Origin of the sequence: Clostridiisalibacter paucivorans DSM 22131 (genome assembly GCF_000620125.1) — a bacterium.
In the GTDB taxonomy this organism is placed as follows: domain Bacteria; phylum Bacillota; class Clostridia; order Tissierellales; family Clostridiisalibacteraceae; genus Clostridiisalibacter; species Clostridiisalibacter paucivorans.
On record NZ_JHVL01000029.1, the window covers coordinates 1 to 43,519 of the forward strand.

Consider the following 43,519-nt stretch of genomic DNA (forward strand, 5'->3'; position numbering starts at 1 on the left):
CTAAATATAACATAAAGAGCACCTCGTAGAGAAATATTTTAGATTGTGAGCCCACTCTACTAATAAGCGTTACCACCTTGTTGTATATTCGGAGAGAAGCTAAAAAGCAACCAACATCCAACTCATTCGTAAACTGCTTATTAGAGAGAGGTATCAGTCTTTCAAGTACGAGTTCAAAGACTCAAGGAGAGATCGATAATCCTCTCAATCTAATAATACAATTATCTCTGATTTTGAGAGATAAATAAAGAAGGTTTTATAGGTTTCCCTATTTGATAACCTAAATATATTATACAAGGAGATTGTTATGAGAAAGCAAAATAGAAATAATGAAGTTGTTAGACCAATAAGCCCTCCAATACCACCTAGACCAATGAGGCCTACTACACCAGTTCCTTATTATCCCTATGTACCAGATACTCCAATGGCACCGACTCCTGATCTTGAGGTAGAACCTGGTCCACCAGTGATGAAGGGCACAGAGTATCTACAAGGATATTTAAATTCTATAAAAGGTAGATTTGTTAGAATAGACTTTCTTATAGGAACTAATACATTTGTAGATAAAGAAGGTACTTTAGTAGATGTAGGTATTGATCATGTGGTTTTAAGAGAAGCAGAAACCGATGATTTATTAGTTTGTGATTTATATTCTATAAAATTTGTCAAGGTATATTATTAGAAATTAGGGCAATTCTAACAAAAGAATTGCCCTAATTAACATTTTAGTATGATATACAATTGGAAGTGATATTATATACATATAAAATATTAAAAAAATTTAAAAACTAACTTGTTTGAAATCATTTACATATGTTATGCTATTTAGTAAGCAAAATAGAAAAATATTGAAGATTACATGTAGGAGGAAAATGGTATGCATAAAAAACTATTTATTCCGGGACCTGTGGAGGTAAAGGAAGATGTGCTAGCAAAGATGTCTAGACATATGATAGGTCATAGAACTAATGAGGCCTCTGAGCTTCAAAAGAATATAACAAAAAAGATGCAGAAGCTTTTTTATACAAATAATAGTATATTGTTATCCACTTCATCGGGCAGTGGTCTGATGGAAGGGGCTATTATGTCCTGTACGAAGAAGAGGGCAGCGGTGTTTTCTATAGGAGCTTTTGGAGAAAGATGGTATGAGATGGCTATTAATAATGGGGTAGAAGCAGATATCTTTAAATCCCAATGGGGAAAGCCTACTGACCCTGATGAAGTAGACAAAGTTTTATCTTCTGGAAAATATGACTTGATTACAATTACTCACAATGAGACATCTACTGGAGTTATGAATCCTATTGAAGAGATAGGACATGTATTATCAAAATATCCTGAAGTTGTATTTTGTGTAGATACAGTCAGTTCGGCAGGAGGAGTAAAGATTGAAGTTGATAAATTAGGTATAGATATATGTATAACTTCATCTCAAAAGGCATTGGGACTACCCCCAGGCATGGCCATTTGTACATTTTCTGAAAAGGCCAGAAAAAGGGCTGAAGGGGTAAAAAACAGGGGATATTATTTTGATTTATTGAGGCTGTATAAATATATACAAAAAAAGGATCATCAATATCCGTCGACTCCATCAATATCCCATATGTATGCTTTAGACTATCAATTAGATAAAATACTTGAAGAGGGATTGGAAAATAGATTTGATAGACATAGTACTATGGCAAATAAAGTGAGAGAATGGGCAAAGGATAGATTTCAATTATTTGCAGATGAAAAATATGCATCTAATACATTGACTACTGTAAAGAATACAAAGGATATAGATGTATCAGATTTGAATAAGAAATTAGGAAAAAAGGGGTTTATGATTTCCAATGGATATGGAACGCTTAAAGAAAAGACATTCAGGATAGCCCATATGGCAGATACTAACTTAAACGATATAGTAGAATTACTTGAAACAATGGAAGATATATTAAAACTATAAGACAATGGGGGTATATAAATTGGCATTTATAAAAGCTTTTAAAGGTATAAGACCAAATACTGAAGTAGTAGAAAAAGTATCTTGCTTGCCTTATGATGTAATGAATAGGGAAGAGGCTAAAGATATGGCTAAAGATAATCCATATTCTTTTCTCCATGTGGTGAGATCAGAAATAGATTTTAATGATGATGTAAGTCAATATGATGATAGGGTCTATAAACGAGCAAGGGAAAATTTAGATAAGATGATACAAAAAGGTATTTTGGAACAAGAAAGCACTGAAAGCATATACATATATAGACAGATAATGAAAGATAAAGTTCAAACTGGTATAGTGGGATGTACTTCTATAGATGATTATATGAACGATATCATAAGAAAGCATGAATTTACTAGACCAGAGAAAGAGGAAGATAGAATAAAAAATTTCGATTACTGTAATGCAAATACGGCACCTATATTTTTAACTTATAGAAAGAATGACCATATAAACAATATAGTAAATAATTGGATAGATGCCCATAATCCAATATTTGATTTTACTACAGAAGATGGTATAACCCATATGGTATGGAATATTTATAGGGAAGAGGTTATAAAGGATATAATAGATATATTTAAAGGCATAAACTATTTGTATATAGCAGATGGACATCATAGATCGGCTTCAGCAGTAAAAGTAGGATTAAAAAGAAGAGAACAAAATAAAGATTTTACAGGTGAAGAAGAGTTTAATTATTTTCTTTCAGTTTTATTTCCAGATGAGGATTTATATATTATGGATTATAATAGGGTAGTAAAAGATCTAAATGGAAATACAGAAAAAGAGTTTTTAAATAAGATAGCTAAAAATTTTATAATAGAAGAAGTGAAAGGAAATGATCCCTATAAACCAACAGAGAAACATACATTTGGAATGTATTTGACAGGAAAATGGTATAAAATTATTGCAAAAGAAGGTATATTTGATAAAAATCATCCTGTAGAAAGATTAGATGTATCTATATTACAGAAAAACATATTAAATCCAATATTAGGCATAGATGACCCAAGAACTAATAAGAGGATAGATTTTATTGGAGGAATAAGAGGGATGGGAGAATTAGAAAAGAGAGTTAATACTGATATGAAGGTAGCATTTTCCGTCTATCCAACTACTGTTGAAGATCTAATAGACATTGCTGATGAAGGGATGATAATGCCACCAAAATCAACATGGTTTGAGCCTAAACTTAGAAGTGGTTTATTTGTTCATAGGTTGTAAATAAGTTATTAGCTGATGATACAAATATTCTTTTGATTTGTATCTTGGTTAAGACAATAGGTTTATCAATAATTTGAAGGAAATTTACATTTCCTTCTTTTTATATTATGTTTTTTAGGGTATCATATTATAGTAGAGTTTTTTAGAGATAAAAGATATATTTGAAGGAAAAGAGTGATAAATATGAGTAATGTAGAGATATATTATGGTAAGATATTTAAAATGTTGCTTAGACTTATAAATCCATTTAAAAAGAAGATAATAAAGACAGAATGTAATGTCCATAGATTTATTAATTACCAATCAATCAAGATATTGAATAAGTATCAATATGAAAGACCCTTTGAAATATTTAATTATTACATGGAAGATTTAAACAGAGGGGTGGTTTGGGCAGATCAAGACTTTAAGAGTATAGGACATTTTTATAATCCACAAAAGAATAAAGGGCTATATGGCCATTTAAATGCATTGGCATTATCTAAAGATTATTATAAAAAGGCATTAGTAAATTGGGAAAAAGATAATATAGAAAATGCAATGTTTTATTTAGGAGCAGCCGTACATTTAATTCAAGATGTAACTATTCCTCAGCATGTAAATATAAGATTATTAGACAGTCATAGGCAATATGAAAATTTTGTAAAATTGACATATGATGTGGTTAAAGAGTTTAGGAGTGTACAGTCTCCTATATTGTTTAACAGTATTGATAAATATATAAACTTTAATGCAAAGGTGGCACTGAGAGTATATAAACAGTATAAGGATATAGATAAGACTATAGTTAAGTTCTACAAGATAACCCAATGTGCCTTGCCATTGGCTCAAAGAACCACAGCTGGTGTATTGCTAATGTTTTTAAGGGAAGTTGGGGTTATAGAAAATAAGATAAAAAACTAAAATTTTGAAAGGAAGTATATATATGGATCGTAAAGATATATCTGAAAAGTATAAATGGGATTTGAGTTTTTTATATAAAGATAATCAACAGTGGGAAAGGGACTTTGAAAGGGTTAAATCATTGACCAATCAGATAAAACAATATAAAAATAAATTGGGAAATGATAGTGAAACTTTATTGGAAGTACTGAATTTACAATTTACTATTTTAAGAAATATAGGCAATTTATATTGTTTTGCAAAGATGAAAAAAGATGAAGACAATAATAATAGCATGTATCAGGGACTAACCGATAGAGCTGAGATGCTTATGACGGAGGTAGATATGGCATTGTCTTTTATAGTACCAGAAATATTAAATATATCTAAGGATACTATGGAAGACTATCTTAATTTAGATCAATTTAGTATATATAGACATTATTTAGAACAGGTTATGAAGAAAAAACCACATATACTAAGTGCTTCTGAGGAGTCATTATTGGCTAGAACAGGAGAGATAGCCAATGGTCCCCAGAATATATACACTATGCTAAACAATGCAGATATTAAATTTCCCAAAGTTATAGATGAAGAAGGCAATGAAGTTGAGATAACCCATGGAAGATTTATTCCCCTTATGGAAAGTAAAGACAGAAGAGTAAGAAAAGATACATTTAAAGGATTATATGATGTCTATTCTCAATTTAAACATACTATAGCATCTACACTATCTACCGAGGTAAAGAAAAATGTATTTTATTCAAGGGCAAGAAAATATAATTCATCATTAGAGGCTGCACTTTTTCAAAATGATATTCCTGTGAAGGTTTATGAAAATCTAATAGAAACTATAAGCAGTAATTTAGATCCTATGCATAAGTATGTATCATTGAGAAAGGAGATATTGGGATATGAAGAACTGCATATGTATGATTTATATACACCAATAGTTGAAGGAATAGATTTAAAAATAGATTATGAGGAAGCTAAAGATACTGTGGTGGAAGCGTTGAAACCTCTAGGAGAGGATTATATAAATGTAGTGAAAAAGGCCTTTGATTCCAGATGGATAGATGTATATGAAAATAAAGGTAAAAGGAGTGGCGCATATTCATGGGGTACATATGATTCACCACCATATATACTTTTGAATTATCATAAGACCCTTGACAATATGTTCACTATAGCCCATGAAATGGGTCATTCTATGCATAGTTATCTTTCAAATAAAAACCAACCTTATATATATTCTGGATATAGTATATTTGTAGCTGAAGTGGCCTCTACAGTAAATGAAACACTATTAACTGACTATTTGTTAAAAAATACAGATGATATACAGATTAAAAAATATATATTAAATCATTATCTAGAACAATTTAGGGCTACTGTATATAGACAGACTATGTTTGCTGAATTTGAGAAAATAATCCATGAGAAAGTAGAGCAAGGAGAACCTCTTACAGCAGATAATTTATCAAATATATATAAGGACTTAAATATTAAATATTATGGTAAAGATATATTTATAGATGAAGAAATATCTGTAGAATGGGCAAGAATCCCTCATTTTTATTATAATTTTTATGTGTATCAATATGCTACTGGTTTTTCTGCAGCTATAGCGTTATCCCAAGGAATAATTAATGGAGATAAAGAGTCTAGAGATGCCTATATAGAGTTTTTATCCAGTGGAAGCTCAGATTACCCTATTAATGTTTTAAAAAAGGCTGGAGTAGACATGACTAAGAAGACTCCAATTGAAGAATGTGTTAGACTTTTTAATAATTCAGTAGATGAAATGAAAAATATGATGTTAACAAAATAATTTCTAATCTATATATATAAAAATGGGTATTTTTATTTGTTGAATATTTATATAATAAAATATAAAATTAAGGGTAGGGATTCTGGAATAAAACTAGCTAACCAATAAATAGAACAGGGTGGTTGTATGTGGCAAGAGATTAGAGAAATAAAAAAGATGGCATCAGACATTGAACTTTATGGATATAGGAATGATACAGAAGAATTACTCAAATTATTAGATTCTATTATAGATATGTCTAAGAGATTAAAAAAAGAAATAAATATAGATATGGGAACCGTGGAAGAACGTGTAGAAGATATATGCTATAAAGGGGATTTTAACTATATAACTGAAATCCCTTTTATATATAAACCTATAACAAAACAGGATTATTACGACGGAGACTATTTACATTTTTTTGGAAAGAATAGAACTGAAGAACTTAATAGGGCAGGGGTCTTAGATGTACATAATAGATTTTGGACAGCTAATAACGTGGAAAATGGAAATATTTTTGGCTCTATTCCTGTTGAACTTATATCTAATGACAATAAAAAAATATTACTGGAATCAGGATGGAAAGAAGTTAATGTGCATATTTATGATGTGAATAATGATTTACCTATAGAAGAAATAAATGAAATGGCCTATAAGGAGTTCGACTATTATTTAGTAATAACAGAACAAAAGGATGACCAGGCACTTATATTAGAGTATAAAATATAATATTTTTAATCCACCTCAGACTTAAAGTCCGAGGTGGATATTTGATATCTTTTTTATAAAAATTTATCTTTGATATCACTCCAGAAATTTCTTTTACCTATGGTCAAAAGGTTTATTCTCATATCAGATACCTTAAAGGACATTTCTACTATATTATCAAATCTATATTGTTTACCATCTACTACTATTAAAATAGAGTTTTCATCCCTATATTCTGGATTAATCTTTATATACATATTTGCGGGAATAATAGCGCTGGACGTCAATGATCTATAGACCTTGGAATTGATCGGTGCCAATGGCGTAAGTTGTAATACATTTAAATTGGGATAGACTACACTACCTCCAGCAGAGAGATTGTACCCTGTGCTTCCCATTGGTGTAGATATTATAATACCATCTCCACTAAATCTTTCGAGATAGGTATCATTTATAGATATGTTTAAATGAATAGTTTTTGATTCTATGCCTTTGACCACTATTTCGTTAATACCTAAAAGTTCTATGCAACTGGTACGGGTACAAACTATACCCTCAACTAAATAAAGTTTTTCTATAGAGTATTTACCTTCAGATAATTTATCTATAAAATTATCCAGATTATCTGGAGATATTTCTTGAAAAAAGCCTAAATGTCCAGTATTTATACCTATAAAAGGTACTTCAGAGAAGTTAAATCTATGTATTGCTCTTAAAAAAGCACCATCTCCTCCTATACATATATTTAAAAAGGCATCTTCATCAAAATAATCTGTTGTTTTAAACCCTTTATTTAAGAGTTTTTCTCTTAGTCGTTTAGCCGTTTTTCTAGAATCATCGTTTTGATTATGAATAATATTGATTGTATTAGATTTTTCCATATTAAAAGTATCACCCCTGTGATGATAATAATTGTTTAAATGAAAGTATAACATTTTTTATTTTAAAAGACAAAATGTAAAACTCAAGTTTATTATAGCATATTAACCAGCATTATAACATACTATTTACTAATATTATATACAAAACTTATATTATTGGGAGGATAAAGTTGAATAATTTAAAAGAAAACGAAAGTTTAATATTATACAAAGTTGAAAAAGAAGAGATTTTACTAAGGGAATTATTAAAGGATGAACTTGAATTTTCTGGGAGACTTTTTAAGAGATTATTAAAGAATAAATTAATTTTAGTAAATAATAAATTTCCAAAAAGCAATGAAAAAATATTCAAAGGGGATTTAATAAAGATATTTCTTGAGGATGAAAAGGAAGATATAGTTCCACAAGATATAAAAATAGATATAATTTACGAGGATTATGATATATTAGTAATAAATAAAGTACCGGGCATAGTTGTACATCCTACTAAGAGCCATGACAATGGAACTATAGCAAATGGTGTAGCCAACTATTTTAAGAAGAAAGGTATACAGAAAAAGGTTAGATTTGTAAATAGACTAGATATGGATACATCGGGTATATTAGTAATTGCCAAAAATTCCTTTGGACATCAGCAGATGGCTTATCAAATGTCAAATAATATAATTAGCAAAAAGTATATTACAATAGTGGAAGGGGTCATTGAAAATGATGAGGGAATTATAGATGCTAATATAGGGAAAGATGATAAGAATTCTATACTTAATATTGTAAGAAAAGATGGAAAAAAGGCCATAACAAAATATAAGGTTATAGATAGATTTAAAAATGCAACAGCTGTTGAGGTAGAGTTACTAACGGGAAAAACTCATCAAATCAGGGTGCATTTTAAACATATAGGACATCCCATAGTGGGAGATAGTTTATACAATAAAAAGAGTCCCCTCATAGGAAGGCAAGCACTTCATAGCTGGAAGCTGTCATTTGATATTCCTAGAAAGAAAGAAAAGGCTATGGTTATTGCCCAATTGCCAGAGGATATAAATAGATTAATAAACAAGTTATAAATAAAGGAATGTCTAGTCTGATAGATGACTTTTTATTTTAATATAACATATAAATTACATAATACTAGAGTTAAATGTAGAAAGGACATGGTTATGAAAAAAATAACTGCTATTCTTTTTGATTTTTATAGCATTGTGTTCGCTAAAGAATACTAACATTACCTCTGAAGTTGAAATAGTTGAGAACTATTGATAATATTTATGTAGAATAGATAAGGACTTGCTATAATCATATCAAGAGGTGGTAGAATTGGAATGGAAAAAAGCACTAAAGGAATCGGTTGATTATATTGAAAAGCACCTGCTTTCAGATTGTACCATGGAGAAAGTAGCAGAACACGTTCATATTTCTCCTTTTTACTTTCAGAAGGCATTTAAGATGATAACAGGTTATACCATAGGAGAATATGTAAGAAATCGGCGTCTGTATCTGGCGGCACTTGATCTAATCAAAACAGAAAAAAAGGTAATTGAGTTAGCTTACCGCTATGGATATGATACTCCAGAAAGCTTTACTAAGGCATTTGGTCGCTTTCACGGACTATCCCCAATGCAGATGAAGAAGCAACCCTATAAAATCAAACCATTTCTTCCTCTGAAAATAAGTATATCTGTAAAAGGCGGAAATCAGATGGAATATAGAATTGAGTCAATGGAGGCTTTTGAGGTAACTGGAATTGGACGTATGTTTTCCTATGAGGAAGCCTTTGACAAGATTCCATTGTTTTGGAATACATGGAAAAGCCAATATAATTGTACGGAAGAAGTAGATCTATCTGGAGACAATATAGGGAAATATGGAATAAGCATTGATGAAGGATTTAATGGCAAGTATTTCTGCTATCTAATTGCAGGGGACTATAAAGGTAAAGGAAATCTAATTCAAGAAAGTCGCCTTAAGGTAGTTATGATTCCAGCCCTTACTTGGGCAAAATTTCGTTGTATAGGTCCAATACCAGAGGCTTTACAAGCACTAAATACCAGAATTTTTAATGAGTGGTTTCCAAAAAATGTGGATTATGAAATTGCTTCAGAATACAACATAGAGCTTTATGAAGAAGGAAACATTAACAATTCAAACTACCGGAGTGAAATTTGGATTCCAGTAAAGAAGCGAGTTGAAAAGTAAGACAAATAAAAGCTGAAAATGACAGGATAAAATATGTTTTGTGCTATAGAATAAACCTACAAAAAAGAAAGGAATGATTCTATGGAAACACAATATGTATCTTATCTTAAATTAGAAGGAAGTTATGAAGAAATTGGAAGGCAGATGGCAAAAAAGACAAGAGAGCGAACTGCAGCCTTGCCGCCACCACAGTATTTTACCGAGCGTGAATTAGGAGAAGCTATTGAGCTTTATAAAACCTATTGTCCGGGTCTTATGAAAGAACTGGAAGGGTATGCAAATGCATGTAATATGACATTAAGTGATATTGCTTACACTTGGATGACATACCTGACCCCCCACTGTTCTGGCCTAATTGTAGAAGGAAGTCTTATGAAGGATGGACATACCAGACTTATAAGAAATTATGAGTTTAGTATAGCAGATGAGGATCTTATGCTATGCGAGACAAGGCCAGAAGGAAAGTATGCACACATTGGAGGAAGCCTTGCACTCTTTGGAAGGACAGAAGGTATTAATGAGTGCGGTCTTGCCGTATCCATGTCTTCTTGTGGATTTCCAGTGAGCAATTTAGAAGGTATGCGTCCTCCGAAGATAAAAGGACTCCAGTTCTGGGCTGTAATAAGGAGCCTACTTGAAAATTGCAAGGACGTGGAGGAGGCCATGGAGCTAGTGCAAAAGATGCCCATTGCTTACAATATCAATCTCTATATAGCAGATTCTAAGGGGAATGGAAGTATTGTCGAGACTATGGATGGGGAGTTTTCCTTTCAACAGATTTCATCTAAGAGTGAGAAAAAGTATCTATGCGGAACTAACCATATTGTCATTCCGACCTTCCAGAAATTCGAACCCTTTGCAATGAGAAATTCTATGGTTCGTTTGCAGACACTAGAGCACTTTATGGAAGGCAGGAAAAATCTAGAGGAAGATGAAGTAAAAAAGCTTTTCTTGACTAAGTATCCGGAGGGCATGAGTGCATATTATTATGATGACTGGTTTGGAACTATTAAATCCGTGGTCATGGATACGGCCAATCGTTCATTCCAGATTTGCTGGTTTGGACAAAAGGAAAATGGATGGGAAGAATATCGGATAGGAACAACGTTTAAGGAGAAGACCCTTGAAAAGAGATGTGAAAGGGAACAGGGTGATGCAACATTTTTTGAAAAAGTCTATCTATAAAGTAGTGGGATATAATAACCTATAAACCTTTAATTTGAGCTATTTTGAAGACTAAAGAATATAGAGTAAAAGTTTACCCAATGGATCCCTGTATCCCTTGGGTATTTTTTGTGTTTGTTTACAGCCTAATATTTGATTTTATTTGAAATTGGCGTTCCTCCTTTTCTTCATATATTTACGAAGTGACATAGATAAAGTGTGTCTTATTCCAAGGGGACTGTAATACCCTCAAGAAATACAAATGACTATACAAAATATACTGCTTTTATCAATACAAATACATGTGAATACTGCAGATTGTAAAAGCAAGCTTATTTGATAATCCTAAATCGTTAGACCAACCTTTAAGTCTTGGTAAGCTAGCACATCCAATGTTTTTTGATGAGTTGACAGAACTATAACCAAGAGGATGATTCTATCATTTTCTATTATTAACATTTTTCAAGATTTTCTCAAGCTTCTCCACATTTACAATTCTATCATTACATTTTTTACTATCTAAACATATATCAAAGCCTATTGATCTATATCTACCTTTAGATGTCCTACATATAGATGAAACAAAGGCTACTTCATTGTTGCTACCTACATGATTGCAAAGGGAACATATATGAGTACTGGTAGAAGAACTATAATTTGGAATTTTACATGTCATACCTATAAGATTACCATTCATATTGTAAGCTATAAATAATTTTTTAATCGATTCATCAATCCAACCTAAATACACGTTCTTTGAATTTTGTGCATTTAGATTTGGTAGCTTTAATTTCTTTTCTTTTTTAAACAATTTATTAATTTGTGCATTTGTAATGATTGGCATACCATATACATATTTATTTAGCTCAGCTAAATATTTATCAATGTAAAGTGGTTCATTTATTTTACTAATATCAAGTATATTTTTTTCTTCCTCAGATAAATTTGGAAAAATACGTAATATTTTATCCTGTATATACTCTTTATTTGCTTTAATAATATTAATATCTATGCAATTTCTAAAAGTATTATTTAAATCATATAAACATTTTTTTATATGATTATACTCCTGTTTTTTTATAAAAGTTTTCATAAAGTTTAGCACCTCTTTTCTAATTTATATCATCTTTACTATTCATGTAAGTAAATAAGGTCTTACTTTCAAATTTATTTTACTATTACCTTACTAACAAAAAAATGATTATTATTACTCCAAATGAAAGTAACAATAATCATCCTAATTTAAATCATACTATATATTCATAACTTTTAATTCCGAAACTTGTTTTAAATTAGAAATGATGACCTTCACTTGATTGACACAATGAAATCATAACATGATTTAAAACAAGCATTCAATCTAATAAATAATTCTGTAATAATTATGAGTATTACAGACGTTTTTCTTGACTTATTATTCTTCTTATACTCTTTTCTGATAGGTAATACTCTTGAGCTAATTTATCAACAGTAGTACCTTCAATATATTTTATATAAATCTCATTATTTCTTATCTTGAGACTATTTTTTATACCACTATTTTCTCCCCACGCCTTATGGTTTTCTTTTTTTCTGGGTACATAAAGATATTTTCCATCTACATATTCCTGTATTATTTTAACAATTTTCTCTGGTAACACATCTTGTGCTTTTGCATATTTCATTTCCTTACTCCTCCACTTTTATCATAGTATTAAAGCAAAGAATACTAAAAAGCTATGTGTTACAGAGCCTAAAACTTGCACGCAATTTCAGCTAACTTAACAGCTTAGGCTCCAAACAAAGCATAGCTGGCTTTGTGGTAGTCTTTGCAAGGAGCAAGCTGATTTAGAATTGAATGTATCGATGACCTTCATAAAAACACCCCCCATACATGATGATTATTATATCATAATTAACATTAAATATATGCATAAGTATATAATGTTACTAACTAGAAAGAAGTATAGAGATAACTTTGACAAAGGTATACAGAAGAATAAAATAGAAAAACTTATTTTTGAAAAAACAAGATTCATATTAGAAAAGAGGACAGTTAAAGTTCTTACATAAAACTTAACTGTCCTCTTTTCATGGTTTCTTTAATTAATTATTGTACATCATACATACCGTGACTTTGCATATAATTAAATATTTTTTCACCATGCTCTTGTTCTTCTTTTTGAATATGATTTAACACTTTTCTAATATTAGTATCTGTGAATTCAAATATTGCTGTATTATAGGTAGAAGAAATATATTTTTCTGTAGCAAGAAGATCGGTACATAAATCAGCATCACTTTGATCTTTCATTCCGCTTTGGCTCATGGACTGATTTTGTTGATTTTGCATACCTTGTTGCTGTTGTTGGTTGACATTTGGAATTTGACCATCCATAATTTGATTGATGGTATTAAGATGTTCTTGCTCTTGATTACCAAGTTGAGTAAAAATTTGTTTTAGTTGAGGATCTTTAGCTTGGTTTGCATAATTACTATACTTTTTTATACACAATTCTTCATGACTCTTTTGATCTTCCAATAAGTATCTTTCTTTTTGAGTTAAATACATTTTGAAACACCTCCAATTTTAGAATGTGTAAAAAAAGTGGTATTATACTAAAAATCAACAAAAATATAACTAATTTGATTCTTTACTTATAACCCTGTCTCTTAGACGAGATGAAAAGAATATAAAATATGATGGATTATGCAAAGTATATGATGATAAAAAAAGACATACCTTGAATCAAGGTATGTCTTTTAATCATACAGAACTTATGGTGGAGATAAGGGGACTTGAACCCCTGACCTCCTGACTGCCAGTCAGGCGCGATCCCAACTTCGCCATATCCCCATTTTTATCATAAGTATATTATACTTACAATTTATTGTTTTGTAAACCCCATTTATGTATTATTCATCCTCATCATCTAATGCAGATAATACTTGAGCCATCTTAGCCATATCTTTAATTTTGCTTATACTTTTGGTGTCTTCTCCAACAATAAGAGGCGCAAATTTTTCTATCATATCTTCTAGTGCTAACTCTTTTTTACCATCTTGTAAAGTTTTAATCCCTTCAATTAATCCTTTATATTTGTCTATATTAAATGCAATCTCTATTATTGGATATATACTCTTTATATTACTCTGTGGAAAATCTTCATCAAGGATATCTATTATTTTTTCAATTCTTTTATTTTTAGATAAAGTAGTATTAATTTTTATGGGGTTATTATCTTTTTTTACTTTAACTATTTCCATTAGATTGATTGATTTGTCAATTGTATCATAGATAGGTATAAATACTTCCATCAAATTGACCATGGGTTCAGGAAGATAAGGTCCTATTCTTCTTACTGTATGTAGTTTATGGTGTAAATCATTGATGCTATTTATGCCAAGTTTGCTTTGAATAGATTGAAAAGCTGGAAAAATATCTTTTTTAAGTAGAGGAATTGAGATAATAACTAATGGTAATAGTGGGAAAGGAGGGGTCTTGGTTTTTAAATTTGAAACAGGTTTATTATTTTGTAAAGGTACTAATTCATTCATTATACTACCTCCTTTTAAAGGCGATTTATATACAATGCTTACATTTCATATTATGCTAAAAGATAAAATGTGTTACATAAAATTTTTAATATACTAATTATGTTTTAATCAATATCACTACTTTAATAGCATTTATCCTAAAGAGTAATATACTTTAAATATGTAACATATGTATTAATAGTTAGTATATTAAACTAAAAAATAAGGGAGGAATTGTCTTTGAGAAGAAGGAGAAGAGATATGGATAAAAACGTAAATAATCACAAGAATGCAAATGTTGAAAATGATAAAAAGAACATACCTGATATGGAGAAGGTAATAGAAAAATTTAAAGAAACTGCAAATCCTAATGAAGAACAGATGGGAAAACTTAAAGATATGGCAGATAAATATTCTGGAAAATCAGAAGATGAATTATTTATTGAGATAATAAATCTCAATAAAAAATTATCAGAAGGAGAAAATAAAGAAGAATTTATGAAGAAAATAAAAAAATTACAAAGAATAAGGCCTTTATTAAATGATGATCAGAAAAAAAAGCTAGATAAAATTTTAAAAGTTATAAAAGAATCATGATTCTTTTGTAATTTATTATATTATGCTAAAATAGAGATTAAAGAAACTAAAGATGAGAGGAGTGTTCTGTCATTTTTAAGGATAGGGACATAATAAATAAGTTTACAGATATTATGTCAGAAGGGATAATATTTATAGATAGGGAAGGTAAGATACAATTATATAATCAAAAATCTAAGGAAATTTTTGGGATAATATATAATGAGGGTAGAGGTCATAAAAGGGGAAGGATAGAAGATGGAGATATAGTTATTATAGCAAATAATAACTTAGGTAAAGATGATGGAAAACTAACGACAGATGATTTGAAGATTATAGGAATAGACAATGAAGATATAGATATAGGAGATGCTGTTATAGGGATAGGGGTTTATGGGAGCGGACATGTAGATTCTATGGTTAAATATATGAAGGGGCAAAAAAAGGGTAATAATATGTATTTAAACTATAGAATTTCAGACAAAAACATTGAAGTTGTAATAGATTTTAGAAATAAAATTATAGATATTATTTTAAATGGAGAACACTTTTTAATGGAATATATAAATGCCATAGGACATATGTTATTGTTAGATAGTAAATGTGATAAAGTTAAATTTTACCAAGCCAAAGGATATACGATAAGAAAGGAAAGCATAAAGGATATATTGACTGGAAAGGAATATATGGCAAAGGGGAAAAACTCAGATATATTGGATGTGATAGGCAATGATATATTTGAAGTTCATGGATATATAGAAGCTATGAGAGAATTCTATGAAGTAGCTAGAGGTAAGGAATTATCCTATAAAGATAAATTTATAGAGATAAATGGTAGACCTACATTATGTTCATTGGTACCTATAGATAGAGACAATATAAGGATTGGGGCATTATTAAAGGTCAAAGATATATCAGAGCTAAAAAGAATAACAAAGGAAAGAGATGAAGCATTGATAAAGCTTCAAAATATAGAAAAAAGGTTAGAAGAAAATGATTATAGCATGTTTTTTCCAAATGTAATCGGTGACAGCATCATAATGCAAAGATTAAAAGAATTAGCCTATAGAGCATCTAAGACTAACTCTACACTGCTGATTTTAGGAGAGAGTGGAACGGGAAAGAGTTTATTGGCTAAAGAAATTCATGATGCTAGTTACAATAAAGATATGCCATTTATCCATGTAAACTGTGGATCAATACCAGAAAATCTTATAGAAAGTGAGTTATTTGGATATGAAGGGGGGGCATTTACTGGGGCAAAATCTACTGGTAAAATAGGATTTTTTGAAATGGCTCAGGGAGGAACTATATTTTTAGATGAAGTAGGCGAGTTGTCATTGGCTATGCAAGTAAAATTGTTACAGTTTTTACAAGATAAGAGTTTTTATAGAGTTGGTGGAAATAAAAAGGTAAATGTAGATGTTAGAATAATGGCAGCTACAAATAAAAATCTAGAAAATGAAGTTATTGAAGGAAAGTTTAGAGAAGATTTGTTTTATAGAGTGAATGTTTTTCCTATATATATTGCTCCATTGAGGGAACATAAACAGGATATTTATCAATTAGTTTGTCATCTATTACCCAAGATATGTATAAAAATAGGCTGTGAAGAAAAAAGAATATCATCTGAAGCTATAAATAAGCTAGTTGAATATGATTGGCCAGGAAATATAAGAGAGTTAGAAAATGTATTAGAGAGATCAGTTAACTTCTCTGAGTCAAATATAATATTGTCAGATCATATAAAAATATTGAATAAAAGATATAATAAAAATATTGAAAAACATATATCCACAATGAAAGATATAGTTATGGATGCTGAAAAAAATGCATTAATAAATGCATTAAATGCAACTAATGGAAATAAGAAAAAGGCTATGAGAATGTTGGGGATGGGAAAAACGAGTTTCTATGATAAATTAAAAAAATACAAAATATGATATCCGCATATACGGAAAAATTCCTTTAAAAAGGAAAAATGCAAAAAGTCAGTTCAATAGTAGAGTATCAAGTATAATATTAAAATACAAACTATAAATAAGTTCGCTAAAACGGAAAATATTTAGTTTGTTATGAAAGTTTTAATATGGAAATACTGGCATGATAAAAATACATGTCAGTATTTTTATGTAGTATAGATAAGATTGAATAAATTTATAAAATTATTAATATTGGCATGTGAATTGCACAATATAGTGATACAGAAAACTATTGAAAAGGGTGATTACATGTCATATATTAATAATGGAAATAATCTAGTATTTGGAGGATGTGATACGGTAGCGTTAGCTAAAAAATATGGTACTCCACTATATGTGGTAGATGAAAATTACATAGTGGAGAGATGTGAGGAAATTAAAGAAAGTTTTTTATATAAATATAAAAATACTAATGCTGTTTTTGCCAGCAAGGCATTTTTGCCATTAGCTATGTGTAAATTGATAGCAAAACAGGGTATAGGATTAGATGTGGTGTCTGGTGGGGAGCTTTATACAGCTATAAAGGCAAATTTTCCATTGGAAAAAATAATATTTCATGGAAATAATAAGACTGAAGATGAGCTCTATATGGCAATAAAACATGATGTAGGTAGAATTATAGTAGATAATGAATATGAATTGGAATTAATAGATAGTATTTCTAAAAGGTTAGATAAAAGAGTAAAGATACTGTTTAGGGTTACTCCTGGGGTAAATAGTCATACACATGAGTATATAACTACAGGGCAAAAGGATTCTAAATTTGGAATATCATTGTCGGATGATATTATATTTGAGACTATTAGAAAGACTAAGGTATTAGAAAAAGTAGACTTGATGGGATTTCATTTTCATGTAGGTTCACAATTATTGGATAATGAATCTCATTTAAAGGCACTAGATATTGTAACAGAACTTATGTATCAGTCGCTAAAAAGACTTGATTTTGTTACTAGAGAGTTAAATTTAGGTGGAGGATTTGGTATCAAATATGCTTTTGGGGAAGACAGAAAACCTGTTAGTTATTTTGTAGATGCTATGATGGATAAATTATACGAGAATTGTAAGAAAATGAATATAGAAGTACCAAGTACTGCAATAGAGCCAGGAAGATGGCTAGTTGGAGAGGCTGGAATAACTCTTTATAAGATAGGTGCAATAAAGAGTATACCAGAAATAAGGACTTATGCCTCTGTGGATGGAGGTATGACTGACAATTTAAGGCCTGCTTTGTATGGGGCGAAATATGAGGCTGTTATTGCCAATAAAGTCAATGAAAAAAAAGTAAAGAAAGTGACTGTAGCTGGCAAATGTTGTGAATCGGGAGATATATTAATAAAAGATTTAGAAGTGCCAGAAATAGAATCAGGAGATATATTGGCAGTATTTAGTACTGGGGCCTATAATTATTCTATGGCCAATAATTACAATAAAATAACAAAGCCAGCTGTAGTTATGGTAAATAAGGGGAGGGACAGGCTAATAGTTAAAAGGGAGACATATGAAGATTTGTTGAGAAATGAGCTATATTAATAGGGGGTGATAAATATTATTTTCAAGAACAAAATAAAAGGAGGAATTAAACAATGATTAATGTTATATGGTTATTGATGATTGTAGTTGGGGTCGTTGTTGGGGCTATAAATGGAAACCTTGAAGCCGTTACTCAAGCTGCAATGGATTCTGCAAATCTAGGTGTTGAGTTGTCTTTAGGATTAATAGGAATAATGGCATTATGGCTTGGAATAATGAAGATTGCAGAAGATAGTGGTATGATCCAAGGATTAGCTAAATTATTAAAACCTATTATGGTTAGACTTTTTCCAGATGTACCCCCAGATCATCCTGCTATGGGAGCAATAATAATGAATATGGCTGCCAATGTATTGGGATTGGGAAATGCAGCTACACCTTTAGGGCTTAAAGCTATGCAGGAGTTACAGGAATTAAATGATGAAAAAGATACGGCTACAAATGCTATGTGTACGTTTTTGGCTATAAATACTTCATCAGTTACATTAATACCCTCAGAGGCTATGGCACTGTTAGTAGCAGTTGGTGCAACTAGTAAACAGGCTACAGCTATTATAGGGCCTTCAATTATAGCCACAGCAGTATCCACTATAGTTGCAGTGATTGCAGTAAAATCTTTACAGAGGCTAAAAGTTTTTAAAATGGATAAAAAGTCTACTAAAAAAGTTATAAATAATTAGGGGGGGATACATATGTTTGTAAAGATAATAGGTGCTATATCTATGTATGCAGTACCAGTAATGCTTTTGGGGATTCCATTATATGGATTTTTCAAAAAAGTTAAAGTATATGAAAGTTTTACTGAAGGTGCAAAAGAAGGATTTACAACAGCTGTAAGAATAATCCCTTATTTAGTTGCGATGTTGGTTGCTATAGGTGTATTTAGAGCTTCAGGTGCTATGGAAGGTTTAACGACAATATTAAAACCTATAACTAGTTTGATAGGGATGCCAGCAGAGGTATTACCAATGGCCCTTATGAGACCTTTATCTGGTGGTGGAGCTCAAGGAATAATGAGTGATTTATTGAATACCTATGGACCTGATTCTACTATTGGGCATATAGCATCGGTAATGATGGGTTCTACTGAGACTACTTTCTATGTAGTTGCAGTATATTTTGGCTCGGTAGCTATTAGAAAAACTAGACATGCCATACCTGCGGGACTTATTGCTGATGCAGCAGGTCTAATCGCAGCAGTTTTTGTGGCAAGGATATTTTTAGGTTAATATATATAATTAAAATTTAAAGATATATAATTATATATCTTTAAATTTTGAATATTTGGAGGTATGTAAATGTTAAAGCCAAAGGCGTTAGAATTTGGAGATACAATTGGTGTAATTGCACCTTCTAGTCCAGCATGGGATTTAGATATGGAGGAGGTAATAAATACTTTAAAAAATATAGGGTTTAATGCTGTCCTTGGAAAAAGCTGTTATGAAACATATGGATATTTGGCAGGTAAGGATGATATCAGAGCAAATGATATAAATACTATGTTTGAAGATGATAATATTGATGGTATTATTTGTTTAAGGGGAGGTTATGGTACACCGAGGATATTAGATAAATTAAACTACGATATTATTAATAAAAACCCTAAAGTATTTGTAGGATATAGTGATATTACTGCTATACATACTGTTTTAAATAATAAAAGCGGAATTGTAACTTTTCATGGTCCCATGGTTTCTAGTAATATGATAGATAAGTTTGACGAATTTTCTAAAAGATCTTTATTTAACACTATAATGAATACAGAGCCCATAGGAAGACTAAGTAATCCTAACGAGGAACAAATTAAGACATTGGTGTCAGGTAAGACTAAAGGCAATATTGTAGGTGGAAATTTAGCACTTATAGCTTCAACTATTGGTACGCCATATGAAATAGATACAAAAAATAAGATATTATTTTTAGAGGATATTGGAGAAGAGCCATTTAGTATAGATAGAATGCTAACTCAACTTTATCATTCAGGAAAACTACAAGATGCCAATGGGATAGTTTTAGGAGATTGGGCAGATTGTACTCCTATTGAGCATAAAGAAAATCTTACTCTATTACAGATATTTGATGACATAATAGGGACATTAAAGAAACCCACAATATATAATTTTAAATCTGGCCATTGTAGTCCTATGATTACCATTCCGTTTGGTGTGGAAGCCTATCTGGATGGAGAGCGTGGCTCCTTATATATTAGTGAGGGAGCAGTAATATAAAAATAAATAATGTCAATGAAATTAACCCCGAACCTTTATTTATAAATAAAGGTTCGGGGTTTTATGGCAAGATAACATTATGTAAACAAATATGAAATAATTGTAATTAGACTGCTATGCTTGTGATATGATATAATAAATACAAACATTATGTAAACTTAGAAAAGGTGATTTTAGTTGAAATATTTATTACAGAAAAAGATATTAATAGTTATTGCAATGGTAACTATAATTATGACAACTGGGATTTTTCTATATGTTGAAAAGGGTAATGAGTATGAAAAAATGAATTATAAAAAGTTTACAGAATTACTAGATGAGAATAAGGTCGAGAAAGTGACACTAAGTTCAAGCCCCTATATCAAAGTAATATTAGATAGTGGGAAGGAGTTTAAAACACAGAATCCAAGGATTGAAAATTTTAAGGAAAAGTTACTTTTACATGAGGTAGAAGTAATTGAAGAAGAATTTAGTTTTAATTCTAAAAATATAATATCTATATTTATATTTTTAGGAGTATTAGTTTTTTTTGTATATTATGGGAAAAAGGGTGGAGGAGCTAAATCTGCACAAAAAGAAATAACAGATATGGCCAATATAGATATTAATAATGATGAAAAAAGGACAAGATTTAAGAATATTGCAGGAAATGAAGAAGCCAAAGAAAGTTTAGTTGAAATAGTAGATTTCATAAAAAATCCCGATAAATATGAAAAATATGGAGCAAGAATACCTAGAGGAGTTTTATTGTATGGTAGTCCTGGAACTGGAAAAACACTCTTAGCTAAAGCTGTTTCAGGCGAAGCATCAGTTCCTTTTTTTCCTGTAAATGGTTCAGATTTTATACAGGTTTATGCAGGTGTAGGAGCAAGTAGGATAAGATCTTTATTTAAAAAGGCAAGAAAGTTAGGGAAGGCTGTTATTTTCATAGATGAAATTGATGCACTGGGAAAAAATCGTAAAAATAGTATAGGTGGAAATGACGAAAGTGATAGAACTTTAAATGCCTTGTTGACAGAAATGTCAGGATTTAATGAAAATCAGGGTATAGTAGTTATTGGGGCCACTAATAGGATAGATATATTGGATAAAGCACTACTTAGACCTGGTAGATTTGATAGACAGATAGAAGTGGGACTCCCTGATAGAATGTCAAGATATAATATATTGAAACTTCATGGGCTTAATAAACCTTTGGATAAAAGTGTTAATTTAATGGAATTAGCCGATAAAACAGTATATTTCAGTGGTGCTAAGCTGGAAAATTTAATGAATGAATCGGCTATAATTGCTGCAAGAAATAATGATGAATTTATAAATATGAGTCATATAGACAAGGCCTTCTATAGTATGCTTATAGGAAGTGAAAAAAAGGACAAATCATCAATAAGTGTCGATGAAAAGAGTATTACAGCATATCATGAAGCGGGACATGCATTAATTAGTAAATTAATATGCCCTGAAAATAGGGTGACTAAGGTTAGTATTATCCCTAGTACTAAAGGTGCTGGAGGATTTACTATGAATATATATAAAGATAAGATGTATCAGACTAAAAGAGATATAGAAAAGAATATCATGGTATCTCTAGCTGGAAGGGCTGCTGAGGAATTAGTGTTTGGAGAAGAAGATATTACAACGGGCGCTTCAAATGATTTGGAAAGAGCTACTATGTTAAGTCTAAAGCTGGTATCAAAATTTGGAATGGATAAAAATATGGGTCTTTTAAGCTATGAACGTTTATATGGAAACAATATAGTATCAAATGAGAAGATTATAGGTAGAGTCAAAGAAAAAGTTGAAGAGTTATATGAAGAGACGAAGAGTATTATAAAAGATAATTTGGATATCCTTAAGGATATAGCAAAAGGGCTGATGGAATATGAAATGTTAGACGAATCACAGTTGGAAAGTATAATAAACACTTAAAATGCAAATTGTCAACAAAGAAATAGATGTCTAAGAATATATATATGGAACTATATGAGCTAAAATAGCTTCTAATCCAATGTAATTGCAAAATAAATATTTTAAAAAATTCAAATTTTATAGTATAATAGCATTAAAGCTACCTGAGATGTGCGTTAATCTTTGATAATTCAACCGACATCAAGAATACGGGAGTTCGGGTTCGGCGATGTATGACATGCCTTTAAAGGAAGTCAAAAGTCGTTGGCAGAGCACCCACCTGCAGGAGTTGCGGGCGTGAATTATGAGGATGACGGCATCACGGGTAACACCTTAAGTCAATTTTGACTTAAGGCTTTTTTATTTTCTTAAATTTTCAATTGATTTTAATGGTATAGCTTTGGTTATCAGCAATAAAATAGCATATATTATCCCTCCAAATACAAATGTTATGGGAATGAAGAGGTTATTAAATACATAGTTTAAAATATAAATTGAAACAACCATCACAACAGATGATAAAACAGGCTTTATTATAGAATGGAAAGGACATATATTGAATTTAATTATCTTTACTAAGGATATGAGATGTAATAGAAAGATGGTAATAGAACTTAATAAAAAACCTATAAAAAAACCTTTGATACCAAAATTAGGATTAGCAACAAGTTGGTAAGTTAAAAATAATTGTAGTGACATTCCCAGTATATAATTAATAGTGGTCTGTACTTGTTTACCTAAACCATGGAGTATACCAGAAAGGGTATGATGTAGAGAAAGAAAGATTGTGCCACATCCCATGATTTTCATATATCTTCCAACCTCTATATCATTGTAAAAGAACAATGATATATGCTCAGAAAAGAAAATGTATATAAATGTTAAAGGTATTGATATAAGCAAAGTAGTATGGATACTTAAAGATATATCCTTCTTTATAGATGAGTATTGAGATATATGTTTTTTGTTAGATATATCAGGTATTATGTTGACAACTAATGCAGAAGTAAATATAAATGGCAACATTACAAAAGGCATGGTCATGCCCATAACTTTACCTAATGTAGATATTGCAGTATCCATTGAATAACCTGCTAAAACTAATCGTTTAGGAATTAATACAGTATTTCCCATTTGCATAAGTACATTTATAAACCTGGAAAGGGTAATCGGTATAGATATAGTCATCAATTCTATAAATATGTCTTTAAATTTTAACTTAGTCATATTGTTGGATTTAAGACTTAAATTTGTTATTTTATAATTTATTATGAGAGTTATAAGTCCTACCAATTCTCCTATTGATATTCCCCAAACAGCTATTAATGCACCTAATTTGGAAGACTTTATATTGAGATAGTATAAAATGCCCAGTACAAAGGATATCCTTACAATTTGTTCTATTATTTGAGAAGCTCCAGGAATTGCAACCTTTTGTAATCCATAAAAGTATCCTCTTATCAATGACGATAACGATATAATTATTATTGCAGGACATATACTGCGAATAAGTATTACGAGACCAGAATCTGACCAGAATATATCTGTAAAATTTTGAGCAAATAGTAGAAGAGTCAATGATAATATTAATGAAAGAGTCAATGTGAATATAAAGGAAATGGTAAATATTTTTTTTATGCCTGTGTGATTATTTATGGAATTTTCCCTTGAAACCATTTTTGAAACTGCTATGGGCATACCTGCTGTAGTTAGAGTGATGAATACCATGAGTATAGGAAAAACCATTTGAAATAGACCTATACCTTGAGGTCCAATAAGTTTTGATAAAACTATTTTATAACCAAAACCAAATACTCTTACTATGCCATTTATAATAGCTAATATTATTGAACCATATATAAATTTAGAAGTGCTCAATATTATTCCCTCCATTGTCTATTGATGTACTTTATATAGATATTCTACTGAGATAACAATATTACACCTTAGGTATAATAAAATTTAAAATTATGATAAAATCATTAACAGAAATATAATAAAACTATAAGGAGATTATTATGAGAATAGTAAATAAATCTAAATATAAGATTATTATTATAACTGCACTTATAATGCTTTTGATTCATTCATTGGTTGGAAGTATATCTGTGAAACAACTACTAAACTTCAGGGCTATTGAGATAATAATTGCAGGGGTACTCTTTACTGTAATAATTGCATTTTCATTTGATACATTAATATTTACATACCATATTATAAAAAGATCATTTGGATATGAGGAAGATTATGAAGGAGAAATATATAAAATTTATAATTATGCCATAAGGGTAAAAAAATATGGTGCATTAAAACTCCAATCCAGTATAGACACTGAAGAGAATAAATTTGTTAAGGATGGAATCCAATTAATATGTGATTATGTAAAGCCTGAAGATATACAAGATGTATTGACTAAAGATATACAGGCAAAAAAAGAAAATTTATATAGGCCATATAATCTACTCAAAATGGTAGCACAAGTGTCGCCAGCATTTGGTTTGGTAGGGACACTTATTGGAATGGTGGGGGTGCTTTCAAATATAGACAATCCACAGATGATAGCTATAAATATGTCTTCTGCTTTAGTTAGTACTTTATATGGGGCATTAATTTCAAATTTTATAGCTATACCGTTAATGGGAAGGGTAAAAGAAATGATTGATAAAGATATTTTAAAATATAGAATAATAAAAGAGGGCATCTATTTAATAGGAAAAAATGATACAACAAGAAATGTTTTTGATAAAATGAATGCTATGTTACCTGATGAAAAAAGAGTTGAAAGTCCAGTAAGAAGAATAACTAATGAGGGGAATAATATATATGAATCCAATAATTAATGATGAATATGATAATAAAGATTCCTTGGATATACCATCGTATTGGATGATAACATATAGTGATATGATAACTATTATATTATGTTTTTTTATAGTATTTTTTGTGCTTTCTGCCAACGAAAATAGTTTGTTATATGAGGTGAAAAAGTCTTTAACTAATAAAATAGGATCATTGGAAACTAAGAATGAAAAGCTTGTTAACGAGAATAAAAAGTTACTAGAAGATAAAGTCGAATTGGCTAATAAACTATTTAATTTGAAAAATATTGAAGAAGATATGGGAGAATTTCAAGAAGGCTTTATAAAATATTTAAGGGATCATGATATGCTTAAAGATGTATATTTAGTAGAAAATAGTGAGGGGTTATTGATAAGATTTAAAGACTCTGTAATTTTTTATAGTGGTCATGCCAGTATAACTAAAGAAGGATATGAAATTTTAGATAAGATATCAGATAAATTATATACTGTAGAGAATAAAATAAGAGTTGAAGGATTTACGGACAATATACCTATAAATACAGAAAAGTATCCATCAAATTGGGAACTGTCAGTTGCTCGGTCAATAAATGTAGTAAAATATTTTATTGAAAAAAAAGGTATAGATGAAAATAGATTTTTGGTTATGGGATGGGGAGAACATAAACCCATAGCGTCCAATGATATTCCAGAAGGTAGAGCAAAAAATAGAAGGATAGAGATTACTATATTAAACTAAGCCCATTGGGCTTTTTTTTACATAAAAAATAATTTTAAGGAAAAAATATATTTGAGACTATAATATTAGATTTGGAGGAAGTGTATATGGAAAAGGTATGTCCATTATGCAATAAAATAAAAGATATAGAGGAAATGTGTCCTAATTGCAGAACTAAAATGGAAGATAAAGGAAGAATAGTAGATTATCTTGATGCATATAGCCCCTATTTATCCAATGAAGTTACTGAAAAAGTTGATGGTGCGCCTAATGATAAATGTGTACATTTATTTCAATGTCCCCAGTGTGCTGAAGAAAAAAGAGTGGAAATAGATAAAGTAGAATTTTAGAATATTAGTATCTCTAAAGGGAAATAATTTTAATATAAATGAAATTTCAAAAAACTTTCTTAAAAAAGCTTATATTAAATTTGGTAGAGGGAGGTGCAAGTATATGAACATGAATGAAAGGGATTCTGTAAAGAAAAAGATTTTGGACAGTCAAGAGATGGTTAGAGACTATGAAATGTTGGCTAAACAAACTACAGATACAGAGTTAGCAGAGACATTTAAGATATTTGCTGAAGAATCAGGGATGCAAGCTAGAAGACTTCAGGCAATAATGGATAAGATGGAAGGAAAATCTAAAAAGTTTAAAAGGAAATAGGCCTCTTTATTAAGAGGTCTTTTTTTACATTTTGTGAAAGGGCTTTACAGTTTCTTGTAATTAGTTTAAAATGTGTTTGAGCATATGTTGTTATTTGATAATATATTTTGGAGGACAAACACATGAAAAAAGTAAGGATTATATATAATCCATCGTCAGGTAGACAGATTATGGAGAAAAGAATAGATATGATTTGTAAGATATTAATAAATAAGGGTTATATTATTGGGAAGTTTGCTACAAAGAAAAAAAATGATGCCATGAATGAGACTATAAAATGTTGTAAAGAAGATTGGGATATTATTATTGCCTGCGGAGGAGATGGTACTGTAAATGAAATAGCTACTGGAATACTTTTGGGAGGGAGAAAGATACCAGTGGCAATATTAGCAGGGGGTACTGTGAATGATTTTTCAAACGACATGGGATTGCCACGAAGTCCTAAAAAATTTTGCAATATGATAGATGAAGGAAAAACCGAGGATGTGGATGTAGGAGAAGTTAATGGAAAATACTTTGTAAATGTGGCAGCAGGAGGATTGTTAACCAATGTAGCTCATCAAGTACCTATAGAATTAAAAACAATTTTGGGTCGAATGGCATATTATATAGAGGGTTTAAAAGAGATACCTAAACAAAAATTTAAACCTATAAGAATAAGGGTTGAAAGTGAAGAATATAGTGGTGAAGAGGATATATTATTATTTTTGATATCGAATGGTAAATCCATAGGAGGATTTAAAAAATTAGCTCCTAAAGCCGAGGTAAAAGATGGATATCTTGATTGTATTATAATTAAGAAATCTGAGATACAAGATATAATTTCTATATTTATGAAATTATTCATGGGTGAACATATAAATCACCCCAATGTTATTTATTTTAAGACTAGAAAAATATATATAGAATCTAATGATAAAATAGATATAGACATTGACGGAGAACATGGTGGAATATTACCAGCAACATTTAATGTAATTCCCAATGCATTTAGGATATTGGTAAATAAGTAGACAGCCTATTTGGCTGTCTTTTCTTCCGTTCTATTCTCATTTTTCACCATAGGCTTAACTTTATTATCATCTAAAGTTTTTTTCATTTTACATGAACCTTCAAATATTGCTTCTTCATCAACTACAAAACTTGTAACTTCTATATCACCATATAATTCTCCTGTATTTGTAATTCGAAGTTGTTCTTCAGTATTTATATTGCCTATTATAGTACCAGATATTAATATATTATTGCAAAATATATTTCCTTCAACTTTACCATCATTGCCTATAATGGCGTCTCCATCTACATGAAGATCTCCAATAAGATGACCATCTAATCTTATAGTGCCTGAACCGTGAACCTTTCCTTCAACTTTTGTATTACTTCCAACCAATGTATCAAAGGCATTGGAACTAGTTTCTACTTTCTTTTTAAACAAACTGATTACCTCCTATGTATTTATTTTTTGTTTTTCCCTAAAATATTATTGGGATTGATTGGTTTTCCTTTATATCTAACTTCAAAATGCAGATGATTACCTGTAGATTTTCCCGTATTTCCCATTTCAGCTATAACTTGTCCTTTTTTAATGTTTTCTCCTACTTTAACATGAACTTTGTTGTTATGCCCGTACATGGATTGGTAATTATAACCATGATTTATAACAATTAATTTACCATATCCACTTCTGTATCCACAATATGTAACTACTCCAGAACCAGCCGATTTTATATTAGTGCCTTTTTTATTAGCTATGTCTATACCATAATGAAATTCTCTTCCCCTTCCAATGGGATTGGCTCTGTATCCAAATCCTGATGTAATTTTACCAGTTGTAGGCATTAAATTTGGCTCTGCATCAAGGAATTTAAGTTTTTCATCAACATCTACTATTAAATTGTCCATTTGGGTTTTACTTTTGTCAAGCATCAAAGATAGATTGTCTATTCTCTGTTCAAAATTAACAATATTATTTCTATTTACACTTGAGGAGCCTCTATTAGACGACAGTAGCAAATCATTTTTATCGTTTTTAGGATATTCCTTTATACCTACCATATCTTTTACAGTATCTTGAAGAATTAATAAAGAGGCTAATTTTTTTTCTGCTTCCTCTGTTTTAGATTTTAATGTAATCAATTCTTCTTTTTGCTCATTGTTTATTAATTCTAATTTTTCTATAGTATCTTTTTGAGTATTATGACTAATATACATTTGTTTATAAGATCTAATGAGACTTATGGTAATAATTAGAGAGCTTATTAGAAAAACTATAGAAAAAATAGTTATAAACTTTGGAAACCAAGAAGGCAATTTTATTTCTTTTACTCGATCAGATTTCGGTATTATTAATATAGAGAATGTTTGTTCTCTGTTTGATTTTAGATGCTGAAACTTCAAAAAACTCATCCTTTCACCAATATTTTTATTTCATAAATTAACTAATTCTATAAAATAGTTTGAAAACCCTTTTTAAATTTAAGAATGTGAAAAAATAAAGGAATTTTTATATTATTTATAGAAAATAAGAACTAAAGTGAAAGTTTGGAGGTAAAAACAATGTATGATGCAATGAATGAAAGTTTTTCTGAAAATGTAATAGATATAGAAAAATATTTAAGAAAAATAGATTATATAATTAGGTTAAAGGGAAGGGAGATATTAAAGGATTTTAATATTACAGGACCCCAATTTATAGCACTTCAAAAGTTGATAAATAAAGAGAATATGACAATAGGAGGTCTTAGTAGAGAAATGTCTTTGGCTTGTAGTACAGTTACAGATTTAGTAGATAGAATGGAAAAAAATAAGCTTGTAACTAGAATAAAAGATTCTAATGATAAGAGAGTAGTAAGGATTAGGGTAAATAAAAATGGTCATAGATTAGTAGAAGAAGTTTTAAAGAGAAGAATACTCTATGTTAATGAAAAATTAAAAGATTTTGAAGAAAAAGACAAAGAATTTCTTAAAAAAAACTTAGAATCTCTATATGAAGCTATGAAAATGGGAAAATAAATGATAATCAGTGAATTAGATATGGTATAATTATAAAAAATGGAGGTGGAACTATGTCTGTTACTATAAAGGATGTTGCTAAATTAGCTGGTGTTTCTATTTCTACTGTATCTAGAGTAATAAATAGTTCTAAGCCAGTTAGCCCAGAAGTGAAGAAGAAGGTCTTAGAGGTTATAGAAGAGATAGGATATAAACCCAATGAAATTGCTCGAACTTTGGTTACAAAAAAATCATTTTTAATAGGTGTTATAGTTACGAATCTAAGTAATTCATTTGTGACTGAGATGGTAAGAGGTATAGAAGAGATAGGAAAAATGTATAATTATGATATATTGCTTTGTAGCACATATGGTGATAAAGAAGCAGAGTATAAATATATGCAGTTATTAAATAGAAAACAGGTAGAGGGTATTATATTAATATCTGAAGTTCTAAATGAAGGCGTAAAGAGACAAATTAAACAGTATGACATACCCTTTGTGTTTTTGAGTCGTGATTCTTACGAAAGTGAATATTCTACAGTTTCAATAGATAATTACGATGCTTCCTATGAGATGACAAATTATTTAATAAGTCTTGGACATAGAAATATTGCATATGTAACAAATGAAAAGGAAACAAAGTCTATGGAGAAATTTAGGCTTGAGGGCTATAAGAAGGCAATAAGCGAAAATGAAAATATGAAAGAACTTGTATTTTATTCTGAGGGGAAAAAAGTAGAACAGGGATATGAAGTAGCTAGAGATGTTTTAAGCTGTGATGAAAAGATAACGTCTGTATTTTGTAGCAGAGATGAGTTAGCTATAGGGGTTATCAATTATTTCTACGATAATGGAGTAAATGTACCAGAAAATATATCTGTGGCAGGATTTGGTGATATACCTATGGCATCTATTTTCAGACCAAAACTTACTACTATAAGGGAACCTTTTTATGACATAGGTGCTGTTGCTATACGAAAGATAATTAAAGAATTAAAAGGTGAGAAGACTAATGAAGAACATATAATATTACCTTTTCAAATACAAAAAAGGAAAAGTTGTATAAAGAATAAATCTTAAAGAGCCAAAATTTAATTAGGCTCTTTTTTACTTTATCAAATTAGAGTTATAATTTGCTAAATTTTTCAAGTGGTATAAAAAAATGTAAAAAAATAAAGGATATGTGACAGTGAGATAGAATAAATAAGTAATAGACGATAAAAATTAATTATATAAGGAGTTGATTATATAGTAATGAAAAAGATTATAATAGATGGAGAAAATTTATCTATAGACCAAGTTGTAGATGTGGCAAGGGATTTTTGTAAAATAGAGCTTTCTGATCTTGCTATAAAAAAAATAAATAAGGCCAGAAAGCTGGTAGACAAATATGTTGAAGAAGAAAAAGTAGTTTATGGTATAACAACAGGATTTGGGAAGTTTAGTGATATATATATATCTAAATCTGAAACTAAAAAATTGCAAAAGAATCTTATCATGAGTCACGCCTGTGGAGTGGGAAATCCTTTATCCGAAGAAATATCTAGGGCTATAATGACTTTAAGAGTAAATGCCTTGGCTAAGGGAAACTCAGGGATAAGATTATCTACTATAAATACATTGATAGATATGATAAACGGAGGTGTAACTCCTATAATACCAGAAAAGGGCTCTTTGGGGGCCAGTGGTGATCTTGCTCCTTTGGCCCATATGGTCTTAGTAATGATGGGGAAAGGAGAAGCTATATATAATGGAGTTAGGATGTCAGGGGCTGAAGCTATGGAAAAGGCAGATATTCAAACAGTGGAGTTGACATCTAAAGAAGGATTAGCCCTTATTAATGGAACTCAGGTTATGACTGCAGTGGCTACACTTACAATATATGATGCATTGAATTTGATGAAATCTGCGGACATAATAGCTTCTATGACTATAGAAGCGTTAAATGGAATAATAGATGCATTTGACGAGAGGATACATAATGTTAGACCTCATAATGGTCAGATAGAAACTGCAAAAAATATTTCAAGAATTTTAAAAAATAGTAATATGGTTACAAGACAGGGAGAAATTAGAGTTCAGGATGCTTATACATTGAGATGTTTGCCGCAAATTCATGGTGCAACAAGGGATGCTATATATTATGTTTTAGATAAAATAAATATAGAAATAAATTCAGCAACAGATAATCCACTGATATTTTCTGACGAAGGAGATGTAATTTCTGGAGGAAATTTTCACGGACAGCCTATGGCTTTAGCATTAGATTTTTTAGGAATAGCGTTATCGGAACTTGCAAATGCATCGGAAAGAAGGATAGAACGCCTTGTTAATCCTTCGTTAAGTGGGCTACCTGCTTTCTTAACTGAAAAAGGGGGACTAAATTCGGGATTTATGATACTTCAATATTCGGCAGCTTCTTTGGTATCAGAGAATAAGGTTTTGGCCCATCCTGCAAGTGTAGATTCAATACCATCATCTGCAAATCAAGAAGATCATGTATCTATGGGCACTATAGCTGCACGCAAGGCAATGGAAATATTGAAAAATACTAGGAATGTATTGGCCATGGAGATGTTGGCATCAGCTCAAGCCATAGATTTAAGGGGAAATATAGGATTAGGTATGGGAACTAAAATATCATATGAAATAATAAGAAATCATATTAAATCACTTAATGAAGATAGGGTCATGTATTGTGACATCAATAAGTGTGAAGAAATTTTGATGTCAAATATGATTGTATCAAGTGTTGAAAAAGAGATTGGTATATTAAATTAGTGTTAAAGGAGGATGGATATGTTAAATAATTTTGACATTTCAAAGGGGATGACTATAAAATTAGAGGATAAATCACCAGATTATCCTCAATTTGTCCAAGGTATAAGAAGGGCACCAAAAAGAGAGTTTAATCTTACTAAAGAAGAGACAAAACTAGCATTAAAAAATGCATTGAGATATGTTCCAGAATCATTACATGAACAATTGGCACCGGAATTTTTAGAAGAATTAATTTCAAAGGGGAGGATTTATGGATATAGGTTTAGACCTGAAGGATGTATAAAAGGTAGGCCAATAGACGAATATAAAGGAAATTGTATAGAAGGAAAGGCATTCCAGGTAATGATAGACAATAATCTAGATTTTGATGTTGCATTATATCCTTATGAACTAGTGACATATGGTGAGACAGGTCAAGTGTGTCAGAATTGGATGCAATATAGATTGATAAAGAAATATTTAGAAAGATTGACTATAAATCAAACTTTGGTTATAGCATCAGGACACCCATTGGGGCTATTTGAGTCGAGACCTGAAGCCCCTAGAGTAATTATAACTAATGCACTTATGGTGGGCATGTTTGACAATCAAAAAGAGTGGCAAAAGGCACAGGCTTTAGGTGTTGCAAATTATGGACAGATGACCGCTGGGGGATGGATGTATATAGGACCTCAGGGTATAGTTCATGGAACATATAATACGATTTTAAATGCGGGAAGACTTAAATTAGGTATCGGTCAAGAAGAGGACTTGAGAGGATATTTATATGTAACTTCTGGATTGGGAGGTATGAGTGGAGCACAAGGGAAATCTATAGAAATAGCCAATGGAGTAGGTATAATTGCAGAAGTTGACGATTCAAGAATACAGACTAGGTTAGATCAGGGTTGGATAACAAGGGCTTCAAATAATCTAAAAGAGATATTTGATATAGCATTAGAATATAAAAATAATAAAAAAAGCATATCTTTAGCTTATCATGGCAATGTAGTAGATTTATTAGAATATGCTGTAAAAAATGATATTCATATAGACCTTTTATCTGATCAAACATCATGTCATGCCCCTTATGATGGAGGTTATTGTCCCCAAGGAATTTCTTTTGATGAAAGAACAGAATTGTTAAATACAGACAAAAGAAAGTTTGGAAAACTGGTAGATGAATCATTAAAAGCACATTTTAATTATATAAAGGAGCTTGTGAATAGAGGAACATATTTCTTTGATTATGGCAATAGTTTTATGAAGGCTGTATATGATGCAGGTGTAAAAGAAATATGTAAGAATGGTATCAATGAAAGGAATGGATTTATATTCCCATCTTATGTGGAAGATATTATGGGACCTATGCTTTTCGATTATGGATATGGTCCTTTTAGATGGGTGTGTTTAAGTAGAAAGCATGAAGATTTGATGAAGACTGATAGGGCTGCTATGGATTGTATAGATCCTAATAGAAGGGGACAGGATAGAGACAATTATGTATGGATTAAAGATGCAGAGAGCAATAAGCTAGTAGTTGGAACTGAGGCTAGAATTCTTTATCAAGATGCTATGGGCAGAGCCAAAATTGCACTTAGATTCAATAAAATGGTGAGGAATGGAGAAGTTGGACCAATAATGTTAGGCAGAGATCACCATGATACTGGAGGAACTGATTCACCCTTTAGGGAGACAGCCAATATTAAAGATGGTAGTAATGTGATGGCAGATATGGCAACCCATTGTTTTGCAGGTAATGTAGCTAGGGGCATGAGTTTAGTTGCATTGCATAATGGTGGAGGAGTAGGTATTGGTAAGGCTATAAATGGAGGATTTGGGTTAGTATTAGATGGTAGTGACAGGGTGGATGATATAATAAAATCTTCTATTCCATGGGATGTTATGATAGGTGTATCACGAAGATCTTGGGCAAGAAATGAAAACTCTATAGAAACTTGTGCTGAATACAATAGAACTTATGGAGAACATAATCATATAACATTACCTTTTATAGCTAATGATAATTTAATTGATGATTTAGTTAGTGATATCTTTAAAAAACAGTAAATATAGAAGGGGGAAGAGAAAGTGGCAAGTATAATTCAATGCGTACCTAATTTTAGTGAAGGAAGAAATAAAGATATTATAGAAAAAATAGTTTCTGAGATAAAAAAGGTAGATGATGTTAAGCTTTTAGATTATTCTTTAGATTCAGATCATAATAGGTCAGTGGTGACTTTTGTTGGTACACTAAAGGGAGTAGAGGAAGCGGCATTTAATGCATGTAAAATGGCGTCGGAGCTTATTGATATGACTAATCATAAAGGAGAACATCCTAGGATGGGAGCTACAGATGTAATCCCTCTTATTCCTATAAAAGATGTGACAATGGATGATTGTATTGAATTATCCAAAAGATTAGCAAAAAGAATAGGAGAGGAGTTAAATATATCTGTATTTTTATATGAAAAGTCAGCTATTTCTAAAGATAGAGAAAATCTAGCACATATTAGAAGAGGACAGTATGAAGGAATGGAAGATAAAATCAAGGAAGAAGAATGGAAACCAGATTTTGGACCTGTAAAATTAAATAAAAAATCAGGAGTTACTGCTATAGGTGCAAGGATGCCTCTAATTGCTTATAATGTAAATTTGAATACCAATGATATAAATATAGCAAATAAGATAGCAAAAGCTGTAAGGGGAAGCAGTGGTGGATTGAGATATTGTAAAGCTATGGGAGTAGAAATCAAAGAAAAAGATATAGTTCAGGTTTCTATGAATATGGTTAATTACGAAAAAACGCCTTTATATAGGGTTTTTGATATGATAGAGAGGGAAGCTAAAAGATTTGGAGTAAATGTATTAGAGAGCGAAATTATAGGGTTAGTCCCTTCTTATGCATTAATAGATTGTGCTAGATATTATTTGAAAATTGATGGATTTAAAAAAGATCAGATATTAGAAAATAGATTAGGAGAATAGGTGGTATTTATGAAGGCTAATATAGTTATAAATAAAATAACTCAATTGATACCTGTGGACGAAATAAAAGGGCCTAGAAGAGGCATAGAAATGAAAAATATAAGAAAAATAGAAGATGGGATAATAGCTATATATAATAATAAGATAATTTATGTAGGCAGTGGTGAATTACCTGATCATATACAGACTGATAATGATACCATATTTATAGATGGAAGTGGAAAGACTGTTCTACCTGGTTTTGTAGATGCTCATACCCATTTAGTACATGGAGGTTCTAGGGAAAATGAACTAAAAATGAAATTAGAAGGTATGTCATATATGGAAATATTGAAGTCTGGTGGGGGCATATTGAGTTCTGTAAAGGCAACTAAAAAAGCGACAGAAGAAGAATTGGCAGAAAAAGCCATGAAGGTTTTAGACAGGATGTTAAAGATGGGTACTACTACAGTAGAGGCTAAAAGTGGATATGGTCTTGATGTAGAATCTGAAATTAAACAGTTAAAAGTAGCGAATAAACTTAATGATGTACATCCAGTTGATATAGTATCTACTTTTTTAGGTGCCCATGCTGTACCAAATGAATATAAAGACGATGTTGATGGTTTTGTAGAGGTTGTAATAAATGATATGATCCCAAAAGTTTCTGAACAAAAACTAGCAACATTTTGTGATGTGTTTTGTGAAGAGGGAGTTTTTAATATTGAACAGTCTAAAAAGATATTAGAAGCGGGAAAAGAACATGGACTGACACCTAAAATTCATGCAGATGAGCTTTATCCAATGGGAGGTGCTCAATTATCTGCCCAGGTTGGTGCTTTGACAGCAGACCATCTTGCAGCTGCAGAAGAAGAAGGTCTATTAGCAATGCAACGAGAGGGAGTAATAGCAAATTTATTGCCCGGCACATCATTTAATTTAAATGTAGGAAAATATGCATGTGGTAGACAAATGATAGATATGGGATTACCTGTGGCGCTTTCTACAGACTATAATCCAGGAAGTTGCCCCACAGAAAATATACAGTTAATAATGTATTTGGCTTCTTTAAAGTATAAGATGACTGCTGAAGAGGTGATTTCAGCGGTAACTATAAATGGAGCAAGTGCATTAGGATTACAAGAAAAGATAGGGAGCTTAGAGACTGATAAAAACGCGGATATAGTAATTTTAGATGTCCCAAATATTGATTATATATTATATCATTTTGGCATAAATCATGTTGATACTGTAATCAAAAATGGTAAAATAGTAGTTAGTGATAGAAAACTAATAAAGGAATAAGGAGTTGGATTTATGCTATCTAAGGAAAAATTAGACAGAATAAATGAATTGGCAAAGAAAAAAAAGGATGTAGGTTTAACTGAAGAGGAATTAGTAGAACAGAAGAAGCTTAGGGAAGAATATATTAAGGAGTTTAGAAAAAATTTTAAGAAACAGTTGGATAATATAGAATTTGTAGATTAAAGCTACTATTTTAGTAGCTTTAATCTTTGTATAAATAAAATATAATTAAATAAATTTATCAAATATAGAAGGATAATATAGAAATTTGTAGAAATATAACTTAATTAAGAATATTATTTGAGAAAGGAAGGGTGGCTATGGCTGAGAGACAATTTGTAGTTTTTAAGTTAGGAAAAGAAGAGTATGGCATAGATATAATGAATGTAAAAGAAATAGGCCCTTATAAGGAGAGTACAAAAATACCAAATTCCCCCAGTTTTATTGAAGGAATAATAAATTATAGGGGAGAAGTTATACCTATTATAAATCTTAAAAAAAGATTTAAATTAAAAGAAAAAGAAATCGATGGCAATACGCGAATCATAGTGATAAATCTTGGAGAAAAACAAATAGGGTTTATAGTAGATGAAGCATCTCAAACTGCTAGACTAAGTGACGAGGATATAGATCCTACACCAGATATAGTTGCAGGAATAGATAGAAGATATATAACAGGAGTGGGAAAATTAGATGAAAGGCTAATAATTTTGATTGATCTTGAAAAGGTTCTGACTGAGTCTGAAAGAAAAGAGATTGAAAATATGGATATTTAAATCAACCCAATTATCAAAACAGCCAGATAAAATCTGGCTGTTTTGATAATTGGGTTGATTTAGTTAATTAAATAGTATTATAAAACTAATATTTAATAACCGCAAATTTTGATATAATAATAACATATGTTATTTACAGATGATTAGAGGTGTTACTATGGAAGATATATCTTCTACTGGAAAAAAGATAAATGAAGTATTACAGAAAACCTTATCTGCAATTGAAAATGGGAAAAATGAAATATTTGATATTGCAGAAAACTTGAGAAAAGAATGCGAGGCATTAAGGGTTCAAATTAAGAATGTCCAAAACAAAATTGATCAATGTATAAGAGATGTAACTAAATTAGAAACTCAAGAGAAAAACGGTAGAAAAAAATTATTGGTGGTGAGTAAAAATTTTAACAAATATAATGAATATGATATAAGGAAAGCTTATGAATATGCAAATAATATGAGAATAAGGCTCATGTTAAAGCAGCAAGAAGAAAAGGACTTAGTTAAAAGAAGAAATGATTTAGAAATAAGACTTAAAAATGTAGAAACCACTTTAAAAAAGGCAGAAGGATTGATGACTCAAGTTGGACTGGCTTTAGAATATCTTGGCGGTGATTTAGATGATATAATAGAAACTGTTGAAGATATGAGCAAAAAACAGCTATTGGGAATCAAGATTATTGAGGCTCAAGAAGAGGAAAGACAAAGAGTAGCTAGAGATATCCATGATGGACCAGCACAATCTATGGCAAATGTAGTCTTAAAGGCAGATCTATGTGAAAAACTTATACATATAGATAAAGATAGAGTGAAAGGTGAACTTAATGACTTAAAAAAAATAGTGAGAAAAAGTTTAAAGGATATAAGGAGAATAATATATGATTTGAGACCAATGTCATTAGATGATTTAGGACTTGTGCCTACAGTTGAAAGATATAGCGAAATTTTCAGTGAAGAGACTTATATAGATGTGAGAGTCAATGCCATAGGAGAGGTAAAGAGGATAAAATCTGTTATACAGATAGCTTTATTTAGAATAATACAAGAATCATTAAATAATGTGCGAAAACATTCCAATGCAACACAAGTAAAAATAAATATGGAGAATACATATAATAGTTTCAATTTGATTGTAAGTGATAATGGAGAAGGTTTTGATAAGAAAAAAATAAAATGCTATGATAATCCTGAAAAAGGCTTAGGCATAGAAGGCATGAAGCAAAGGGTAGAGTTGTTAAATGGTAAATTTGATATTCAAACAGCCCTTGGCAAAGGAACGAAAATATATATAAATATACCCATTAATGAAAGGATTGATAGTTAGTATGAGTGATAAAATAAAAGTATTGATAGCTGATGATCATTCTCTTATGAGACAGGGGCTGACTCAGCTGTTACAATTAGATAAGGCAATAGAGGTTATAGGAGAAGCATCTGATGGGGAGGAAGCGGTTAAGAAGTCCATAGATCTGAAACCAGATGTTATTTTGTTAGATATAAATATGCCAAATATGAATGGTATAGATGCATTGAGAAGGCTAAAGGATATGGGGATTGATTCTAAAATAATAATGCTTACTATTCATGATGACAGGGAATATTTAAATGAAACAATAAATATAGGTGCTGATGGATATGTATTAAAGGATGCAGATTCTGATACATTAATCCAAGCCATAAAAGAAGTTATAAGGGGAAAAAGTTATATACAGCCTTGTTTAGCTGCTCTATTAGTAAAAAAATATAGAAAGAGTAGTGGAAAATCAATACAGGGATCGAAGAAGGATCTATTGACCAGAAGGGAATATGAAGTCATTTCACTTATAGCTGAGGGATTAAATAATAGGGAGATAGCAGATAGATTGTTTATAAGTGAAAAGACTGTGAAGAATCATGTATCTAATATATTTAAAAAAATAGACGTGAATGATAGAATACAAGCAGCAATATTTGCATATAAAAATAATATTAAAAAAATATAATAAAATATTATTTTAGAATTTTGGTAGAATATAGTATAAGATAATATAAAGTTTTAAATAATTTGGAGGGATAATATATGAATAAAAAAGATAGCCATAGTAATATTGAAAAAAAATTGACCCATGATTGGAAATTAGTATGGGATGAGATTGATGATGTTGAAGAAAAGAATGTACTAGATTTTAATGAAGACTATAAAAGATTTTTAGATGGGAGTAAGACCGAGAGAGAGTCTGCAAATGCAATTATAGAATTGGCAAAACAAAATGGGTATTCAGATATAGAAGAATACATACGAAATAAAAAGTCGATTTCTCCAGGCACTAAAATTTATGCTAATATAAAAGGAAAAGCTGTAGTTATGTTTGTCATAGGGAAAGATGATATTACAAAGGGAATGAATATAGTAGGAGCCCATATAGATGCTCCGAGAATAGATTTAAAACAATTCCCTTTGTATGAAGACTCAGGATTGGGGATGTTTAAAACTCATTATTATGGTGGAATAAAAAAATATCAATGGGTATCATTGCCTCTATCACTTCATGGAGTAGTAATAAAATCTAATGGGGAAAAAGTTAATGTGAAAATAGGTGAAGATATTAATGAACCGGTGTTTATGATAACAGACCTTTTGCCTCATCTAGCAAAAGACCAAGTAAGCAAAAAATTATCTGAAGGTATAACGGGAGAGGGATTAAATATATTAGTAGGAAGCATACCTTACACAGATAAAGATATAAAAAATAGAATAAAAATAAATATATTAAATATACTTAATGAAAAATATGGAATTACAGAAGAAGATTTTACTACGGCTGAATTACAAGCTGTACCTGCAGGAAAAGCTAGAGATGTGGGATTTGATAGAAGTATGATTTCATCCTATGGACATGATGATAGAGTTTGTTCATATACTGCTTTGAGGGCTATACTAGATATAGATAATCCGAAAAGAACATCAGTAGCATTATTTGCAGACAAAGAAGAGATAGGGAGTTATGGTAATACGGGGATGCAATCAAAATTATTAGAGAATATAGTATCGGAAGTTACAGCATTAATCAAAGGTGATTACAATGAACTTCTTACTAAAAGAGTATTATATAATTCTAGAGTATTATCTGCAGATGTTTGTGCAGGCTTTGATCCTAATTATCCAGAAGTATTAGACAAAAAAAATGCACCATTTTTAGGAAAAGGTGTTACTATGGTTAAATATACAGGTTCAAGAGGAAAAAGTGGCAGCAATGATGCGAATGCAGAGTATATAAGTGATATTAGAAGAATATTTAACGAAAACAATATAATTTGGCAAATGGGAGAGTTAGGAAAAGTAGATCAAGGGGGAGGAGGAACTATAGCATACATGCTTTCGAATTATGGTATGGAAGTTGTAGATTGTGGTGTACCTGTACTTAGTATGCATGCCCCTTATGAGATAGTAAGTAAAGCTGATGTATATATGACATACAAAGCCTATAATGCATTTTATAAAAACTAAAAGTAAAAAGGACTAAGTTCAAAGACGGACTTAGTTCTTTTTAATGGGTAACAAATAAGGGATTTTTTATTAAAGGTATGTTATCAATGATAAAATTTTTAAAGGTATTAGCTAAAGGAGACAGGTACTTATTTTTGTTATAGACAAAATAAAAGGATCTATGTAGATTTAAACCTTCTATATTAAAGGCTTTAAATATCCCAGAATTTACTTCATTGGCTATAGCATAACTGGACATAAAGCTAACACCCATATTCAGCTTTATATAAGCTTTAATGCTTTCGTTATCATCAAGATAACTTACTATATTAAGGCTTGATATATTAAGATTTGACTCTTCAAGTTTTTTTTCTATAAGTAATCTAGAACCAGAGCCTTTTGTTCTGAATAAAAACTTTTCTTTTAAAATGAATTCTTTATTTAACGTTTTAAAATTTTCATAATTATATTTGTCCAAGTTAGGGGTGACAAGAAAAAGTGTATCTTCTAATAGGTCTATATATTTTAAAGAATTATTTTTATGCTTAGTTCCAACTATTCCAAAGTCTATATATCCATCCAATATGTCCTGGATTACACTTTGAGAGTTGTTATGATTTATAGTAAAGGTAACATCTTGGTATTTATCAGTAAAGGATTTGAGAATAGAAGGAAGAATATATTGTTTAGGTACTGAACTAGAACTAATAGTTAAATGTCCATTTACTTTATTTTTATATGTTTTTAGTTGAAATTGAGCCATTTCTTTAAGGCTTAATATGTTTATAGCATATTTATAGAAAATCATTCCAGAATTTGTAGGAGAAATTTTTTTCCCATTTCTATTTAATAAAAATGTTTTTAGTTCTGATTCTAGGTTTTGGATATGACTAGTTATAGTAGGTTGGCTTAAATACAATTTATTTGCTGCTTTAGAAAAGCTTTTTAGATTTACAACTTCGATAAAGGATTCTAATTGTTTGAAGTCCACAAGCATACCTTCTTTCCATATGATAATAAAAATATTTTTATAAACTTTAGTTGTTAAAATGGAAATTTATAAGATAAATTAATATTAATGAAAAAAATATTTTTTGTCAAATATCAAGGTTTTCTAACTATATACGACTATAAATTTTAAATTTTTATATAGATTTTATTGAAATATACTTGAAAATATAAGTCAAGTAAAATAAAATATACTTCATAAATGGAGGAAGTATATATGAGCAAAATAAAAAATAATAAAAATAAAATAATTGTCTTTTTGGCACTAGTAATTTTGAATATGCTTTATTTATGGACTAATAGATTGAATATGCAGATACATTTAACAGAGTTATTTATAGACAAGCATATACCTTTAGTAAAATATATGATAATACCTTACTTTTTTTGGTATATATATGTGTGGATGGTATTTTTCTATTTGGCAGTCAAGGATGAGAAGTTGTTTTTTACTCACAGTAAAGCTACAATAATAAGTAAAAGTATATGTATTATATTGTTTTTAGTATATCCAACATTTGTAATTAGACCAGAAATAACAGGGCAAGATATCTTTAGTAAGGCGTTAATTCATTTATATGCTAGTGATAACCCAGTAAATGCATTGCCTAGTATACATGTTTTGCAGACTATATTAACCCATATAGCAATAATTAACATAAGAAATGCTACTAAAAAATTAAAGATAAGTTCTAGCATAATATCTATGTTAATTATTTTATCTACGGTTATGACGAAGCAACATAATATTATTGATGTATTTGCAGCCTATATACTGGCTATTATAGTGATTAAGATTGTATATTTGTTGGACTATAAAAAATGTAAGCTCAGTATAGTAGAAGACGTAGTTATTAATAGATAATATATAGTTATATTTGATATTGTTTTATATTAGTAATTACAATGTTGAATAATTATAAAAAACTCCTTTTAAGGAGTTTTTTATAATTTGTTTTTAATTATTTCGTTGTATTTTGTAATAGCACTGTTAAGGATTTGACTAGCTGCAATAACATCTGGATCTTGTAAATTCCAATCCTTTTTTTCAATCATCTTATTTAAATTATTTCTCAATTCTTCAATATCATTGAGCAAATCCTGAAGTTCAGACATGTTTATAACCTCCTAAATATAAATTATAAGACTTAAATAAATTAATTAGAAGAATAGAAGTTTTCTAATAAAGAATTTCTATAATACTCCTTGCTAGTTGAGTTTAAGAGACCTTGGTAAACTAATTGGGGAACGTTATTATATGAAAACTTTGCTCCAGATTCATATAGAATTATTAAATTTTCATTTTCTGGAGTATATAGTATATCTAATATTTTGTCATCATTCAAAGGTTTAACCTCCTCATATATAAATACATATATTATTTGCACTGTTTTTATTTTATTATATCCTTAATCTAAAGTTTTATAAGGTATAAAAATAAAAGGACT

General features: G+C 30.2%; 44 protein-coding genes, 1 tRNA gene and 1 other RNA gene. 34 read left to right on the forward strand and 12 right to left on the reverse strand.

Annotation, left to right across the window (positions count from 1 at the left end):
• Positions 1–307: 307 nt before the first annotated feature.
• The 6 genes from Q326_RS17940 (at position 308) to Q326_RS0109240 (ending at position 6,633) form a co-directional block, all read left to right on the forward strand.
• Entirely contained in the window at positions 308–682 is a 375-nt protein-coding gene (locus Q326_RS17940; RefSeq protein ID WP_051531346.1) for a hypothetical protein, read from the forward strand.
• A gap of 195 nt (positions 683–877) precedes the next feature.
• The gene (locus Q326_RS0109220; protein WP_026895125.1) at positions 878–1,948 is read left to right on the forward strand and encodes a pyridoxal-phosphate-dependent aminotransferase family protein; all 1,071 of its coding nucleotides are present in this window, start codon (positions 878–880) and stop codon (positions 1,946–1,948) included.
• Between the two features lie 19 nt (positions 1,949–1,967).
• The gene (locus Q326_RS0109225; RefSeq protein WP_026895126.1) at positions 1,968–3,212 is read left to right on the forward strand and encodes a DUF1015 domain-containing protein; all 1,245 of its coding nucleotides are present in this window, start codon (positions 1,968–1,970) and stop codon (positions 3,210–3,212) included.
• Positions 3,213–3,395: 183 nt separating this feature from the next.
• Positions 3,396–4,115 carry a zinc dependent phospholipase C family protein gene (locus Q326_RS0109230; protein ID WP_026895127.1) on the forward strand — a complete coding sequence of 240 codons (720 nt, stop codon included), beginning with the start codon at positions 3,396–3,398 and terminating at the stop codon, positions 4,113–4,115.
• A 22-nt stretch (positions 4,116–4,137) separates the two neighbouring features.
• Positions 4,138–5,925 (forward strand): oligoendopeptidase F, encoded by a 1,788-nt coding sequence (gene pepF, locus Q326_RS0109235; protein ID WP_034601777.1) that lies wholly within the window; start codon positions 4,138–4,140, stop codon positions 5,923–5,925.
• 126 nt (positions 5,926–6,051) lie between these two features.
• Positions 6,052–6,633: a hypothetical protein gene (locus Q326_RS0109240; protein WP_026895129.1), complete on the forward strand. Its 582-nt coding sequence runs from the start codon at positions 6,052–6,054 to the stop codon at positions 6,631–6,633.
• A 53-nt stretch (positions 6,634–6,686) separates the two neighbouring features.
• Here the strand turns inward: Q326_RS0109240 and Q326_RS0109245 are convergent, their stop codons facing one another.
• Positions 6,687–7,493, reverse strand: a complete 807-nt coding sequence (locus Q326_RS0109245; protein ID WP_026895130.1) for an NAD(+)/NADH kinase — start codon at positions 7,491–7,493, stop codon at positions 6,687–6,689.
• Positions 7,494–7,663: 170 nt separating this feature from the next.
• Here Q326_RS0109245 and Q326_RS0109250 point away from each other — a divergent pair, with 170 nt between their 5' ends.
• The 3 genes from Q326_RS0109250 to Q326_RS17065 all read left to right on the forward strand — a co-directional run bounded on the left by Q326_RS0109250 (position 7,664) and on the right by Q326_RS17065 (position 10,874).
• Complete coding sequence (locus tag Q326_RS0109250; RefSeq protein WP_026895131.1) at positions 7,664–8,560, forward strand: RluA family pseudouridine synthase; 897 nt, start codon at positions 7,664–7,666, stop codon at positions 8,558–8,560.
• Positions 8,561–8,810: 250 nt separating this feature from the next.
• The gene (locus tag Q326_RS0109255) at positions 8,811–9,689 is read left to right on the forward strand and encodes an AraC family transcriptional regulator (RefSeq protein WP_026895132.1); all 879 of its coding nucleotides are present in this window, start codon (positions 8,811–8,813) and stop codon (positions 9,687–9,689) included.
• An 81-nt stretch (positions 9,690–9,770) separates the two neighbouring features.
• Entirely contained in the window at positions 9,771–10,874 is a 1,104-nt protein-coding gene (locus tag Q326_RS17065) for a C45 family autoproteolytic acyltransferase/hydrolase (RefSeq protein WP_051531348.1), read from the forward strand.
• 418 nt (positions 10,875–11,292) lie between these two features.
• Here the strand turns inward: Q326_RS17065 and Q326_RS0109265 are convergent, their stop codons facing one another.
• The 5 genes from Q326_RS0109265 to Q326_RS0109290 form a co-directional block, all read right to left on the reverse strand.
• Entirely contained in the window at positions 11,293–11,946 is a 654-nt protein-coding gene (locus Q326_RS0109265; protein WP_026895133.1) for an elongation factor G-binding protein, read from the reverse strand.
• A 298-nt stretch (positions 11,947–12,244) separates the two neighbouring features.
• Positions 12,245–12,517, reverse strand: coding sequence for a CD3324 family protein (locus tag Q326_RS0109270; protein ID WP_026895134.1), 273 nt, complete (start codon positions 12,515–12,517; stop codon positions 12,245–12,247).
• Positions 12,518–12,942: 425 nt separating this feature from the next.
• The gene (locus tag Q326_RS0109280; protein ID WP_026895136.1) at positions 12,943–13,404 is read right to left on the reverse strand and encodes a spore coat protein; all 462 of its coding nucleotides are present in this window, start codon (positions 13,402–13,404) and stop codon (positions 12,943–12,945) included.
• Positions 13,405–13,613: 209 nt separating this feature from the next.
• Positions 13,614–13,689 (reverse strand) — tRNA-Ala (locus tag Q326_RS0109285).
• Positions 13,690–13,748: 59 nt separating this feature from the next.
• A complete protein-coding gene (locus Q326_RS0109290; RefSeq protein ID WP_026895137.1) occupies positions 13,749–14,390 on the reverse strand; it encodes a hypothetical protein in 642 nt (213 codons plus the stop codon).
• Positions 14,391–14,609: 219 nt separating this feature from the next.
• Here Q326_RS0109290 and Q326_RS0109295 point away from each other — a divergent pair, with 219 nt between their 5' ends.
• The 8 genes from Q326_RS0109295 to ssrS all read left to right on the forward strand — a co-directional run bounded on the left by Q326_RS0109295 (position 14,610) and on the right by ssrS (position 22,928).
• Positions 14,610–14,966, forward strand: coding sequence for a hypothetical protein (locus Q326_RS0109295; protein WP_026895138.1), 357 nt, complete (start codon positions 14,610–14,612; stop codon positions 14,964–14,966).
• A 113-nt stretch (positions 14,967–15,079) separates the two neighbouring features.
• Positions 15,080–16,888: a sigma-54 interaction domain-containing protein gene (locus Q326_RS0109300; protein ID WP_051531350.1), complete on the forward strand. Its 1,809-nt coding sequence runs from the start codon at positions 15,080–15,082 to the stop codon at positions 16,886–16,888.
• A 204-nt stretch (positions 16,889–17,092) separates the two neighbouring features.
• Positions 17,093–18,460: a diaminopimelate decarboxylase gene (gene lysA / locus Q326_RS0109305; protein WP_245592086.1), complete on the forward strand. Its 1,368-nt coding sequence runs from the start codon at positions 17,093–17,095 to the stop codon at positions 18,458–18,460.
• A gap of 53 nt (positions 18,461–18,513) precedes the next feature.
• Positions 18,514–19,140, forward strand: coding sequence for a nucleoside recognition domain-containing protein (locus tag Q326_RS0109310; RefSeq protein WP_026895141.1), 627 nt, complete (start codon positions 18,514–18,516; stop codon positions 19,138–19,140).
• Positions 19,141–19,152: 12 nt separating this feature from the next.
• Complete coding sequence (locus tag Q326_RS0109315; RefSeq protein ID WP_026895142.1) at positions 19,153–19,689, forward strand: spore maturation protein; 537 nt, start codon at positions 19,153–19,155, stop codon at positions 19,687–19,689.
• Between the two features lie 69 nt (positions 19,690–19,758).
• Positions 19,759–20,688, forward strand: a complete 930-nt coding sequence (locus Q326_RS0109320) for a S66 peptidase family protein (RefSeq protein WP_026895143.1) — start codon at positions 19,759–19,761, stop codon at positions 20,686–20,688.
• A gap of 177 nt (positions 20,689–20,865) precedes the next feature.
• On the forward strand, positions 20,866–22,617 hold the full coding sequence (locus Q326_RS0109325) for an ATP-dependent metallopeptidase FtsH/Yme1/Tma family protein (protein ID WP_026895144.1): 1,752 nt from the start codon (positions 20,866–20,868) through the stop codon (positions 22,615–22,617).
• A 137-nt stretch (positions 22,618–22,754) separates the two neighbouring features.
• Positions 22,755–22,928: non-coding RNA, 6S RNA (ssrS, locus tag Q326_RS18215), on the forward strand.
• A 28-nt stretch (positions 22,929–22,956) separates the two neighbouring features.
• On the opposite strand, the gene Q326_RS0109330 is transcribed toward ssrS, so the two are convergent.
• Positions 22,957–24,474 carry a putative polysaccharide biosynthesis protein gene (locus Q326_RS0109330; protein WP_156936287.1) on the reverse strand — a complete coding sequence of 506 codons (1,518 nt, stop codon included), beginning with the start codon at positions 24,472–24,474 and terminating at the stop codon, positions 22,957–22,959.
• Positions 24,475–24,614: 140 nt separating this feature from the next.
• Between Q326_RS0109330 and Q326_RS0109335 the strand changes: the two genes are divergently transcribed.
• The 5 genes from Q326_RS0109335 (at position 24,615) to Q326_RS0109355 (ending at position 27,812) form a co-directional block, all read left to right on the forward strand.
• The gene (locus Q326_RS0109335; RefSeq protein WP_026895146.1) at positions 24,615–25,436 is read left to right on the forward strand and encodes a motility protein A; all 822 of its coding nucleotides are present in this window, start codon (positions 24,615–24,617) and stop codon (positions 25,434–25,436) included.
• Positions 25,420–26,154 (forward strand): OmpA/MotB family protein, encoded by a 735-nt coding sequence (locus Q326_RS0109340; protein ID WP_051531351.1) that lies wholly within the window; start codon positions 25,420–25,422, stop codon positions 26,152–26,154. Before Q326_RS0109335 ends, Q326_RS0109340 begins: the two co-directional genes overlap by 17 nt.
• An 86-nt stretch (positions 26,155–26,240) precedes the next feature.
• Positions 26,241–26,483, forward strand: a complete 243-nt coding sequence (locus Q326_RS0109345) for a hypothetical protein (RefSeq protein WP_026895148.1) — start codon at positions 26,241–26,243, stop codon at positions 26,481–26,483.
• Between the two features lie 103 nt (positions 26,484–26,586).
• On the forward strand, positions 26,587–26,799 hold the full coding sequence (locus Q326_RS0109350) for a hypothetical protein (RefSeq protein WP_026895149.1): 213 nt from the start codon (positions 26,587–26,589) through the stop codon (positions 26,797–26,799).
• A gap of 122 nt (positions 26,800–26,921) precedes the next feature.
• Positions 26,922–27,812 (forward strand): diacylglycerol/lipid kinase family protein, encoded by an 891-nt coding sequence (locus tag Q326_RS0109355; protein ID WP_026895150.1) that lies wholly within the window; start codon positions 26,922–26,924, stop codon positions 27,810–27,812.
• Between the two features lie 5 nt (positions 27,813–27,817).
• On the opposite strand, the gene Q326_RS0109360 is transcribed toward Q326_RS0109355, so the two are convergent.
• The gene (locus Q326_RS0109360; RefSeq protein ID WP_026895151.1) at positions 27,818–28,234 is read right to left on the reverse strand and encodes a bactofilin family protein; all 417 of its coding nucleotides are present in this window, start codon (positions 28,232–28,234) and stop codon (positions 27,818–27,820) included.
• A gap of 20 nt (positions 28,235–28,254) precedes the next feature.
• The gene (locus Q326_RS0109365) at positions 28,255–29,205 is read right to left on the reverse strand and encodes a M23 family metallopeptidase (RefSeq protein ID WP_084489598.1); all 951 of its coding nucleotides are present in this window, start codon (positions 29,203–29,205) and stop codon (positions 28,255–28,257) included.
• A gap of 150 nt (positions 29,206–29,355) precedes the next feature.
• On the opposite strand from Q326_RS0109365, the gene Q326_RS0109370 reads away from it, so the two are divergent.
• The 11 genes from Q326_RS0109370 (at position 29,356) to Q326_RS0109420 (ending at position 41,084) form a co-directional block, all read left to right on the forward strand.
• On the forward strand, positions 29,356–29,811 hold the full coding sequence (locus Q326_RS0109370) for a MarR family winged helix-turn-helix transcriptional regulator (protein ID WP_026895153.1): 456 nt from the start codon (positions 29,356–29,358) through the stop codon (positions 29,809–29,811).
• A gap of 53 nt (positions 29,812–29,864) precedes the next feature.
• Complete coding sequence (locus tag Q326_RS0109375) at positions 29,865–30,872, forward strand: LacI family DNA-binding transcriptional regulator (protein ID WP_026895154.1); 1,008 nt, start codon at positions 29,865–29,867, stop codon at positions 30,870–30,872.
• A gap of 174 nt (positions 30,873–31,046) precedes the next feature.
• Positions 31,047–32,573 carry a histidine ammonia-lyase gene (gene hutH, locus Q326_RS0109380; protein ID WP_026895155.1) on the forward strand — a complete coding sequence of 509 codons (1,527 nt, stop codon included), beginning with the start codon at positions 31,047–31,049 and terminating at the stop codon, positions 32,571–32,573.
• Positions 32,574–32,591: 18 nt separating this feature from the next.
• Positions 32,592–34,622 carry a urocanate hydratase gene (hutU, locus tag Q326_RS0109385; protein ID WP_026895156.1) on the forward strand — a complete coding sequence of 677 codons (2,031 nt, stop codon included), beginning with the start codon at positions 32,592–32,594 and terminating at the stop codon, positions 34,620–34,622.
• Between the two features lie 21 nt (positions 34,623–34,643).
• Complete coding sequence (gene ftcD / locus Q326_RS0109390; protein WP_026895157.1) at positions 34,644–35,540, forward strand: glutamate formimidoyltransferase; 897 nt, start codon at positions 34,644–34,646, stop codon at positions 35,538–35,540.
• Between the two features lie 9 nt (positions 35,541–35,549).
• Positions 35,550–36,824, forward strand: a complete 1,275-nt coding sequence (gene hutI, locus Q326_RS0109395) for an imidazolonepropionase (RefSeq protein ID WP_026895158.1) — start codon at positions 35,550–35,552, stop codon at positions 36,822–36,824.
• Positions 36,825–36,836: 12 nt separating this feature from the next.
• Positions 36,837–37,007, forward strand: coding sequence for a DUF896 domain-containing protein (locus Q326_RS18220; protein ID WP_084489599.1), 171 nt, complete (start codon positions 36,837–36,839; stop codon positions 37,005–37,007).
• A gap of 137 nt (positions 37,008–37,144) precedes the next feature.
• Positions 37,145–37,600, forward strand: coding sequence for a chemotaxis protein CheW (locus Q326_RS0109405; RefSeq protein ID WP_026895159.1), 456 nt, complete (start codon positions 37,145–37,147; stop codon positions 37,598–37,600).
• Between the two features lie 157 nt (positions 37,601–37,757).
• Positions 37,758–38,921: a sensor histidine kinase gene (locus Q326_RS0109410; RefSeq protein ID WP_026895160.1), complete on the forward strand. Its 1,164-nt coding sequence runs from the start codon at positions 37,758–37,760 to the stop codon at positions 38,919–38,921.
• A 1-nt stretch (position 38,922) separates the two neighbouring features.
• Complete coding sequence (locus tag Q326_RS0109415; RefSeq protein WP_034601784.1) at positions 38,923–39,579, forward strand: response regulator; 657 nt, start codon at positions 38,923–38,925, stop codon at positions 39,577–39,579.
• 77 nt (positions 39,580–39,656) lie between these two features.
• Entirely contained in the window at positions 39,657–41,084 is a 1,428-nt protein-coding gene (locus Q326_RS0109420; protein WP_026895162.1) for an aminopeptidase, read from the forward strand.
• A gap of 40 nt (positions 41,085–41,124) precedes the next feature.
• On the opposite strand, the gene Q326_RS0109425 is transcribed toward Q326_RS0109420, so the two are convergent.
• Entirely contained in the window at positions 41,125–42,054 is a 930-nt protein-coding gene (locus Q326_RS0109425; protein ID WP_026895163.1) for a selenium metabolism-associated LysR family transcriptional regulator, read from the reverse strand.
• 234 nt (positions 42,055–42,288) lie between these two features.
• On the opposite strand from Q326_RS0109425, the gene Q326_RS0109430 reads away from it, so the two are divergent.
• Positions 42,289–42,936 (forward strand): phosphatase PAP2 family protein, encoded by a 648-nt coding sequence (locus Q326_RS0109430; protein WP_026895164.1) that lies wholly within the window; start codon positions 42,289–42,291, stop codon positions 42,934–42,936.
• An 80-nt stretch (positions 42,937–43,016) separates the two neighbouring features.
• Here Q326_RS0109430 and Q326_RS17070 read toward each other — a convergent pair whose 3' ends face one another.
• Complete coding sequence (locus tag Q326_RS17070) at positions 43,017–43,187, reverse strand: aspartyl-phosphate phosphatase Spo0E family protein (protein ID WP_034601787.1); 171 nt, start codon at positions 43,185–43,187, stop codon at positions 43,017–43,019.
• Between the two features lie 41 nt (positions 43,188–43,228).
• Positions 43,229–43,417: a KTSC domain-containing protein gene (locus tag Q326_RS0109440; protein ID WP_026895165.1), complete on the reverse strand. Its 189-nt coding sequence runs from the start codon at positions 43,415–43,417 to the stop codon at positions 43,229–43,231.
• Positions 43,418–43,519 lie beyond the last annotated feature (102 nt).

Excerpts from the sequence above, each read along its gene's own strand:
- hutH (WP_026895155.1), top strand. The coding sequence starts at position 31,047 with ATGAAAAAGATTATAATAGATGGAGAAAATTTATCTATAGACCAAGTT.
- hutU (WP_026895156.1), top strand. The coding sequence starts at position 32,592 with ATGTTAAATAATTTTGACATTTCAAAGGGGATGACTATAAAATTAGAG.
- Q326_RS0109405 (WP_026895159.1), top strand. The coding sequence starts at position 37,145 with ATGGCTGAGAGACAATTTGTAGTTTTTAAGTTAGGAAAAGAAGAGTAT.
- Q326_RS0109340 (WP_051531351.1), top strand. The coding sequence starts at position 25,420 with ATGAATCCAATAATTAATGATGAATATGATAATAAAGATTCCTTGGAT.
- Q326_RS0109355 (WP_026895150.1), top strand. The coding sequence starts at position 26,922 with ATGAAAAAAGTAAGGATTATATATAATCCATCGTCAGGTAGACAGATT.
- Q326_RS0109345 (WP_026895148.1), top strand. The coding sequence starts at position 26,241 with ATGGAAAAGGTATGTCCATTATGCAATAAAATAAAAGATATAGAGGAA.
- Q326_RS0109370 (WP_026895153.1), top strand. The coding sequence starts at position 29,356 with ATGTATGATGCAATGAATGAAAGTTTTTCTGAAAATGTAATAGATATA.
- hutI (WP_026895158.1), top strand. The coding sequence starts at position 35,550 with ATGAAGGCTAATATAGTTATAAATAAAATAACTCAATTGATACCTGTG.
- Q326_RS0109335 (WP_026895146.1), top strand. The coding sequence starts at position 24,615 with ATGAGAATAGTAAATAAATCTAAATATAAGATTATTATTATAACTGCA.
- Q326_RS0109420 (WP_026895162.1), top strand. The coding sequence starts at position 39,657 with ATGAATAAAAAAGATAGCCATAGTAATATTGAAAAAAAATTGACCCAT.
- Q326_RS0109300 (WP_051531350.1), top strand. The coding sequence starts at position 15,080 with ATGTCAGAAGGGATAATATTTATAGATAGGGAAGGTAAGATACAATTA.
- Q326_RS0109350 (WP_026895149.1), top strand. The coding sequence starts at position 26,587 with ATGAACATGAATGAAAGGGATTCTGTAAAGAAAAAGATTTTGGACAGT.
- Q326_RS0109410 (WP_026895160.1), top strand. The coding sequence starts at position 37,758 with ATGGAAGATATATCTTCTACTGGAAAAAAGATAAATGAAGTATTACAG.
- Q326_RS0109430 (WP_026895164.1), top strand. The coding sequence starts at position 42,289 with ATGAGCAAAATAAAAAATAATAAAAATAAAATAATTGTCTTTTTGGCA.
- Q326_RS0109265 (WP_026895133.1), bottom strand. The coding sequence starts at position 11,946 with ATGAAAACTTTTATAAAAAAACAGGAGTATAATCATATAAAAAAATGT.
- Q326_RS0109365 (WP_084489598.1), bottom strand. The coding sequence starts at position 29,205 with ATGAGTTTTTTGAAGTTTCAGCATCTAAAATCAAACAGAGAACAAACA.
- Q326_RS0109290 (WP_026895137.1), bottom strand. The coding sequence starts at position 14,390 with ATGAATGAATTAGTACCTTTACAAAATAATAAACCTGTTTCAAATTTA.
- Q326_RS0109240 (WP_026895129.1), top strand. The coding sequence starts at position 6,052 with ATGTGGCAAGAGATTAGAGAAATAAAAAAGATGGCATCAGACATTGAA.
- Q326_RS18220 (WP_084489599.1), top strand. The coding sequence starts at position 36,837 with ATGCTATCTAAGGAAAAATTAGACAGAATAAATGAATTGGCAAAGAAA.
- Q326_RS0109270 (WP_026895134.1), bottom strand. The coding sequence starts at position 12,517 with ATGAAATATGCAAAAGCACAAGATGTGTTACCAGAGAAAATTGTTAAA.
- Q326_RS0109415 (WP_034601784.1), top strand. The coding sequence starts at position 38,923 with ATGAGTGATAAAATAAAAGTATTGATAGCTGATGATCATTCTCTTATG.
- Q326_RS0109310 (WP_026895141.1), top strand. The coding sequence starts at position 18,514 with ATGATTAATGTTATATGGTTATTGATGATTGTAGTTGGGGTCGTTGTT.
- Q326_RS17940 (WP_051531346.1), top strand. The coding sequence starts at position 308 with ATGAGAAAGCAAAATAGAAATAATGAAGTTGTTAGACCAATAAGCCCT.
- Q326_RS0109245 (WP_026895130.1), bottom strand. The coding sequence starts at position 7,493 with ATGGAAAAATCTAATACAATCAATATTATTCATAATCAAAACGATGAT.
- Q326_RS0109315 (WP_026895142.1), top strand. The coding sequence starts at position 19,153 with ATGTTTGTAAAGATAATAGGTGCTATATCTATGTATGCAGTACCAGTA.
- Q326_RS17065 (WP_051531348.1), top strand. The coding sequence starts at position 9,771 with ATGGAAACACAATATGTATCTTATCTTAAATTAGAAGGAAGTTATGAA.
- Q326_RS0109375 (WP_026895154.1), top strand. The coding sequence starts at position 29,865 with ATGTCTGTTACTATAAAGGATGTTGCTAAATTAGCTGGTGTTTCTATT.
- Q326_RS0109230 (WP_026895127.1), top strand. The coding sequence starts at position 3,396 with ATGAGTAATGTAGAGATATATTATGGTAAGATATTTAAAATGTTGCTT.
- pepF (WP_034601777.1), top strand. The coding sequence starts at position 4,138 with ATGGATCGTAAAGATATATCTGAAAAGTATAAATGGGATTTGAGTTTT.
- Q326_RS0109220 (WP_026895125.1), top strand. The coding sequence starts at position 878 with ATGCATAAAAAACTATTTATTCCGGGACCTGTGGAGGTAAAGGAAGAT.
- Q326_RS0109280 (WP_026895136.1), bottom strand. The coding sequence starts at position 13,404 with ATGTATTTAACTCAAAAAGAAAGATACTTATTGGAAGATCAAAAGAGT.
- Q326_RS17070 (WP_034601787.1), bottom strand. The coding sequence starts at position 43,187 with ATGTCTGAACTTCAGGATTTGCTCAATGATATTGAAGAATTGAGAAAT.
- Q326_RS0109320 (WP_026895143.1), top strand. The coding sequence starts at position 19,759 with ATGTTAAAGCCAAAGGCGTTAGAATTTGGAGATACAATTGGTGTAATT.